The following is a 57,671-nucleotide window of genomic DNA, read 5'->3' as shown; positions in this document are numbered from 1 at the left end:
GCATCGCGGCGAGCGCCGCATCGAGCTGACGGCGCGCGAATTCGCGCTGCTTGCTTATCTGATGGAACACGCGGGCACAGTAGTCAGCCGTGCGCGGTTATTGCGCGACGTCTGGGGTATGGACTTCGATCCGGGCACGAAGGTGGTCGACGTCTACATCCGCTATCTGCGTCGCAAGATCGAACAAGAAGGCGAACTCCCGCTGCTGCGCACCGCTCGCGGCTTTGGCTATACGATCAGTGCAGAAAAGACCGATTAGAAAAGACAGATCCGGTCTCTAGTGAAGATGCCGCGGCAATCTAGTAGAGTTTGACCAATTGAGGTAAAAGCGACAAGAACTCAAGGAGACCCGCGTGAGTACAAAGCGAGTACTGGTAACAGGTGCCAGCAAAGGAATCGGACGAGCTATCTGTCAGCGGCTGATCGACGACGGCTATGCGGTCGTCGGCGTGGCCAGGACCCGGCCGGCGGACTTGCCAAACGGCATTGAGTTTCACACCGCCGACCTCGCCGACACACAAGCTCTCGAACAATTCTTGGCGAGTGCAATGGCCGAGCCGTTCTACGGTCTGGTCAACAACGTAGGCTTGGTACCCATTGCCAACCTGGAAGACATACGCATCGAAGACCTTTACCGTGCCGTGCAGTTGAATGTGGAGGTCGCTATCCGTTTTTCGCAACGTCTGGCGCCTGCCATGAAAGCAGCGCGACAAGGCCGCATCATCAATATTGCATCGCGCGCGGCGCTGGGCAAACAGGGCCGGACCGTGTATGGCATGACCAAGGCGGGCTTGATCGGCATGACGCGGACCTGGGCACTCGAACTGGCGCCGTTCGGCATCACCGTCAACGCTATCGCGCCCGGACCCATTGCGACCGAATTCTTTGCCGGCGCCAATGATCAAAACGACGCGCACACCCAGGCGCTACTGGCCAGCATTCCGGTCGGCCGCATGGGACAGCCCGAAGAAGTCGCGCATGCGACGGCTTACCTCATGGATCAACGATGCGGCTTTGTGACGGGTCAGACACATATGGTGTGCGGCGGTCTATCCATTGGCGCTGCGTGACAGGACACGGATATAGCATCGATCTCCACGAGACCTGAGAAGTAAAAAATGAACTTCTATTCGCTGCTTTTACAACATGCTCAGACAGCCCCCGCACGGATTGCATTCCACGATAAAGACCGTGCCCTGAACTACGCGGAGTTGTTGGCCGAGGTGGACCGAGTGGCAGCGCTGATGGCGTCGCATGGGGCTCGCCGCGGAGACCGTCTGGCGCTGTGGATGCCTAATTGCGTCGAATGGCTCGTGACGTTTCTCGCATGTGCCAGATTGGGAATGATGGTGATCGCTGTCAATACCCGTTTCAAGGAACATGAAGTGGGCCAACTGCTGCAACGCGGACAATGCCGCTGGCTGGCATTCTGGCCGGCCTTTAAAGGGTTGCCGTTTGTTGATACGCTCCAACGCGTGGACGCCGCTATCGTTGGTCAACTGAAAGGCGTCATTGCCGTCCAGGCCAACGCAGACACCACCCAAGCCTTGCGCGACGCGTGGCCCGCGCTGGATCTGATCTCGTACGCACACACGGCGACGACGTTTTCCGTTTCCGATCCTGGGCAAGCCTATGACGGCGCGTTGGTGTACACGACCTCGGGCACCACCTCCGCGCCAAAGCTCGTTCTGCATCGGCAAGAGGGTCTGATCGATCACGGAGCCATTGCAGCCTCGGCCTATGGCGTCACGGCACAGAGCGTGGTGCTCATTGCCGCGCCGATGTGCGGCGCGTTTGGGTTTTCCACGATGCTCAGTGGCCTGGTCCCTGGCGCCTCCTTGGTCTCACTGCCAGTATTCGAGGCCAGCGCTACGGTGCGGCAGATTGGCGATCATGCGGTGACCCATACCTTTGCCAATAACGAACTCATTGATCTGCTGCTAAAGGAAACGGCGGGCAATGCGCAGCCCTTTCCTACGCTGCAGTATGTGGGCTACGCCAGTTTTTCCCCCTCGATGGACGATCTGCCTGAACGCGCGCTACGGGCAGGGATTCCCATTGCCGGGTTATACGGATCCAGCGAACTCCAGGCCTTGGTCGCCGGCCAACGGCTCGATGCAGACTGGCAATATCGACGTGCCGCCGGAGGCACCTTGGCCTCGCCAGCCGGCAAGGTTCGCGCAGTAGATCCCGAGCATGGCAATACGCTGCCGCACGGAGCCATCGGGCAGATTGAAATCAAAGGCCCCAGCCTGATGTCGGAGTATCTGGATAATCCTGAAGCCACCCGCAAAGCGATCCAGCCCGATGGATTTTTCCGCACTGGCGACCTGGGTTTCACCGTCGATGAACGCACGTTTGTTTTTCAGGGCAGAGACGGGGAGCATCTGCGCCTGGCGGGTTTTCTGGTCAACCCGATGGAAATCGAGGCATTCATCCGCGGGCTCGACGGCATTCAAGCGGCGCAAGTCGTGGGCGCCGAGCGCGAGGGGAAAACCGTACCGGTGGCATTTGCCATTGCTACGCCTGGGGCCGATGTGAACGAGGCAGCCATCATTCGCGCCTGTCAGGCCTCAATGGCAAAATTCAAAGTCCCTGAACGGGTCGCGTTTGTGCAGCAGTTTCCAATGGTGCAAAGCGCCAACTCCAACAAGGTGCAAAAGCACGAACTCAGGAAAATGGCGCAGATGCTGCTTGACGGAGAGCTGCGCACCACGTTGTGACGCTTGAGTTCGACGCACCTCTCGGCACAGCGGCAGAGACCCCTATCTATTCATTGCGCGCCGCCCTTCGAGGCCAGCGCGAGCCCAACCTATTCCGGCTTGCTTTCCAAAGCCGAAACGCGCGACTCCAGCTGCTGGACCTGAGTCTGCAGTTGATCCACACGCTCACGTGCACGGGCCAGCAAATCCGCCTGCACGTCGAATTCCTCGCGGGTGATCAGATCCATTTTCGTAAAGGCCTGTCCCATCATCGCCTTTACATTGCGCTCGAGATCGGCGGCTGGGCTGCGGGCGATCAGGTCGGATAAATTTTTCTGGAAATCCTCAAGCCATTGGGTGCGGTTCATAGCGTCCTCGCATTCGATGTTCTGAATAAATAGAGTGTAGTCGCTATTGCCTTGGGGCGGCCCGGCGGCAAAAAAAGCCCCCACGCTACGCCTACAGGCTTGCTGCCCCCCGAGGGGGCCGTTTTTGCCTTGGGGCGGCCCGGCGGCAAAAAAAAATGGGCGGGCCGTACACGGCACCGCCTCAAAGCACAGGAGAAAATCGAATTGCACCAGAACCATCACTGAGACGGGCACACTGTCCGAGTGCCTGTCGCATTGCCATCTGGTACGGTTTGATTCTTCCTGACGTTGCGGCCAACAACAAGCCACTGGGTGTAATGCCGCGTATCAACAAATTCGATACATTGCTGCGAAGAGCCGAAACAGACGCAGCAATTCGATACAACACTAGGCGCTGGCAAATGTTTTGTTTCAACCGTCCCTGCCCCGGTGCTACGCACCAATCAGGGGATCATCCCGGGGCATAAAAGCACCAATATGGTGCAACGACGCACTATATCTGTTCAAAAACTGCTCAGCGCCCTTCGCTTTCCCAGCGCGAACGGCATCCGAGACAGGCATTGCCATTGCGCTCAGAGCGAGTTTGCGCCCTGACAGGGCTTTTTTACCCTGAGGCGGCTCGGCAAGCAAAAGATGGCACGCATATTGCTTTATTGCTCATGCGTGAATGCAACCATCAGAGGAACTGCCATGAAACTCATCATCGCCATCATTAAGCCGTTCAAGCTCGACGAAGTACGAGTAGCGCTTTCCGGGATCGGCGTACAGGGGCTGACGGTCACCGAAGTCAAAGGCTTTGGCCGTCAGAAGGGACACACTGAACTGTATCGCGGCGCGGAATACGCCGTGGACTTTTTGCCCAAGCTGCGCGTAGAAGCTGCTGTGCCGGATCATCTGGTGGACCAAGTGATCGACGTGATCGAGCAAGCTGCCCGCACCGGCAAGATCGGCGACGGCAAGATCTTTACCGCCCCGCTGGAGCAAGTCATTCGTATTCGGACAGGTGAATCCGGCGAAGCCGCCCTGTAAGCAAAACAACAAAGCAAAATGCATTGGAGCCTGAAAAATGGATAAAGCGGATATCTCCTGGTTGCTCGTTTCAACCCTGCTAGTACTCATGATGGCCGCTCCCGGCCTGGCATTGTTCTATGGCGGCATGGTACGCAGCAAGAACGTGCTGTCGGTCATGCTGCAAGTACTGTGCACGTTCGCACTGGGAGTTGTGCTCTGGTTTATTTACGGTTACTCGTTGGCCTTTACAGAAGGCAATGCCTTTTTCGGCGGGCTGTCGCGCGCGTTTTTCTCGGGGATGTTCAATTCCGCAGACGGCACCTACTCGATGTCCGGTTCGTTGACCGAACTGCTGTTTGCATCGTTCCAGGCTACGTTTGCCGGGCTGACGTGCGCACTGATCGTAGGCAGCTTTGCCGAACGTGCACGCTTTTCCGCTGTGCTCGTGTTCACGATCATCTGGTTCACCTTTGCCTACGTGCCCATTGCGCACATGGTGTGGTTTGCCTCGGAGACCGCGCCTGGCTTGCTCAATGCCCGCCAAGCATTGGATTTCGCCGGCGGCACGGTGGTGCATATCAACGCGGGGATCGCAGGTCTGGTTGGTGCGTATGTCATCGGCAAACGCGTGGGTTATGGCCGCGAAGCAATGCAACCCCATAACCTGCCCATGACCTTCATCGGCGCCTCGCTGCTGTGGGTGGGTTGGTTTGGGTTCAATGGTGGCTCGGCACTGGCCGCAAACGAAGGCGCTACGCTGGCATTTTTTAACACCATGATTGCGACCGCTGGCGCGATTCTGGCTTGGCTGTTCACCGAATGGGCGATCAAGGGCAAGCCTTCGATGCTGGGTGCTGCTTCTGGCGCTATAGCAGGCCTGGTGGGTATTACGCCCGCTGCGGGTTTCGTTGGCCCAGGCGGCGCGCTCATCATCGGCGTGCTGGCTGGCATCGTCTGCGTATGGGGTGTCAATGGCCTGAAGCGCATGCTGCGTGCGGACGACTCTCTGGATGTATTCGGCGTGCACGGTGTCGGCGGTATCGTCGGTGCGCTGCTGACCGGTGTCTTCAATGCCAAAGCGTTGGGCGGTCTCGGCGCCGGCACGGGCGAAATCATGTCTCAGCTCTGGGTACAGTTGGAAGGCGTGCTGTTGACTATCGTGTGGTCGGGTGTGGTGGCATGGGTTGCCTACAAGATCGCCAATATGCTCTGCGGTATCCGCGTGCCTGAAGACCAAGAGCGCGAAGGCCTGGACGTGACCAGCCACGGCGAATCGGCGTACCACAGCTAAAAGGAAAGGGGCTGACGCCGCGCTGAATATAGCGGCAAACAGTCTCCCCAAGGGGAAAAGCCACCGATGTGAAAGCATCGGTGGCTTTTTTGTCGCCGGGCCGCCCCAAGACAAAAAAGCCCCCTCGGGGGGCAGCAAGCCGAAGGCGCAGCGTGGGGGCTTTTTTTATTTGTTGGTAGTATTTAGCCCGCTATTACCCATCCCCGATCAAATCTGCCTAGACTGCTCTCCATACCGCAATGCCAAAACGCATTGCCCACTATAAAAATGACTGGAGACCTGCATCATGGCAAAACTGATTCACACGATGGTACGTGTGCGAGATCTGGATAAATCGCTGGCGTTCTATCAAGCCGCATTTGGGCTTGAGCCCAGCTATCGTCTGGACTTTGATAGTTTCTCGCTCGTGTACTTGCGTAATAGCGAGAGCGAAACGGAAATCGAACTCACGTGGAACAAAGGCAAGAGCGAACCGTATACACACGGCGATGGATACGGGCATGTCGCTTTTGTGGTGGACGATGCCATCCACGAGCGCGAGCGCCTGACTGCGCTGGGGTTCGCCCCCAATGATCTCAAAGAATTTTTTGCCGCCGACGGCGCATTGATCGCGCGCTATTTCTTCGTTCAAGACCCTGACAATTACAAGATCGAAGTGCTCGAACGCCACGGGCATTATCAGTAGCTCAACGATGCCAGGCTATGGCAAAGACCAAGCCTTCGGCCAAGAAAAGCCTGCTCAAGACTACGATAAGGAGACACATATGCAATCCAAGCACATCGCGCTCGCTGTCGAGCGAGAACCGTCACGCGCCACAGGAAAGCCCTGTATTTCGCTCACGCGCCGAGCCTTGTTGAAAGGCACGGGCGTGTTATTCGGCACATTGGCGATGTCGTCCACGCTGGCCCTCATCGCGCCGAGCCGAGCCTGGGCGCTGGAATTAAAGAGCCTGGACGAGCATCAGGGAAAAGTCTTGCTTGCACTGGTCAAGCGCATCTATCCCCATGCCACATTAGAAGACGCGGTGTATGCACTCGTCGTCAAAGACCTGGACGGCAAGGCGGCAAACACGGCGGCGATACGGGACCAACTCGCCGAGGGCGTACGCAAGCTCGATGCGCAAGCAGGTGGTGATTGGTCCGCGCGTGCCGTCGCCGACCAGGACCGTGATGCGGCCGCATTGGCGGACACGCCATTTTTCCAGACCGTACGTTCGACAGCGGTGGTCTCGCTTTATTCCAATGCCCTGGCTTATGCCCATTTTGGTTATGGCGCACAGGCGGGAGATGGCGGCTATCTATATAAGGGATTCAATGATCTCGCGTGGCTGCCGAATCCCCCGGAACAAGACAGCGGCCCCATCCCGGCAAACTAATTAGAACAAGGAGACAGACATGGCGAACACCAATACTCAAGAACCGCCCGGCAAAAAATTTTCCCTCGACGATGATCATGTCATCGTGGTGATCGGCTCGGGCGCCGGCGGCGGCACATTGGCCAACGAACTCGCGCAGAAAGGGGTCGACGTCGTCATCCTCGAAGCCGGAAAATTGCATACGCAAGCCGATTTTCTGGCCGACGAATGGGCGTCGTTTCAGCAACTGGCGTGGCTCGACCCACGTACCGCATCGGGCTCATGGCGTATCGCAAAAGATTTTCCCAACCTGCCTGCATGGATCTGTAAAACCGTCGGAGGGACATCGGTGCACTGGGCCGGCGCCAGCCTGCGCATTCAGCCGTATGAATTCAAAGCGCTGACGACATATGGAAAAGTCGATGGTGCGACGCTGCTCGACTGGCCTATCACGCGCGAGGATCTTGATCCCTATTACGCTCGTGCCGAGAAAAAACTCGGCGTAACCCGTACGAACGGCTTGCCGGGTTTGCCGGGCAACAACAACTTCAAAATATTCCACGAAGGCGCCACCAAGATAGGCTACAAGCACGTCAACACGGGCCACATGGCGATCAACAGCGTGGCCAATGATGATCGGGCGCACTGTTATCAGCGGGGGTTCTGTTTTCAAGGCTGCCGATTCGGCGCGAAGTGGTCGACGTTATATACGGAGCTGCCACGCGCGATTGAAACCGGGCATGCGGAACTGCGTACCGAGGCACACGTGGCGCGTATCGAACATGATGAGGCGGGCAAGGTCAATGCCGTGCTGTACTACGACGCCAAAGGCGCGCTGCAACGGCAAAAAGCCCGTGCGGTGGCGGTGGCGGGGAATTCGATCGAAACACCACGTCTGTTGCTGAACTCGCATTCGGCGAAATTTGCCAATGGTTTGGCCAATAGCTCTGACCAGGTAGGCCGCAACTACATGCGGCATACGACGGGGTCGCTCTACGCCACCTTTGCAAATAAAGTCGATATGTACAAGGGCACGGTAATGGCCGGCATCGTCGAGGACGAGGCGCGCCACGATACATCGCGCGGGTTCGCGGGCGGTTATCACCTGGAGACGATATCCCTGGGACTGTCGTTCTATGCGGCGTTTCTGGATCCGGGCGCGTGGGGTGCGAAATTCGCTGATGCGATGGATCAGTATGCGCATACCGCGGGGCTATGGATCGTGGGCGAGGACATGCCCCAGGCCTCCAACCGGATCACCCTGAACACCGCGTTGAAAGACCAATACGGCCTGCCTGCGGCAGACGTACATTTCGACGATCATCCAAACGATGTTGCCATGCGCGAACATGGCTTCAAACAATCAGAGGCCCTGTATAAAGCCGCGGGCGCCAAAGACACGTATCGTGTACCGCCCTATCCTTCCACGCATAACCTCGGCACGGCACGGATGAGCGACAAACCCGAAGACGGCGTGGTCAACAAACATGGCCAGGCACACGATGTGCGTAATCTGTTTATTGCGGATGGCAGTCAATTTACGACAGGTGCGGCGGAGAACCCCACGCTGACGATCGTATCGTTGGCAATTCGCCAAGCGGACTACATCGCCGCACAGATGAAGCAAGGAGCGATTTGAACGCATGAGGCCATGAAATGGGGGAGACTACCAAGTGCGTCACCCTCACCACGGATGGCGATTACCGTACCGGCACCGGCACCGGCGGCTAATACGGAATCGGCGTAACATCATTGCGGCAAGCCCGGCGTTCGACCGGGCCCCGTTATTTCTCAAGGTAGGAGGACAATCGTGTGCCAGATCTATGTAAATACAGATCCGATTCTTTACGAGTCCCGCACGCGTTCGTTGCGCATTCACGGGGTGGTAACGACGGTCCGATTGGAAAATCTGTTCTGGAACGTCTTGCAGGAAATCGCGGAACGCGAGGACCTGACAACGAGTCAGTTCGCTATCAAATTGCACGACGAACTGCTCGCTCGCCATGGGGATATGCCGATGAGCTTTGCGTCGTTTTTGCGTGTTTGCTGTCTGCGGTATTTATCGCAGAAGAACACCGATCTCACGCCTTTATGCGACGGCCGCGACGCAACGCGGTTTCAGCCGGTATTGGCGCATGCGCGGTGACGCGCCGTTGAGCCGGTTGCCTGCTCAGCGTTTGACCGGCGGCGCCGGCTGCAGTGTTGCAATGCTGGCATCTATCAAACGGCTGGCGACTTCGGGCAGATAGCGCGCGGGTCCGCCCTCGCCAAACAGCTGGCAAGACACAAACGCCCCCTCCAGCAGCAACATCAATCCATCGGCCAGGATATCCGGCTCCCCAGCCCCCATCTCCGCTGCCAGCTCGACCATACGCGCACGCAGCGCCGCCTTGTGCGTCACGACGACTTGATGAGCGGGATGATCGGGTTCAGGGTACTCGACGACGGCGTTGGTCAAGCCGCAACCGCGATAGCGTGTGGTGGCCGGGGGCATGACGGCCTCGTCCGGTGTGACATGATCCGACGCCGGCTGCGTACGCTTGCCCGCCGAGCGTTGAGCCAGGCGTTCGAAATACACCATCAACGCAGCGCGTGGATCATCTGGGTGAATGGCCGCTCCCTCGTTGAACTTGGCCCAGAACTCCCTCTCGTAGTCGCGTAAATACGACGCCGCCAATTCGTCCTTCGACGAAAAGCTGCGATACAGACTGGGCTTGGTCACGCCCGCCTCGGCCACCAAGGCGTCCACGCCGACCGCGCGAATGCCATCCTCATAGAACATGCGGCGCGCGGTCTCGCGAATACGTTCGGACGCCAGCTTGGGGGGAGCCGATTTAGGGGACGGCTCGGCCGCGGCAGAGGAAGCAGTTTTACGGGTCATGGCGATACTCCTGACATCGAATCAATATTTTTACTTGACGATGTTACTGACCGGTACGTAGCATACGAGTTCCCGATACGTACTGGTCAGTAATATGAGTATATCCCAGCTCCCCGGCCCCTTTCGGCACTATGGGCAACGCTACGCCTTTGTGGTGGTTGCCGTCATCTTTTTATCTCTGCTGGTCTCGGCAGGCCTGCGCTCTACGCCCAGTGTCTTGCTCGTCCCGCTGGAGGAACACTTTGGCTGGAGCCGTGCAACCACGTCGCTTTCCGCGGCAGTCGGGATTTTTCTGTACGGTTTGGTGGGGCCATTTGCCGCCGCCGCAATGGAACGCTTTGGTGTACGCCGGGTATTGATTGCCGCATTGAGCTTGATGGCGGTGTCTACCGGGCTCAGCAGTTTCATGACGCAATCCTGGCATTTGCTGCTGACTTGGGGGGTGTTTTCCGGGATTGGCTCGGGCGCAGTGGCCGTTGTGCTGGGAGCGACGGTGGTCAATCGCTGGTTTGCGTCCCGCCGTGGCTTGATGATGGGTTTGCTGACTGCCAGTACGGCAACCGGGACGTTGCTGTTTTTGCCTGGCTTGGCCGCCCTCGCCTCCTCGGGTGACTGGCGGCGTGCGGTGTGGGCCGTGACAGCGGCGACCGCAGCATTGATACCCGTGGCCTGGTGGCTGGTACGTGACCGGCCTGCCAGCGTGGGTCTGACGCCCTATGGTGCTGCCCCCGATACGCCGCTGGCAGCAGCGGCGCCGCGCACAGGCTTGCTGGCAGCGACATTCGGGGCCTTGAATCGTGCGATTCGCACACGCACATTCTGGTATTTGTTTGCCACGTTTTTCGTCTGCGGTTTTACGACGAATGGCCTGGTGGGCACGCATTTGATTGCGCTGTGCGGTGACCATGGGATTCCCGAGGTTCGTGCGGCAGGACTGCTGGCCGTCATGGGGGTTTTTGATCTGATCGGCACGACGGCGTCCGGATGGCTGACAGATCGCTATGACCCACGCAAGCTGCTGTTTGTTTACTACGGGCTGCGCGGATTGGCGCTGATGTACCTGCCCTATTCCGATTTCTCGTTCTATAGCCTGTCGATTTTTGCGATATTTTTCGGTCTGGATTGGATCGCGACCGTACCGCCCACATTGCGCCTGACGACCGAGGCATTCGGCGAACGCGATGCCCCTATTGTGTTTGGCTGGATCGTCGCAGGCCATCAAGTGGGCGCTGCGTCGGCGGCGTGGATGGCGGGCTATATTCGCGACACGCAAGGCAGTTATTTGGTCGCGTTCGTGTTGGCGGGCTCTACCGGCATCATCGCGGCCATCCTGGCGCTGATGATTCGGCGCTCGGGCAGCAGATCGCCCGAGCCGAATACATTGCCGGCAACTTGAGGTTGGCTCAATAGCGATATTTCAACGCCAGATTCCCTCCCGTCTCGTGATACCCGGATTTGCCTTGGTTGCGGAACAAGGCAACGTCGAGTGCGACACGCTGATTGATGTCGCCCTCCACACCCAATTTCAATTGGCCTGTGTTGCGCCCGCCATTCATCTCGGCGCCCACTCCGTTCATACGCAATGCGTAGTTTTTGCTGGAGTGCAACCAGTTGAGCTCGAGATGGGGAGTGATAGTCGAGGTCAATCCGCTGGGAACGTGGGCAGCCGCCCGTACACCGAGCACCGTCTGCGTACGGCCACGATTCAGGAACTCGACGCGGGTACCGTTCTCCTCGCGCAGACTGTCGGATCGCACGTTTTGATAAATGATCTGCGCGTGAGGCTGCAGCACGTACTTCACGTTATTGTGCTCGGCAATCTTGGCGTTGTAGCCCAGCTCTGCCGAGGCGGTGACGCCTTTTGAGGTGTATCTCTCATTCGGCAAGTCATCGCCCTTGACCTTGTTGTTGAACCGGTTCCACAGCACCCAGCTGTCCAGGTAGATCCCCGACTGGGTATCGGCGTTTTGCTGGTAGGTGCCATAGATCCCCACGCTGTGACCATCTACCCTGCCGTGGCTGGAATAGCCTGACACACGCGATGCCGTGTGGCCACGGTAATGGCCGTATCCGCCCATGAGGCCGATCGTGAACTGATCGAGCAGGTCGGTCGAACTCGCGAGCATATCGATGCCCAGCATCACGATGTTTTTATCGCCCCGGATACGCAACTGCCCGGAGGCGTCATTGAAGTGATCGCGCGCGCCGTTGTACCGCACCCACGCACTGCCGCGATGACCATGGCCTTCGCCCTGGTAGTAGCTGCTGAGCCGGTCGTTCAGATTCATCTGGAACATGGTGTTGGCTGCCAGGGCATTGCTGTTGTAGGAACCTGCTTCGGGACGGATGATCTTTATGCGAGGTGCGAAGAGCACATCCTCGGAGAATGTTTCCTCCCGCGACGTGTCGTCGTTCGAGCGTGACAAGTCGCCTGCATTGGCCGCTACATCCGTCTCGTCCTCGGGTAACGTGCCTTTCTCTGACTGTGTGTCGTCCAATGACGGTGTTTGATCGACGTTTTCAGGTGGTGGTGCTATCTGCAGAGGTGCATTCGACGGATTATTGAACACGACAGGCGGTGTCCTGGCCACCCGGTGTTGTTGCCCGATGGGTATCCCAACGGGCCTGCCGTCCGCTGTCTGAGATGAGCCGTCCTCTGCCGGAGATAGGTCGTCCTCTGCTTCAGTTGATTGCTTGCCATTTTCCCCCGCTGATGATGCATCACTCACCAAATACCAGTTCTTCGATGCATCGGTATCTGGATAGCTGCTATCTCCTCGTACGAGCCGGTACTCATAGGTGCCCGCTACGGCGCGCTGCTTCATGATGAATTCCGCCTCTGAGTTTCCAGCTACGGTAATCAATTTGATAGAGCCGCGAGCATAATCCATAGCGGCGCCACCCCCGCCCAAGTTAACAACGTTGACTTGCGACTCGCCGCTGCTGTTTCCCATGATCACCAGTTTGTCGTGGACAATCTTGGTCCCCGGAACAAACCAAGGCGATGGGTCAGAGCGCGAATGGATCGCCATATGCACGGCACTGTTCTTTTCGCCATGGTAGTCACCCTGCACATAAAGCGTACTGCCGGCCCCGCTTGACAGGTTATGAATCCAAACATCGCCGCGGTTGGTCAGATTGCCTTTAACGGCGAAAGATTTGATTTGATTTTCGCTCGTCTCGCTCAACGTGCCGACTTGCAGCGATGCGCCGCGCTCTACCAGAATACGCTGATCCCGCGCTCTCCCAGGCTCATAGTCGGGTGCGGCCAGAGTGTTGGTTATTAACTGGGCGCCGTTTTTCACAAAGATCTGCTTTGCAGCAATGCTGTGGCCATCCATCTGCAACGCGTTGCGTGTGATGATCACTTGACCCTCAAAATCGCTGGCGTACATAAGCACCGGTTGAGCGGCGTCACCGCCCCAGATGATCAATTTGCTCTGGCGATCACCGATAACATGCACATCACTGAAGGCATAACCGTCCTGCGTCTTCATATCGACATCGACCACCACGGTTTGAGAGCCGAACAGAACCCTGCGGGTCGAGTTGAGCCTCTCGTTCACGGTTTGCTCTTCGGTGCGAAGTCTGGAGAAACGATTCGCGCGAGACGCTTGTTCAGGCGCGCCATGGCCGACATACGGGCCGAACGCAGATTGTGCCGAACTGGGTATGAGCAACGACGCCAGCAACACGTATGACGTAAGTCTCGTGGATTGCTGTGCCCATTGTTTGCGCAACGCTGGGACAATTGCCCAGTCGCGAAAACGCCTGCTTCCATTGAGGTTGAAGATCGTGATCATTGGCTTTCTCCCGCGCAATAAATGACGCGGGTTATTGAGCCATGGCCTCTCGGAAAACCAAAAAAATATGCCAAGGAAGCACAGAAACGGGACTAACCTGACAAGACCAGTTCACTCGTCACCATTATGACACGCTGCAACCGGCCTTGCCGTCACGGCGGATTCCATCCGTCTATCCAAACTCGTAGCGCAGCCCTGCCGAAATCGCCTTGCTGTTTACACCATGATGGTCGAGCTGCATGTCGACGTTGATGAACCAGTTCAGATGTGAGGAATCCTGGCGAGTGACAGCTCCTACACCCAACCAGCCACTATGCCGCGGCAGTCCAATCCCCTGCAGGGTGAACGTGGCATCGGGTACGCCGTTGAATGCCGCGGAGAATCTCAGGCTGGCTGGATTGCCGTAGCGATAAGCGCCCGCCGCCGTCAGTGTTGTCTCGCCAGCCGCCCACCGCATCGGCCCGGATCGATAGCGCATGCCGAACAATGCTGCGCTTTGTTTATACGACATATGATGCGCACGCAAGCCAAACTGGCTGCCAGTTTCTTGAAAAGCGCCACGACGCAGATGGTTGTATTCGATGCCTGTAAAAGGCGTATAGGTTGATGACCCCAAGGGCAAAACACGACCTAGCTCTGCATATGCGGATGTCACACCATCATGACGGCTGCTGGCGATATGCTCGGCCTGTCCAATCACGATGTCCCGCTCGACGTCGGTATGGATCCAATCGTGGCCCAAGCGGCCAGCCAAGTAATTTCCTGTTTCTGCGCCATAGCGCCCATAAAGAGAAAGTCCTACGCTGCGGCCCTTGGAACGGCCACCCAGCCCGTCAAAAGCTGCATTCGCCTGCGACCATGAGAATGCTGCTCCGATGATCGTATGCGAGCTCGATCGATGGTCTATCCCCAACTGCGCGCCAAACAAATACGTATCGGCGCTGGCGTAACCAGACTGCCGCAGTTTGCCATCGGCGCCCAGCATGTTGATCCATAGTCCGCCGCCGTCGTGTGCACGGCTCAGCTCGTCGACACGGTTGGACAACGCACGATTGACGATCTGTGCCTGCTGAAAACTCAATGCTTGAGACGACGCGTAGACTTCGCCTGTCAGGCTACTCAATGTGATGCCCAGGGCATCTGTGGAGTCGGCGTGTTGCAATACCGCTGCCTGCGATATGAACGCGTCGCTCACCTCAAGGGGTTCACCCTGCAATCTGCGATCCACTGCTGCAAACGAGGTCTCGACGGCAAGTGCGCCGGCTTGTAGCGCCCGCCCGTGGGCGAACAGCACCCGCGCTGCGGCGGCAACGTTATATCTGTCGATCAGCACATCGACCTGTTCGGAACCATACTCCACCGTGGCCTGGTACAAGCCAGCTATCGCGACAGCGCTGAACTCGCCAATGATCTCGCCGGCGCGCATTAGCACCCGGGCCGCCGTTGATATGTAGATCTGATCGGGCGACAAAATATGCAAGCTCGAGTCGCCGATATACGCTCGCCCGTCAATATCGAATACGGCGCCGACCGGCATATAGACATGCAACGTCGATCCCATCTCAATGTAGTCGCCTTGCACGTGCAAGCCCTTGCCCTCCAGGTACAAGTCGCCGGCATTCACAAAATCGCCGCCGATCTTGCCTCCGTTGCTGATGAGGATGGCTCCCTGAGACAGGGACAGCCAGCCTGCAACGCTGCCGTGGAGCTCCAGGACTCCTTCCAAAACTTGCGTGCCGCCGGCGTAAGTATTTTTCCCCCACAACGCCAATCTGCCACTGCCTTTTTTGATCAGCCCACGATCACCGGCAATATTGTTATAAAAACTGGATGACGGTACGGAGCTCGGGATATCGGCAATGAAATCCCCGCCCAAGGTAAGCTGCGAATCAAACAAGGCCGGGCCGCGCACGGCACGATCCGCATTCAGACGCCCCCATCCGTAGATCTCAGGCGTTCCAATATAATCCGCCGTGGAAAGCAAGGTCTGCCGCAACGCGCTGTTATCCATCCACGGATGAGCTTGAGCAACCAGCGCCGCGGTACCAACCACCACTGGAGCGGCATATGAGGTCCCGTCATACTTGCCCACAGGCCTTTCCACTGCACTGATGCACCAATTGGAGGCTTCGCCGCATGCATTCGCATAGGACGGCAATACGCCTTCAGGACTAACAGACGTCACGGCGAGCCATCCTGGTTGCAACCCGGGCGTCAGAATGGGCAGCAATGCTGGATAGGCGGGGTCTGATGCACCCGCATTCCCCGTCGCCCAAACCAGAAGCATCCCATTGTCCAGAACCGCGCGAAGCATCGTTGCCTGTATACGCCTAATGAGTGCGTCGTCGTTGTGAGCCAAGCTGTCACCGCTGCGCAGCGCTCGGATCGTCTCCTGGAGCGAATCATTCCACCCCCACGAGTGATTGACGATAGTCACATTATGTTTAAACAACTCGTCGTATAAGTCGTCGGAACCGGAATCGAAGTTCTTATTTGTCATGTATAGACGACAGCCCTGAGCAATGCCCTGAGCGTGCGCATCTCCAGCGGGCTTGCTTGCCACGATGCGGGAGACTACCAGACCGTGATCCCCCACGCCCTCGCTTCCCTCAGGCGGGGCATTGAGATATACCAAGACACCGTCCAAAGCGGAGCGATGTGGAGAAGAGTCGTCTGGCGCGACACTCCAGTCGGATATACCGACCTTGAGCCCCTCTCCGTTAAAATCAGAGGCATAAACGGGATGTGGCGCAAGGGTGCCTTTGAGCGGCCAACGAGGAACTGTGATGGTGGGCTCGCTCAGCTCGGTGACGCCATCGAGGTCTACTCTGAATAGGACCTCGTTGTTTCCATCAGAAAAAACGCGAGTTGCTTGTCCAAGCCCCTTGCCGGGCGACCTCGCCTGGGCCGCGCTGAAAGCCACTGCCAATACGCACGCCAATGCCATGATCGTCGGTGCGCATCTGTACGTGAACGTAGTCCTTCTTGAATTCATTCCCCATGCCGTTGACAGCATTGCTATTGGCGGCATTGTGATCAATGCCGGATCTGGTCAAAGCAAAGGCTGTTCCGAAGAAGAGAATTCGGACGATTAGAAACAGCAAGACCGGTCGTGGTTCATCGGCGATGGTGTTATTCCTTTTTTAGCAAGCACCGGCTCCGTACTGTTGCACAACTCAGGACGCCGCTGGCGGCGCCGTGCGCACCGTACGCATCTGATAGGCCTTGCGCCCTTTCAAATGACCGCGGATCAAGGATTCCGCCTCTTCCCCATCGCGCCGTAGCAAGGCGCCGACAAACGCCTCGTGGTCGTTCATCGCCTTGGTCCATTCGTCCAGATCGAAGTTTGAGCGGTAGCGCAGTGCCTGGACTTGCAGATTGAATCGGTCGTAGGCGTGCGTCAGCGCGGGGTTGTGCGCCGCGCGATTGATTGCGATGTGCGTGCCCATGCTGGTGGCGTAGTAGGCACGGATGTCCCGGTTGTTGTAGTGATCGCGCGTCTGCTCGTGCAACTGCGCGATGTGCGCGAGTTCTGCGTCCGTGGCACGCTCTGCCGCACTGTGGGCGGCTAAGCCTTCCAGTACCGCCAATACATCGAAGATGTTCTCGATGTCTTCGGCAGACAGCTCTATCACCATGGCGCCGCGCTTGGGCTGCAACGTCAACAACCCGTCCGAGGCCAGCATCCGGTAGGCCTCGCGCAGCGGCGTGCGCGAAATTTTCAGGCGGTCGCACAGGTCACGCTCATTGAGCCAGGTGCCCGGCTTGAGCGTGCCATCAATGATCAATTGGCGCAGCCGTTCAGCCACGACGGCCGGCAAAGTGGGATGGTGAATGGCCAAATCCAGGGGGGATTGGTCAGAAACCGAAGCTTCAGCGTTAGCCATGGGTTGTTCGTACGTCCTAAATCGTCTATTGTTGTATCTGGTATACCAAACACCAAAGGCATACCAAGCCTGTGCCAATCATAGAGCAAGCCATGCCCGGACAGGCTCACATACTGAGGAGACATACCCCTATGCATACCCCCGTTCGTGCCTGGGCCAGCGCCCTGGCGATCACCACACTGCTATCCGCCGGCGCCCCTGCTCTAGCCCAGGACGCGTCGAAATGGCCTGAACGGCCGATCCGCCTGGTTGTCGGTTTCGTGCCCGGCGGCGGCACAGATGTGTCGGCGCGCATTCTGTCGGCGAAACTTTCCAGCGTTTTAGGCCAGCAGATCGTCGTGGAAAACAAACCCGGCGCCTCGGGCTTGATCGCGTCCGATTACGTGGCCAAGGCGGATCCCGATGGCTATACGCTGATGCTGGCCAATATGCAGTCGACCGTGTCCGCGCCCTATGTGGTCCAGTCGGATATCGACCCGAGCAGGGATTTCACCGCCGTGCGCTACATCGGGTCGGTGCCGAATGTATTGGTGATCAATCCCACCAAGCACGACTACAAGACAGTACAAAATCTGATCGACGACGCCAAGGCTCATCCCAAACAACTGCTATACGCGTCATCCGGCCAGGGCAGCCCGCAACATCTGAGTGCCGCCCGGTTCTCGCAAATTGCCGGTGTGGAGATGGAACACGTGCCGTATAAGGGCAGCGGCCAGGCGATGACGGACCTGTTGGGCGGCAACGTGGACATGAATTTCGATACGTTGCCAGGCGCGATCGGTCAGGTCCAGGCCGGCAAATTGCGCCCACTGGCTGTCACCAGCGCGCAGCGCAGCAAGCGTTTGCCTGAGGTCCCCACTCTGGGCGAGGCCGGCATCAAGGGGATGGACATCATCCAATGGTATGCCTTGCTGGCGCCTGCCAAATTACCCAAACCGATCCTGGACAAGCTGGACCAGGCCGTGGCACAGACCCTGGCCGATCCTGATATCCAGGCGAAACTGGCCGACCAAGGTATGGAGTTGGGCGGCGGTCCCGAGACGCCGGCCGAGTTCGCCAGCTATATCAAGGACGAATGGAGCAAATACGGAAAAATCACCAGCAGTCTGGGCTTGACCAAGCAATAGGCCATCTCGGCTCACCCCGATGGCCGGTCTTCTCAGACGTCCATACGCAATTTCTTTGACTGACCCTGCAGCCTGTCGGCTGCGCCCTTTTCCCACCCGGCATCAATATCGAGGCTGATCGGAGATCTAATGAACGCAACTTCCACCACCAACGCTGCCGGCGAATCGCTGGTTCAGGTGCAACGCGATGGCGGCATCGTGACTGTCGTCCTGAACCGTCCGGAAAAGCTCAATGCCTTCACCATCGATGGCTGGCGATTGCTGGGCGATACCTTTCTGGAACTGAACGAGGATGACAGCGTGCGCTGCATCGTGTTGCGCGGCGCGGGTGAAAAGTCCTTTTCGCCGGGCAACGACATCAGCGAATTCGAAACCTCGCGCAGCAATAAAAAACAAGCCGTCGCGTACGGCGCGGTCATGCGCCGCACGATCGAGTCGCTGGCCAACTGCCGTCATCCGATCGTGGCCCAGATTCATGGGATTTGCGTGGGCGGCGGGCTGGAGATCGCCAGCCTGGCCGACATCCGCATTTGCGGCGAGAGCTCGCGTTTTGGCGTGCCGATCAAGAACCTCGGTCTGGTGATGTCCTATTCGGAACTGTCGCCCCTGGTGCGTCTGGTGGGCCCCACGGTAGCACTGCAGGTGCTGCTGGAAGGCACGATTTTCGACGCCAGCGAGGCCCTGCGGCTGGGCGTGGTCACGCGGGTAGCAGCGGACGATCAGGTCGCCGCCGAGGTCCAGGCGACCGCACGCCGCGTCGCCGAAGGCGCGCCGCTGGTGGCGCGCTGGCACAAGAAATTTGTCCGCAATCTGATGTCAGGCACGCCATTGACCGACGCCGATCGCGACGAGGCCTTCGATTGTTTTGATACGGAAGACTTCCGCACAGGCTATCGCGCGTTTTTGGCGAAAGAAAAACCCCAGTTCAACGGACGCTGAGCCCGTTTCAGGAAACACTATGGAAAAGCACGCTTCCGATACCCCCTCTGCAACCGGCGCTGCCAAAGGCGCGTTGGCAGGCATGCGCGTGATCGAGTTGTCGCAGATCATGGCGGGCCCCACCTGCGGCATGATGTTGGCCGACTTGGGCGCCGACGTGATCAAGGTTGAAAAAATCAACGGCGGCGACGATTCACGGCAGTATCGAGACCCGCAGATCAATGGAATCTCGGCGCCGTATTTGATGCTGAACCGGAACAAGCGCGCCATCGCGCTGGATTTGAAGCATCCCGAGGGCAAGAAGGTCCTGCTGCGCATGATCCGGGACGCCGATGTCGTCACGGAGAATTTTCGCAAAGGCACGATGGAGAAACTGGGCCTGGGTTACGAGACGCTGCGCAAGGAAAATCCTGGTCTGATCTACTGCGCGGTATCGGGCTATGGTTTGTCGGGTCCCTATGCGGACAAAGGGGGCTTTGATCTGGTCGCTCAGGGTTTCTCGGGCCTGATGGCGATTACCGGTGAGCCCGGCGGCCCGCCGCTGCGTACGGGGAACTCGGTGGCCGATATCAATGCGGGCTTGCTGGCGGCGTTCGGCGTGTTGGCGGCGTACCAACACAAGCAACGTACAGGCGAAGGCCAGATCGTCGAGACTTCGTTGCTGGAGGCCAGCCTGCAGCAGTTGTATTGGCATGCCGCGATTTATTTTGGCAGCGGCGTATCGCCTGGGCCTACCGGGTCGGCGCATGTCCTGAGCACCCCGTACCAGGCGTTTCCTACAGGCACGGACTGGATCATCATCGGCGGGGCCAACGAAAAGAACTGGCAGCGTATTGCAGCGGCGTTAGGTAAGCCTGAATGGGCCGAGGATCCACGCTTTGCGCGCAACCGGGACCGGATGAACAATCGCGATGAACTTGTCGAAAGTATGTCCGCTATCTTGAAAACGCGTAGTGCGCAGGAATGGCTGGATATTTTCGATGAGGCTGGCGTACCGGCTGGGCCCGTGCATTCAATCGCACAGGCGCTGTCGCATCCGCAGACATTGGCGCGCGGTATGGTGGTGGAACAGGAGCACTCCGTTGCGGGTACGGTGCGTACCGTGGGGATGCCGGTCAAGCTGTCGGCTACACCGGCGCAGTACCATCGGCCTGCTCCGCAGCTGGGTGAGGATACGATCGCTATTCTGGGGGAGTTTGGCTATAGCGAGTCGGAGATTGATGCTTTGATCAATGCGGGGGTTGTGGCGGCGATCGATCGCGAGGCTGCTACCGCGTAGGTGTGGCGTTTTGTGGATTCGGTTAGGGGTGTGGGTTAGGTGCGGAGGGTGGCGTGCTTATTGGACGTCGAGCCGAGGCAATCGGGCCGTGGGGGCTTCACAAAGCCGGTCCGGCGCGCGGGCGCCGGACACCGTGTTCGCTCGTTTCGTCCGCGCCTTCGCGCTCCCTTCAACGTCCGCTCCACTCGGCTTTGAGGCGCCCCCACGGCCCGATTGCCTCGGCTCGACTCGCAGTAACTCAAGCTCATCACATCGCTGGCACGGCTGTTTTGCTTGGCGTTTTTCTGTGACCGTGTTGGCAAAGAGGAAGATCTTGCGGGGCTGCTATTCGCGCGTGCCCTGCACACGCGCGAATAGCGATCGGTCCGGGCATGCGGCGAGGTGGCAGGGTGCCAGGTTGGAAGATCTGCTTGGCTAGAGTTAATGCATGCGGAGATACGTCGCACATCTTTGGATGTCGCGCAGTCGTGGAGCGAACAATCGCCTGTTTATCTATGAGAAATCGTTGCTCGAGAGATCTTCTGTTTGCCACCGATGCCAAAGCCCTCGCATGCAGATCACGAACGCTATTCATTGGCGCGCCCATAGGCGCCAATGAATAGCCGCCCTGCAAGATTTTCATCTTTGCAGAAATCATCGCCTACGAAGCCTACGTAGACCACCCGTGCCAGCGACGGGGGAATCAGAGATGCTGTGAGTCGAAGCGGGGCAGTGACTGTGTTGGCGCGCCTCGGAGTCGAGCGAGGGAAACCGAAGGAGCGTAGCGACGAGGTTGACGAAGCGGTGTCGGCCGCGCAGGCGGCCGACCGACTCCGTGAAGCGCCAACACGGTCACTGCCCCGCTTCGACGTCCAATAGAACTCGCCCCTTCCGTCAGCAACCCAGACGTGGCAAGCCAGAAGCCTACGCACAAAAACAGGCGTACTCACCGCAACCGACTTACACCTCACCCAGATACGCCGCCCGAACTTTCGGATCTGTCAGCAATTCATTTGACGGCCCCGAGAGAGTCAGCTCACCGGACTCCATCACATAGCCACGATGGCTATGTTCCAACGCGAGTTTGGCATTCTGCTCGATGAGCAAAATGGTCACGCCCTCGTTGGCAATGGTGCGTACGACTTCGAAGACTTTTTCCACCATCAAGGGCGCGAGGCCCATCGAAGGCTCGTCGAGCAGCAGCAATTTGGGGCGCGCGATCATGGCACGGCCCATGGCGACCATCTGCTGTTCACCGCCGGATAACGTGCCAGCCGCTTGTTTACGGCGTTCGGCCAAGCGCGGAAACAGCGTGAACACACGCTCAGTGTCCTGCCGTACCTGTGCGGCGTCGCGTCGCGTATATGCACCCATGGCCAGGTTTTCTTCGATGGTGAGCTGGCCGAAAATGCCTCGCCCTTCGGGAACCATCACCAGGCCGCGACGCACAAGTTCAAATGATTTGCGGCCATTGATGGATTGGCCATCGTAGTGCACATCGCCGCCTGCCAGCGGCACCAGGCCGCATATCGCTCGCAGCGTGGTGCTCTTGCCTGCGCCATTCGCCCCGATCAGGCAAACGAGCTCGCCCGCATCGACGTGCAGGTCGATACCTCGCACGGCACGGATACCACCATAGGCAACCTCCAGGCCGCGCAGATCCAATAAAGGTGGGGTTGCGCTCATGATTGGGGATGCTCCGCAGGGATCGCCTGGGCATCCTGGGCAGCGCCCGCACCCAAATAGGCTTCGATGACTTTGGGATCGCGTTGGACCTGGGCCGGCTTGCCCATGGAGAGGACCTTGCCGTATTCCAGGACGAGCACGCGATCGCACAGTCCCATGACGAGTTTCATATCGTGTTCAATCAACAGTACGGTGATCCCGTCGTTGCGGATCTTTTCGATCAATTGACGCAGGACCACGGTTTCGGATGCATTCATGCCCGCGGCGGGTTCATCCAGCGCGAGCAGCTTCGGCTCGGTGGCGAGTGCCCGGGCGATCTCGAGGCGCCGCTGATCGCCATACGACAACGAGCGTGCCACGTCGTTTGCACGCGCGCCGATGCCGACGTAGTCGAGCAACTCGTGCGCACGCTGTTCGATGGCGGACTCCTCTGCACGCGTGGCACGGGTGCGAAACACCGCGCCAAACACGCCCGCGCGCGTGCGGACGTGACGGCCGATCATCACGTTTTCGATCGCGCTCAGATTGGCGAACAAGCGAATGTTTTGAAAGGTGCGCGCGAGGCCGACTTCGGCGACCTCGTGCGGCTTGCGGCCGATGAGGGATTCGCCGTTGAACGTGCAGCGGCCGTCTTCAGGGATATACAGGCCGGTCAACACGTTGAACAGCGTCGTTTTACCCGCACCGTTGGGGCCGATCAGGCCGTAGATCTCGCCGGCTTGGATATCGAAGCTGACGCCCGATAGCGCCTGCAGGCCGCCGAAGCGTTTGCCCAGGCCTTCGGCTTGCAAAATGATGCTCATGCCTGGCCTCCGTTAGTGCCGGCCAACTCGCGTTTACGCACGGCAGACGGCCACAGCCCTGCGGGACGGAACAGCATGACGCACACCATGGCCAAGCCAAACAGCAACATACGGATGCCCTCGGGGTCGAGTACGACCTCGCCAAAAATCAGGCGCTGCACGGGCTCGACAACGGCACGCAAGAACTCGGGCAACGCCGCCAGCAGGATCGCCCCCAGAATCACACCCGGAATATTGCCCATGCCGCCGAGTACGACCATGCACAATACGGAGATGGACTCGGTCAGGCTAAAGCTCTCAGGGCTGACAAAGCCCTGCATCGACGCAAACAACGCCCCCGCCACACCGCCAAACGAGGCGCCCATGGCAAACGCCAGGAGCTTCACGTTGCGGGTGTTGATACCCATCGCCTTGGCGGCGGTCTCGTCTTCGCGGATAGCCTCCCAGGCGCGGCCGATGCGGGAATTTTGCAGACGCATGCATACCAGGACGATCAACAGCGTGATGCCCAACAACAGGTAGTAATATTTCTCGGGGCTGGTGAACCGCATCCCCATGATGGTTTCTGAACGGCTGAACATGAATTCGCCAATCTTGAAACCATCGATGCGGTTGATGCCCTGCGGCCCGTTGGTGATATTGACCGGCGCATTCAAGTTATTCAGAAAGATGCGGATGATCTCGCCAAACCCCAAGGTCACGATCGCGAGGTAATCGCCACGCAGTTTCAAGGTCGGCGCGCCGAGCAACACACCAAATACGCACGCCAGGCCCAGGCTGATAGGCAGAATGGCCCAGAACGGCAGATGCAGGCCGAAATGCGGCGAGGCCAATAGTGCCCAGGCATAAGCGCCCACGGCATAGAACGCGATATAGCCCAGGTCCAGCAGGCCGGCAAAGCCCACAACAATGTTCAGGCCTAAAGACAACATCACGTACAGCAACGCAAAGTTGACAATACGCACCCAGCTTTGTCCGGCCATGCCCAGCACAAACGGCAACACGGCCAGGACAATGCCTATCAACACGATGCCCAGCAGATGACGGCTCGAGAGGCCGCGAGAGGATGTGGTGGTATTCATGCGCGGTCTCCTACGCGTTCGCCGAGCAGACCCGACGGGCGGAAGATCAATACCAGCACGAGCACGACGAAGGCAAACACATCCTGATAATGGCTGCCGAGGAATCCGCCGGTGATGTCGCCGATATAACCCGCGCCCAGGGACTCGATGATGCCCAGCAACAAGCCGCCCGCCATCGCGCCGACCAGATTGCCGATCCCACCCAGCACGGCAGCGGTAAAGGCCTTCAGGCCCAGCATGAAACCCATGGTGTATTGCGCCACCCCATAATAGGTGGTGACCATCATGCCGGCGATCGCGGCCAACGCGGAACCGATTAAAAACGCCGCCGAGATCACCGTATTGATGTTGACCCCCATCAGGCCCGCCACCTCGCGGTTTTGCGCGGTAGCGCGCATGGCCGTACCCAACCGGGTTTTGTGAACGACCGCAAGCAAGGCGCCCATGATCAACGCCGCGATCAGCACGATGGCCATCTGCAGCGAGCTCATGCGGGCTCCGGCCAGCTCGAACACCCGCGGTTCCAGGACCTGGGGGAAATTCAGGTAATTGCGCCCCCACACCATCATGGCGAGGTTCTGCAGAATGATCGATACGCCGATAGCGGTGATCAATGCGGCCAGGCGCGGCGCGCGGCGCAATGGCCTGTAGGCCACGCGCTCGGCAGTCCAACCCACAGCCATGCACAAAGGCACCGACACCAATAAACCTACCCCCAGTACGGCAAAAGCCGAGACGGTGGGATCCCCGCCGACCAGCGCGGTAGCGATCATGGTGGCCGCCATGGCACCGATCATGACGACATCGCCATGCGCAAAATTGATGAGCCCGATGATGCCGTACACCATCGTATAGCCCAACGCGACGAGCGCGTATACGCTGCCCAGCGTCAGGCCATTAATGAGCTGCTGAATGAAGATATCCATAGGAATACGGAGCCTGTGATGTGCTCGTAAAGAGAGGTTGCCGCACCGCGCGGACGCCATGCCGCGCGGCACTGATGCGGCGCTGCGGGCACGAGATGCCCGCAGGCCAAGCCTGACTTAGTTGGCTTGGCTGACCATGGTCTCGACCATTTCCCATTTACCGTTCTTGACTTCGTAAATGGTGACCGAGATTTCTTTCAAATCGCCTTTGTCGTCGTAGGCGATGTGTTCGCTGGTGGCGCCTTTGCGCTCGATCTTGGCCAGTTTGGGCAGATAATCGTCGGGGTTTGCGGAGCCGGCCTGCTCGATCGCAGTGATCATGGTCCAGGCGCCATCATAGGCATAGGGAGCATAGACGCCGGGAGCCTTTTTAAAGCGGGCCTCGTAGCGTTGCGCGAAATCCTTGCCGGCAGTCATCTTGTCCAGCGGCACGCCAGCCAGTGAGGCATAGGTACCCTCTGCCGCATCGCCAGCCAGTTTCAGGAACGTATCGCTGCGGGTCATTTCGCCCGACACCAATGGCGCCTTGATACCCAGGCTGACCAATTGACGCTTCATGGGACCGGACTGCGCGTCCAGGCCACCGTAGAAAATCGCGTCCGGCGCAGCAGCCTTGATGTTGGTCAGAATGGAGGTGAAGTCGTTCGCCTTGTCAGTGGTGTACTCGCGGCGCACGATTTCACCACCGGCCTTTTTGACGGCTTTTTCGACCTCGTCGGCCAGGCCCTGTCCGTACGCGGTACGGTCGTCAATGATGGCGACCTTTTTAGCCTTGAGTTTCTCGACGATGAACTGGCCCACGGCAGCGCCCTGCTGCGTATCGCTGGTCATCATGCGAAAGGTCGTGTCGTAGCCCTGGGCGGTGTATTCCGGCGAGGTTGCCATCGCGATCTGCGGCAAGCCTGCCTCGTTGTAGACACGCGAAGCCGGAATGGTGGTGCCCGAGTTGAAATGGCCGAGAATGCCGTTGACGTCTTCGTCGACCAACTGTTGGGCTACCTGCACAGCGGTACGTGGATCGGCTTGATCGTCACGCGACACCAGCTCGAATTTGGCGGTCTCGCCATCGACCTTGATGCCTTTTTTATTGGCTTCTTCCAGGGCCAATGTCAGCCCGTTCTGCATGTCTTCGCCGTAGTGCGATTGCGGCCCGGTCAACGGCGCCGCAAAACCGAATTTGATGTCTTCGGCGTGCGCCACGCTCACGAGGCTGGCTGCGGCCAATGCTGCCAGCAGAACCGGCCGGGAAAATGCGAATGTCATCTCTATACCCTCCTGTGTGAATAAGGTACTGCATAGGCACACTGCTGCTTTTGGCGCAGTGGCCTGACTCTTCTGGATTTGTACCGAAAAAAGTTGCACCGGATTTTTGATCGAGTACAACCTTTCGGCTATTGGCGATAACCCGCGTTGTTCTACAACCAAACGGCGATCGGCCGATATGGCTGCAAAGCATCGCCGTCTGCACGATCACGATGTGCCTCGTCAGACGGCTGAAATGCAATTAACCGATAGACATCAGACTGGCGTTGCCCCCTGCCGCGGCCGTATTGACACTGATGGAACGCTCGGCCACGAGCTGTTCCAGTGTGTAGGCCGCGCCGGCAGCCAAGGCATCCGGGGTCAAGCCTTGCACAATCAAGATCGGGCCATTGCGCGAGGCAATGCGCTCGTTCCACGCACGCAGATCGTCGCCGTCCCCTTCGAACAATACGCCTTGGAATGCGGTTTCGTCGACTTTATCGTCCGTCAATAGCGTCACGCTCGTGCCCGCCCCTGCTCCAGCGCGCCAGGCCTGCGCGGCAGGCGTATCCAGGAACAGAGCCTTGTTTCCCGAGGCCTGCGCTGCCGCATACTGCGCCTGTGCGCCGGTTTCGGTGGCAGCGATACACAGCACCGCACCGCGGGGCTGCAACTGATAGGTGTTCTGCTCGCCCGTCGGGCCGGGCAAGGTCTGCACGGTGGGCAGTGATGTCCCGTTCACACCGGGTGGCAATCCCGCCGGACGCACGGCCAGCAGACGATACAAATACAGGGGACCACCGGCCTTCGGCCCCGTCCCCGAGAGCCCCTCGCCACCGAAAGGCTGCACGCCGACCACGGCACCGACGATGTTGCGATTGACGTACATATTGCCGGCATGCACGCGCCCGGTGACATGCCCAATGGTCTCATCGATACGGCTGTGCACGCCAAAGGTCAATCCATAGCCCGTGGCATTGATCTGGTCCAGTACTTGGTCCAGGGCATCGCGCCGGTAGCGCAGCACATGCAATACCGGGCCAAAGACTTCTCGCGTGAGTTCGTCGATGCTGCCGATTTCGATCAGTGTCGGCGGCACGAACGTGCCATAACGGCAGTTGGCGTTGGGCTCGACTTGATCGATACGATGACCGGCGGTACGCATGGCCTCGATATGGCGCAGGATGTTGTCGCGCGCCTCGGCATCGATCACGGGGCCGACGTTGGCAGCCAATTGGTCCGGATTACCGACATACAATTCGCGCATCGCGCCGCGCAGCATCTGCAGAATGTGATCGGCACTGTCCTCTTGCAAGCACAACACGCGCAAAGCAGAGCAACGCTGGCCCGCGGAATCGTAGGCGGAGTTCAGGACATCGAACACGACCTGTTCGGCCAAGGCGGACGAATCGACAATCATGGCATTTTGCCCGCCCGTTTCCGCGATCAACGGAATGGTGTGGCCCTGATCGTCCAGACGGCGCGCCAGCGTACGCGCAATCAGCCGCGCCACATCGGTAGACCCGGTGAACATCACCCCATCGATCGCGGGGCTTTCGACCAACTGTGCCCCGACAGTTTCGCCCCGGCCCGGCAGCAATTGCACCGCGCCGCCCGGCACACCTGCCGCGCGCAGGATCTGTATGGCTTGCGCGGCGATCAGGCAGGTTTGCTCGGCGGGCTTGGCGATCACACTATTGCCCGCAACCAGAGCGGCGGCGACTTGGCCGGTAAAGATGGCGAGCGGGAAATTCCACGGGCTGATGCACAGCACCGTGCCCAATGGACGATGGGTATCGTTGTTGAACTCGCGTTCGGCCTGGTCCGCGTAATAGCGCAGGAAATCCACGGCCTCGCGTACCTCGGCAATGGCGTTGGGCAGCGATTTACCGGCTTCGCGCACGATCAGGCCCAACAACGGCTGCATGCCTTCTTCGAGGAGTTGCGCGGCGCGGCGCAGGCATTGGGCCCGTTCGCCCACAGGCGTCGCTTGCCAGATGGGCGCAGTGCTCTCTGCGACGCGCAAGGCTTGTTCGACCTCAGCAGGTTGGGCTTCGATCAGATAACCGACCAGGTCACGATGATCGGCGGGATTACGCACCTCGATCGCGCGCTCGGTATCCCATACGGTCTGGGATTCGCCCAACAGGGGCGCCGCCCGCCATGGTGTCGCAGCGCTGGTCAGTAACGCCGCTGCAAGCGAGCCCAGGCGATGTTCGTTGGTCAGATCCAGACCGGCTGAGTTCAGACGCGCGCCAGTGTTGGCCGGACCATATAGTTCGCGCGGCAGCGGGATCTGCTCGTGTGGCGCGCCCAACGGCGTAATGCGCATGGCGACATCGACGGGATCTGCGACGAGCGTATCGATCGGGATGTCTTCGTCGCCGATCAAGTTGACGAAAGACGTGTTTGCGCCATTTTCCAACAAGCGGCGCACCAGATAGGCCAGCAGCGTCTCGTGCGTGCCAACGGGCGCATAGATGCGGCACGGCCGGTTCAGTTTGCCATCGGCTGCCGGGCCGACGACCTCTTCGTAGAGGGGTTCGCCCATGCCGTGCAGGCATTGGAATTCGTATTGACCGGGATAGTAGTTCTGGCCGGCCAGTTGGTACACCGCGGACAAGGTATACGCGTTATGCGTCGCAAACTGCGGATAGACGGCCTCTGGCGCACCCAGGAGCTTGCGAGCACAAGCCAGATAGGCCACATCGGTGTAGACCTTGCGGGTGTAGACCGGATAGCCCTCCAGGCCGTCGATCTGCGCGCGTTTGATTTCCGTGTCCCAATAGGCGCCTTTGACCAGACGCACCATGATGCGATGGCGGCTGCGGCGTGCGAGGTCGATCACATAATCGATCACGAACGGCGCACGTTTTTGATAGGCCTGGATGACGAATCCGATGCCGTTCCAGCCCTCGAGCTCGGGAGTCATGCAGAGCGCTTCGAGCAGATCCAGGGAAATTTCCAGACGATCGGCCTCCTCCGCATCGATGTTCAGGCCGATATCGTATTGACGCGCCAATATCGTCAGCGAGCGCACACGCGGCAGTAATTCCCGCATGACGCGCTCGCGCTGGGCACGCGAATAGGTGGGATGCAAGGCCGAGAGCTTGATCGAAATACCGGGGCCTTCGTAAATGCCGCGGCCCGCGGCGGCCTTGCCGATGGCATGAATGGCCTGCTCATACGAGGCGTAGTAACGGTCGGCGTCTTCGCTGGTCGTAGCGGCCTCGCCCAGCATGTCGTACGAATATCGGAAGCCCTTGGATTCCTGTTTGCGATTGTTGGCCAGGGCCTCGGAAATCGTCTGGCCCGAGACGAATTGTTCGCCCATCATGCGCATGGCCATGTTGACGCCCTTGCGCACCAGAGGCTCGCCGCCCTTGCCGATCAAGCGTGTCAAGGCCTTGGACAGAGACTGCTCGCTGTTGACGGCAACCAGTTTGCCGGTCAGCATCAAGCCCCAGGTCGCAGCGTTCACGAACAAGGACTGCGAACCGCCCATATGCGAACGCCAGTCGCCGCGCGAGATCTTGTCTCGTATGAGCGCATCGCGCGTCGCGCGGTCGGGAATACGCAGCAACGCCTCGGCCAGACACATCAGCGCGACGCCCTCTTGGCTCGAGAGCGAGAATTCTTGGATCAGGCCCTCGACCCCGCCGCCGCCACGCTTGTCGCGCAGCGCTTTTACCAGACGCGTCGCCATCGCGTGGATTTTTTCGGGATTGGGCATGCGTGCCTGGCCGAGCAGCAACGGCACACATTCAGGCTCCGGGCGGCGGTACGCCGCCGTGATCGCGGCACGCAGGACGGATTGCGGCTGCACGTCCTGGCCAAACTCGAAGAACGGCGGCGTCATGGCCTGCGTGGCCGCGTCCGTGTCCTCGGCATCGGTTTCATCAGAAGAGAGATGCAAAATCTCGGCCGGCAGCTGGCCACGCTCGATCTTGTCCAAATAGGCCAGCAACGCCTGCTTGTGCAGCCAGTGCGGCGTGCAGCTGAGTTTCCGCGCAGCGGCCTTCAAGCGATCGCGCAAGGTGTCGTCCACCTTGACGCCCAGTGTGGTGCTGCTCATGATGAAGCCAATCCTCAGTATAGCGGCCGCCCGTGGGCACGGCGCGCCACGGCACGGATTTGCTGTTTCGGTAAAACCGAATACTAAGGAAGATACAACCGGTTTGAAATCATGGTTAACCTTTAAGGGTTAACCCGTATTTCAAGTACATCCCAGCATTTGCACCTGTTCTGCCGCGGGTGTTGCCTGTGCACCGCCGGATTGAATCGCCGAAGCGATCGTATTTCCCAGCAGTACCACAGCCTGTTGTTGGGCCTGCACCAGCGAATTCACGGCGTTTAACTGATCCGCCGGCAATTGCACCACCGAGCGGCATAGCAAGGCACGACCGCCTTTCACGTTGACTGGCCGCACACGCCAGGTGGCATCTAGCCGGGCCGGGCCGCCCACGACCATGTCAAAGCGCTGCACATCGACTTGAATCCGCCATACCGGCACATCCGGCGCAGGCGTGAGTGTCTGCACATCCAGCGCCCCCAAGGTACGGGTCAGCGTGTCTGCCAGAGCCGAGCGTATTTCATCGGCCAGCGGGGCACTCCAGCGGTCGGAATACATCGGCGTCAACGCGCCATCGCCCTGCCCCGGCCGCAGCATGATTTGCGGTTGATCGGCCTGCTGCGGCACGTTCACGGGCGCGACCTCGATTTGATAATCCACGCGCGGCACGCTGCGCGCCGCCGTTTGCGGATCGGATTGCAGCGTGTAGTAGCGCACCGAAGGCGAGCCCCCGCAGCCGGCCAGCACGGCCGACAGCATCAAGGCGGACAGCAACGGAATGCGTCGTGTAGCAGACATAGATCAGTTCCTGATTTGACCGGGTATCGGGTCTTCCCCACGGCCGCGGATCAAGGCCTCGGGATGGACCTGCAGATAGTCGGCCAAGCTACGCAGCGAACGCGCTGCACGACCCAGCTCTGTCATCGCGCGTTCGGCGTTCACCGGCAGTGACCCATCACGCGACAACAGTTCATTAATGCTATCTAGCGATTTACGGGCAGCCTGCAGGGTATTGCGCAGGTCTGGAGCGACGCGCTTGTCCAGGTTCTCGAGCAGGCGCGAGGTACTCGACAAGGTCGTACGCAAATCGCGACCGATTTGATCGAACGGAATTTTGTCGATCTTGTCGACGATGTTGGTAATCTGCTGCTGCAGTTGTTCCAGATTGCCCGGGACCGTGGGAATCATCACCGGGTCGGTGAGTTTGAAATCCACTGGCTCGGCTTTCGGGAAATTCTCTAACACGATGTACAACTGGCCCGTCAGGAGATTGGCGGTTCGCAGCTGTGCACGCAGGCCGTATCTGATCATGACGCCCAGCAGACGCCCGCCCGCATCGCCATCGGCTTCGGCACGCGCGTGCATCCTGTCGTAGACCGGACCCAGGCGCTCAGGATAGGTGACGGCATCGACCACAGCGAAGAAACGCTTTTTCTCGTTGTCGAAATCGATACTGATCTTGGTGACCTGTCCCAAGGTGATGCCCTGGAAGTCGATCGTCGCGCCAACGGCCAAGCCGCGGATAGACTGGTCGAAGCGCATCCGGATCGGGAACGGATCGCCATCCGGATTGGCTTTTGCTGCGCTCTCGCTGTCATACAGCTCAAATTGCGCGCTAGGCTTGGCCAGCTCGGGCTGGTTGACATTCACAGGCGCAAACGCGACACCGCCAAGCGCCAGGGACAGCAAGGACTGTGTATGCAGCTTTACTCCGCCGCCATCCACCTGTAAATCGATACCGCTGGCATTCCAGAAACGCGAGCCTGCAGTGACAAACTTGTCGTTGGGTGCATCGACAAAGACTTCGACATTCACGGAATCGCCGCTTTCATCGAGGTTATACCCAATCACGCGCCCGACATTGATGCGCCGGAAATACACCGGAGAGCCGATATCCAAAGACCCCAGATCACGGGCCTTGAGGATAAAGCGTTTGCCATCCCGATCGTGGGTCACCGGCGGCGGGGTTTCCAGGCCGACGAATTCGAATTGCGTGGCCGAGGTGGAGGCGCCCGATCCGTCGCGAGCATCGACATCGATATACGCACCGGACAGCAGCGTCCCCAAGCCCGACACGCCGCTAAACCCTAAACGTGGCCGAACCACCCAAAAATTAGTGCCCTCGGTTGCCAAGCCTGCCGCATTCTTGGACAACTGGACCTTGACGATGACCTTGGAGCGATCATCGTTGAAATGAACGCGCTGCACCATGCCAATCACGACGTCCTTGTAGCGAACCTGGGTCTTGCCGACCTCCAGGCCCTCGGCCGTGTTGAATGTGATGGAAATTTCCGGCCCTTCTTGCATCCAGGTGCGCAGCACCAGCGACAGCGCGACGACGGCCGCGACGACCGGCACCAGCCATATCCAGCCGATACGCCGTGTTTTTTTGCGTACGACCTCTGGCGCGGCGATCTCGTCGCTAGGATTTGAAGGAGTTTGTTCAGCCATAGTATGAATGCGAGCCTGTTATTTTTGCTATGCAGAGTCTTGCAGGGAAGCCGCTGACGGCCGTCCCGAGCCACGCTCGATCTGCGGTTCAGCATTCAAGGACCCAGGACGCCGCTCGTCTTGAGCCCCCTGCTGTGGTGTCACATTATCAGATTCTTCTTGCACTTCCTTGTCCCACGCAATACGAGGATCAAAGCTCATTGCCGCCAACATTGTCAACACCACGACCAGACCGAAAGACGCCGCGGCGGGACCGGCAGAGATTTCCATCAGCCCCTGGAAATGCGCCAAGGCCGCCAACAGAATCACCACGAAAACGTCCAGCATGGACCACTGCCCGATGAATTCGATCATTTCGTACATTCGGGTCCGTTGGCGCAGATTAAACGGACTGCACCGTTCTACGCTAGCGGCCAACGCCGCCAAGGCCAACATTTTTGTCAATGGCACCACAATACTGGCGACAAAAACGATCAACGCGATATCCCAGGACCCGGTTTGCCAAAGCTCGACCACCCCGCCCAGGATGGTATGGCCGCTGTCGCCCAGGAAAACGGAACTGATATTCATGATGGGCAGCACATTGGCCGGCACGTAGAGCGCAGCCGCGGCCAATAGCAGCGCCCAGGTGCGCGTCAGGCTGGCGGGCTTGCGCTCATGCACCACCGCGTGGCAACGGACACAATGCGGTGTCTCGCTGTGCGAATGATCATGTGCCTGCGCAGGCACCGCCTGCACTTGTCCGCACACATGGCAGCCCGTCAGGACCTTGCCGGGCTCGCGTTTCGGTGTATGGATCGGCACGACGCCCTCCTGCTCGGCATACCGCCATAACGCATGCGGCGACAAGCGTGAGAGCAGTGTCATCAAGATGGTCAATATGCCAAACGCGAACAGGCCCGGCTGCGGGCTGACCGCCGCCATGCCTGCGAGCTTTACGACCGACACCAACACACCGAGCAAAAAGACAGGCACCATGCCCCACGGACGCAACGCGCCAAACAGGCGCATGATGGGGCGAAAGCCGAGGGGTTCTCGTCCCATCGTCAGTGGAAACAACACCCACAGCAACAAGGCCAGACTCGCAAGCGGCACCCCGAATCCGGCCAATCCCGTCATCATGGCCGTGAGCACGTACCCTTGATTCCAGGTCATGATGACCGCGTCGAGCAAGGAGGCGTCGCGGCTCATGCCTTGCACCGACATGCTCATAACGGGATAAGCATTGGCCACCACAAAGACGATCAATGCCGTCAGACACAACGCCAACCAACTCGAAAGGCTGATCCCGCAATATTTCCACAAAATTGTGCCGCAGCGCGCGCACGTGGCCGTTTCGCCGCGCTGCAACTCGTGCCGCCGGAAAATATTGCCGCAATGTTCGCAGGCAATCAGCGGTTCTGTGGGCAGGTTCAATCGACCAACTCGACTTCCTGTCGATCACGGGCGCCTGAGTCCGACGATTTGCCGCCGCCGAAACTGAGTTGCACCTTGCCATCGGCATCCAGATCGACTGTCACCGTACCGCCGTCGGCCAGCTTGCCGAATAGCAGTTCGTCGGCCAAGGCACGACGGATCGTGTCCTGGATCAAGCGCTGCATCGGCCGCGCACCCATGAGAGGATCGAAGCCTTCTTTTGCCAGGTGAGCGCGCAACGCCTCGGTAAAGACGGCCTCGACGCGACGCTCGTGCAGTTGGTCCTCGAGCTGCATGAGGAATTTGTCGACGACGCGCAGGATGATTTCGCGCGACAACCCGGCAAACGGAATGATGGCGTCCAGACGGTTGCGGAACTCGGGCGTGAACACGCGGCGGATCTCGGCCATCTCGTCGCCCGCCACGCGGCTGTTCGAAAAGCCGATGGTGGGACGATTCAGCGTTTCGGCGCCCGCATTGGTCGTCATGATGATGATGACATTGCGGAAATCGGCCTTGCGTCCGTTGTTGTCGGTCAGCGTACCGTGGTCCATCACCTGCAGCAGGATGTTGAACACATCGGGATGCGCTTTTTCGATCTCGTCCAGCAGCAACACGCAATGCGGTTGCTTGGTGATGGCCTCGGTCAACAGGCCGCCTTGATCAAACCCGACATATCCCGGCGGCGCGCCGATCAGGCGCGACACGGCATGACGTTCCATGTACTCGGACATATCGAAACGCAGCAACTCGACGCCCAAGGTGAACGCGAGCTGACGAGCGACTTCGGTTTTACCCACGCCCGTGGGGCCGGAAAAGAGGAACGAGCCGATGGGACGCTCGGGTTTACCCAAGCCGGACCGCGCCATTTTGATCGATGCGGCCAACGCCTCGATGGCGTTGTCCTGACCGAACACGACGGTTTTCAGATCGCGTTCGAGTGTGGCGAGCTTGCTGCGGTCATCGTTGGACACGGATTGCGGCGGAATGCGCGCGATCTTGGAAACGATGTTTTCGATGTCGATCTTGCCGATGACTTTTTTCTGGCGCGAGCGCGGCAGCAGGCGTTGCGCGGCGCCGGCCTCGTCGATGACGTCGATGGCCTTGTCGGGCAAATGACGATCATTGATGTAGCGTGCGGACAACTCCGCAGCAGCGCTGAGCGCAGCGGCGGAATAACGCACGCTGTGGTGTTCTTCGAAACGGCTCTTCAGGCCGCGCAGAATCTGCACGGTCTGCTCGACGCTGGGCTCGGGCACGTCGATTTTCTGGAAACGGCGCGACAGCGCGTGGTCTTTTTCAAAGACACCGCGGAATTCGGTATAAGTCGTGGCGCCAATGCATTTCAACTGCCCAGACGACAAGGCAGGCTTGAGCAGATTGGACGCATCCAGCGTGCCGCCCGATGCCGATCCGGCGCCGATCAAGGTGTGGATTTCATCGATGAACAAAATGGCGTCGGGATTGCCGCGGATTTGTTTCAGAACGCCTTTGAGGCGCTGTTCGAAATCACCACGATATTTGGTGCCCGCGAGCAGCGCGCCCATATCCAGGGCGTACACATGAGCAGCCTGCAGGACCTCGGGGACCTCGCCGCGCGTAATGCGCCAGGCCAATCCCTCGGCAATCGCGGTTTTACCCACGCCAGCCTCGCCCACCAGCAACGGGTTGTTTTTCCGGCGGCGGCACAAGACCTGAATAACGCGTTCGACTTCGTGTTCACGGCCGATCAGGGGGTCGATACGCCCCGCGAGCGCAGCCGCGTTCAGGTCCGTGGCGTATTGATCCAGCGGCGACTGGCGCGACTCGGCGTTTTCTTCGGCGCCGGGTTGTTCTTTGGGCGTGGCGGAGGCGGATTCTTCCTGGGGCTGCTTGGTGATGCCATGCGACAGGAAGTTGACCACATCCAGCCGTGTCACCCCCTGCTGTTGCAGGTAATACACCGCATGCGAATCTTTTTCGCCAAAAATGGCGACCAGCACGTTGGCGCCTGTGACCGGTTTTTTGCCGGTACCGCCCGCCGAAACGTGCATGATGGCGCGCTGAATCACGCGCTGAAAACCTAGTGTCGGCTGCGTGTCCACCTCAGCGCCGGTCGGGATGACCGGCGTATTTTCGGACACGAACTGACGCAGATTGCGACGCAAATCATCGAGATTGGCCGAGCACGCGCGCAGCACCTCGATGGCCGACGCATTATCGAGCAGCGACAACAGCAGGTGCTCGACGGTAATAAATTCATGCCGGGCCGAACGGGCCTCGACGAAAGCCATATGCAGGCTGACTTCAAGCTCTTGGGAAATCACGCTTCCTCCGTAACGCATTGAAGCGATCGAAATACACGATTCATATTCTAAGCTGATCAGGGCGTAACGCCAGTGATTTCAAAAACCACACGGTCGTATCGGCCTTGTTCATCCATCGCGGTCAAGGTATACCGGCCATTGTGCACCATAGAAAGTTTCACTGACTCCGAAGCCTCGCCACGTTGTTGAACACGCCCATCCAGCATCCACCATACCTGTCCGCGTGCACCTTGCACACTGACATCCACTGACACGACATGCCGGCCCGGTACGGGACGCAACACCGACCCGGTCGCAATGCCCTGCAAACGCAGCGGGCCAGTCGCCACATCAGCATAACCTGCAAAAGTCGGCGGCACCGTATCGTCCAGCGACCACGCTGCACGCGGCTGCGCACATTGCGCAGCCTGCGGACTGCCCTGCCGCCATCCGAAAGGCCAACACGTCACTACCGGTTTTACACTAACAGGCCGGGTGCGTGCAGAGAATGGCCCTGGTGGTAACGCGGCTACTAAATCACTCAACAGCGGCGCGGCCACATTGGCGCCGAAAAAACCTGGATTAGGCGTGCCGTCTGGCCGCCCGACCCACACACCGATGGTCCAGCTATCAGTTACCCCTACCGCCCAGGCATCACGAAAACCGAAACTGGTGCCTGTTTTCCAGGCCAATCGACGCCCGGTTTGCTCCAGGGGACGATCGGGATGCCCCCCGCCCTCCAGGATGTCACGCACAATCCAGGCCGCGCCAGCACTCATCATGCGCGACTCGACGCGAGGCTGATCGGGCGACAAACGCGGCCGCCCGGCCAATCCGCCGCGCGCCAACGCACGATAAGCACCGACCAGTTCCTCTAAAGTGGTGCCGCCCCCGCCTAAAATCAAGCTCAAATTTGGCGACGCACCCGCGGGCAGGCGCAATTGCACGCCACCGGTCAGCATCATGGACGCAAAGCGGTTCGGCCCGACACGGTCGAGCAAATCGACAGCCGGCACATTCAGCGAGCGCTGCAAAGCCTGCGCCACGCTCACTGGGCCGGAAAACGCCGCCTGGAAATTGCCCGGCGCGTAACCGCCAAATGAAAGCGGCGCATCCAGCAACATGCTTTCAGAATGCACGATCCCGTCATCCAGGGCCTGCGCATACAAGAACGGCTTGAGCGTCGAGCCCGGTGAACGCACCCCGCGCACCATATCGACGTGGGAATAACGGCTCTCGTCGGAGAAATCGGCCGACCCCGCATAGGCCTTGATTTCCAGCGTGTCGTTATCCATGACGAGCACCGCCATCGAAACCTTGGCAGGCAAAGCGTCCACGCGATCCAGCAGCATGTGTTCCGCTGTGGTTTGAATGTCGGCATCCAGCGTGGATTGCACGATCGCCGCGCGTTCACCGCTGAGACGCTGCTCGGTTTGCAGCCGTTGCGCCGCCAACGGTGCCAGCCAACGCGCGCGCAGCGGCGGAGCCAGCACATTTTCGATTTTGGCATCGGCAACCTCGGCAGCGCTCCAGGCACCATTGGCCGCCATGCGATCCAACACTTTATCGCGCGCCACCTGGGCGGCCTGCGGATGGCGATCCGGACGCAATCGCGATGGAGATTGAGGCAATGCGGTCAGCAGCGCGGCCTCGGCGGGGCTCAGATCCATCGCCGATTTGCCCAGCCACATGCGTGAGGCCATCTCTGCCCCCTCGACGATGCCACCCATCGGCGCATGCGTCAGGTACATGCCGAGAATGTCGTCCTTGCTGTAGTGCATTTCCAACTGCACGGCGCGCGCCATCTGACGCAGTTTGGCCGACAAAAAACGCGAGGGTTGCCCTGCGAGTTCGGGGTCCAACAAGCGCGCCACCTGCATGGTGATGGTGGACCCGCCGGAGACGATACGCCCGTGCGCGGCCCACTGCCACGCGGCACGCATCAGCGAGACAGGATTGACGCCTGGATGCCAGTAGAACCAGCGATCTTCGTAGCCCAGCAGCGTCTGCAGGTAATACGGCGAGACCTGCTCCGGCGTCACAGGGTAACGCCAGATGCCGTCGCGGCTGGGATAAGTACGCAGCGGCGTGCCGTCGGCAGCGATCACGACCGAGGCGCCGCCGCTGCCGACCGGCGGCAAAGGAAACAGCCGATCCAGGATCAAGAGCAGCGCGGCCAGCACGATAAGCGTGCTGGCCAGCCCTATCACCGCCCGGCGGAAATATTTCACCAAACCGGTCCCTCAAATGCCCTTACCGAGCGGCCGCGCGATCACGGACTTCGATGGAGTTCCACCGTTCGCCCACGCCTCGCAATTCGGGCCGGTACATGTCCTCGGCCACCGTGGACGGAACGGCATAGCGCCCCGGCGTCACCACGCGCGCCATGTAGAACACGTCGACGCTGCTACGGGTCAAGGATACGGCGGCCACATAGCGATCGTCGCGGAACTCACGGTGCTTGATCGCCGAGTTCGACATGGCGTCAGCCACTCGCACCCCGCCGATTTCCCACTCTTGCATGTCGGGGCTCTGCGACAGGTTGAGGTTCTCGATTTCCAGGCCTGCCGGTACGCGATCGACGATCAGCGCGTCAGGAATCGTCTGGTTCGCGCTCGCCGTGAGGCGCACAACCAGCATATCGCCCGTGCGCAAGACACCGCCATCCCACGAACGGCCGTCGGGGGTGTACCAACGACGCTGCAACGAGATCACATCGCTGCGCGGTGCCGGAGCCTCCTGTCGCGTGCCTTGCAGATCGAACTCGGCAAACAGCACATTCGAACCCGTATTGGTCACTTGCAGCAGAGACAAATCGTCTGCTTTCAACGCCACGGTTTCGTCTTCGGCGCTGGTCAGGTTTTTCGTCCCGGACGCCGCAGCCATGGTAGCAGCCCAGGGTTTGGCCGCATCGCCGCCCGCAGCGCGTGCCGCCAGCACCAGAGCCATTTGCTCTTGCGTCGACAGGTATGAGCGGCCGCGCAAATGGTCATCGAGTTGCATCATCAAGGTTTCGCGGCCTTGCGGCGCGAGCTGATACTTGCTGGCGATAGCGTAGCCCAAGGCGTAATCACGCACGGGGCTGCCGTAGTCGCCGAGCCAGGCGCCGTAGTAGTAGCTACCCTTGATCGGATAGCCATAGGCTCGCACCAAGGCCTGCTGCATGGCTTTTTCCATGCGGCCCGTGTCGCCCATCAACTGGAACGCCGCCGCCAATTGAATCAACGGCAGAGGCGACAAAGCGCGCTCCTGGTAGCGATCAAACAGCTGACGCACCGTCGCCAATGAAGCCTGTTTGTCGCGCGCCAAGGTCAGCGCGGCAGCCGCATAGCCTGCGAAACGGCGATGATCGCCACGCATCATGTCGATATAGCCGCTCTCGACGCTGCCTTTCTGCAGCGATTTACGCAACGCATCCGGCCACGTGCCGAACGATCCCGAGCTCTGCTGCAATTGCTCTTGTAGCCATTGCCGCGAACGATCGAGCGATTGTTCGGGCACATCAAAGCCCTGATCGCGCGCGTCCTGCAGGAAACCGACCGCATACGAGGTCAGCCAGACATCCCGCGCAGAGGCCTCGTTGCCCCACAGCGAGTATCCGCCTGCCGCGTTACGCATACCGGCCAGCCGTCCCACTGCGACGGCGACTTTTTCGGCGCGCTGTTCTTTGGTCTGCACCGGCAGGCCGAAACGCTTGCCGTCGCTCTCGTCCAGCAGCACCCACGGTATCGCCGAACTGATAGTCTGTTCCGTGCAACCGTAGGGATAGCGCAACAGATCCTGCACCAGCCGCGAGACGTTGATCGGCGGGCGATTCGACAGGCTGATGTTGGCGGTGACGGAGTCGGGGTAATAACCCACCATCACGCCGGCACCTGGCGTAAAGCTCTCGCCCGGGGCCAGACGCACCCGTTTGACGACATGCTCGGCGGCATGAGACGGCTGCACCTGCAGCACGGACTCGCGTTCGATGTGGATCGGTTTTGCGCCGCCCTTGCCGTCGATCACCAGGCGCATCAGACCCAGGCCATAGGAGCCAGTCGGCGTAGCCGTAAAGCGCACGGTGGTGCGTTGGCGATCTTTCAGCGTGAGCGTACGCGTGCCACCATCGGCAATGGACAAGGGGTCCAGGGCCTGCAGCGTCACGGTGATCTGCTGTGCGGATCCGCTCAGGTTGGCCACATCGACCGCCACCGTCGCCCGGTCGCCCGGCGAGATAAAGCGCGGCATGTTCAGCTCGGCCACGATAGGCGCAGCCACGACCATTTCCTGATCGGCATGACCGTAGTGCGAGTCGGTGAACGCGACAGCCATCAGACGCAGCGTGCCATTGAAATCAGGCAGATCCAGGGGAATATCGGCCTCGCCCTGATCGTTCAGCTTGACCGGGCCGGAGTACAAGTCGACCAGCTTGACCTTTTTGGGCAGGCTGCGGCTATCACCGCGCATGGCGGCATCGCCCCCCCATTTCAGGCGGCCCTGCGTGCCGTCCATTTTCTCGATCAGCTTGCCGTACATGTCGCGTAATTCCGCGTCATAACGGTGCTTGCCAAAGAAGAAATCCACCGGATCCGGCGTGGCGTACTGATTGATATTCAGGATACCGACGTCCACGGCAGACAGCGTGACGTGAGCGGCCTGCCCTTTCGCGCCATCGACCTTCACACGCACCGTGGTCCGTTTTTCGGGCTCGACTTTGGCAGGAGCCGTCAGCGTGACGTTCAGCTTGCGATCGTCACTGGCAATAGGCAGGAAGGCCAAACCCACGGCACGTGCAGGCGTCACGCGATCGCCGGCGCTACCAGGACGGAACACCACGGCAGAGACGTAGAGATCGTGACGTTTCCACGATTCGTCGATGGGAATGCTGACTTCGGTACCGGTCGCCTTGACGTCCACCCAGTTCGACCACAGCATGCGGTCGCCTTCGACCGTGACCAAAGCCTGGCCATCATGCGGCGGCGTCACCGTCAGCTTGACCTTGTCGCCTGGGCGTGCGGGCACGCCTTCGAGCTTCATTTGCACGCGATCGGGACGGTTGCCGACCGAATCGGCGTCCTGGGCATCCCAGCCCGCGTAGAAACGGTAGCGCATCACCTCACCGGTTTCCGGATCGGTGATCTCCAGACGATAGCGGCCCCAGCTGACCGGCAGGGTCATCGCGGTGCGATTGGGCAACGCGATCGTGCGCGAGTCCTCGAGGTCTTCGGTATCGGTATAGCCGCTGTTCCAGCCGCGCTGGTCGTCATAACGCCAGTAGTAATTGCGGTTTTCGCGGAATAGACGCACCTGTGCCTCGGGCAACGGCGCCACCTCACCCGAGGCGTTGACGCGCACCACCTCAAAACTCGCAGGCGAGCCTTCGCGGGTCACGTCATTGCTGAACAGCGGACGTACGGCGATCAGTTTGTCGGCAGGCCAGACGCTGCGCTCGATCGAGCGCACGACCGGGCGGCCGCCGGATTCCAGCAGGCTGACCGACAAACGCACGCTCAAGGGGGATTTGGCTTTGCCGGCAGACTGCGGATCTACCGTCAGTTGCGTGGATCCGCTGTCATCCAACGTGGTTTCGGGCATTTCCTCGTAATGGCGCAGTGAGTCGTCGGCCACATCGCCAAAGACGAACCCGGGCCACTGTTGCGCGAGGGCATAACGGTTGCGCTTGACCTGGAAGCTCGACAGCAGGCGGTTGCCCGCTGCCGGCGCACCATAGAGGTAATCGCCCTGCACGTCTACTGTCCAGGCCTCTCCCGGCGACAACACCGGTTGCTTGGAGTCCAGATGCAGTTTCATGCGTTCGGGCAGGAATTCCTCGGTCTGGAACCACCACGTCGCATCGGGCACCTTGGATGCGGGGTCGACACGCAGCTCGAGCAGCCATTTACCAGTCTGGGCATCGACCGGCAGATTGATCGCGTGCTCGATATAGTTGGCGACCTTGCTATCCGGTTGCCAGAGTTCGCTGCGCACGACCCGGCCATCGGGGCGTTTCAGCACGGCAGTCAGGGGCGCGGCCTTCAGCGGCTGGCCATCGAGGTCACGCGGCAATACCGATACGTGGAACGTTTCGCCGGGGCGGTAAAGATTACGGCCGGAATACACGAACAGGTTGTTCGGGCGGGAGGTATGGCCACCGATGTCGTATTCGGATAAATCCAGTGCTGGCTCGGCCAGGGACAACATGGTCAATTCGCTGCCACGCACGGCGCGGATCAAGCGCGCACGCGACGAATCGCCGTCAAAACGTACGTGGCCGCCCTTGTCGGACGCGGCCTTTGCCAGGACTTTGCCCGAGCCATCGACCAGTTCGACTTCGGCATCGGCGATAGGCTGGCCCGTTTTCAGCGAGATGGTATAGGCCTCGGTGCGATCGGTATAACGACGCACATGCAGGCCCATGTCGCTGATGTAGAAATAGGTCACCTGGTATTCGTAGCGGAACCGGCCGGGCTCGCTCATGATCGCCACGTAGATGCCGGGCTGGCGCAATTCCTGGATGTTTTCCACCGGCAGGAAGGTCACATGACGGCGATTGGGCTTGTCATCGGTGACGAAACGGCCCTGATAGACGCTGGTCGTCAGACTGTGCAGGCGGTCCAGATCCCAGTTGCTCACCAGGCCCTTCAGGCTGCGGTTGTCGGAATAACGCCAATCGTCTTCGTCATCCTCGTTGGAGGCCTTCAGACCCAGGACGTCGTCGAAAAATTCAGGCATGTGCTCTGGCGAGACGCGCAGAAACTGCACGTCGACCTCGGGCATATTGACGGTCGCCACGGGCAAGCCGCCATTTTGTCCAGCCGGCAGTACGACGCCACGACTGGCAAAGTAGAACGACGGCGGCATGGCTTCGGTTTGCACGCTGCACTGGCGTTCGTCGCCCAGGGTGGTGTCTTTTTGGGCAGCTGGGAAATCGGAGCGCACGCGGATGGCGTAGGCGCGCTGCGGTTGCACATAGGGGAAATAGACGATGCGCGGGTTGTCGCCGACCACCCATGCTCCCTCGACGGTCTTGCCTGCCGGTGCAGCCTGGCCTGGCGGCACCCCGGTGGCAGTTTGCCCGGCGGTCGATTGCTCGCCATCCTCGGCGGGCTTGGCCTCGCCGGTGTCGATCACGCTGAAATAGCGGCTCAGCTCTGTCTGGCGACCCACCGGTTGGGTAAAGGTGACGGCCAACGCCATGGAATCGCGGAACTGGCGCGGTTTGCAGTCCAGCATGGCAAAGGGATCGTTCTGGCCAATGGTGGCGGTGGAATTTGCCGTGGGCTGGGGCGCTGATGCCGAGGGATTCGCCGTTTGGGTAGCGCCGCTTGCCGCACCGGATTGTGCCGCTGGGGCCGCGGGCGGATCCGCACTCGGCGGCGCATCACTACGCCATTGCCATACCCCGATACCGACAGCGATGGCAACCACCAACGCCACGACTCCGATCACGCCACTCTTTTTACCCATGGCTTTGCCTCTGTACAACATGTTAGGGCGTCAAACGCCCACGGATCCTCGCCCGGCACGCACCGGCGCGCCGCGACTATACGCTAATTACAAGATCACTACTACGTACCAAGCCCCCGTCAGGCCTCGACTTGTGATCCCCTCACCGCAGGTCTGATTCCCTGCATGCTCCGTTCTTGATCGGCCCGCGGTGTGCGATGACCGCTCAGTGTGCAGCGATTACACGGGTTCCATCACGCACTGCAACGGATGCTGGCGTTCGCGCGCGTACTGCGCGACCTGGGAAATACGCGTGGCCGCCAAATCCCGTGGATAAACACCACAGACGCCGCGGCCCTCATGGTGCACCTGCAGCATGATCCGGGTAGCCTCTTCTTGATTCTTGCGGAAGAACTTTTGCAGGACCTTCACCACGAACTCCATGGGGGTGTAATCATCATTGAGCAACACTACCTGGTACATGGGCGGCGGCGCAGTACGGGACGCCTGTTTCTCCACGACGAGGTCATGCTGTGTATCAAAGGTCGAACTCATAAGGCGGAATTGTATTGAAACAATGGGCGGCAACGCCGCGTATTACTTAAAATTACACGTACAGATGCGTAATTTCCACACTTGACGGTTTAAAGAAAAGCAGAGCATTATCCACGCATTCGGAGGCTATCTTGTGTCAACAAGCGTCTTCGGAGCCGGGAGGCAATGGTTTAGGCCAAAAGTTTCTGTCAAATATACGATTCAAATGAGGCAGTCCGCATGTCTGATACGACCGCAACCGCCGTCCAAGGGGACAATCCCAAATCGACGGGCACCGTCAAATGGTTCAACGACGCGAAAGGTTTTGGCTTCATTACGCCTGACGATGGCGGTGAAGATCTGTTCGCACATTTTTCGTCGATCCAGATGAATGGGTTCAAAACCCTGAAAGAAGGCCAGAAAGTGGCATTCGAAATCATCCAGGGACCTAAAGGCAAACAGGCGCTGAATATTACGGCGGCCTGACGCCCAGTATCATTATCGCGCCGAACGATAGACAAACCGGACCTATGGCAGGATTGTTTTAGAATGCGGCGTCATTACCCAGGCGGGGCATAATGCCCCGCCTTGTTATTTTCTGCTGCTTTCGGGTCTCATGGTGATTCATCGTTTTGCGCGGTTTGTGCGCGCCCTCTCCCGCTGTCTTGTCACTGGGCAACATTCTCGTTCACCGCTGCTCAACACCCGCACGGCCAGCACACTGGCAGCAGGCGCGCTGACGAGCGTACTCCTGAGCACGGCGAGTATTCCCGCTGCAGCGCAAACACCCACCGGCCCTCAAACCGGTTTGCCCATCACCAAGTTGACCGCGGGGATCCACGTCATCCGTGCCGAAGTCGCCAACACCGACGAAACCCGGCGCATCGGCCTGATGCTGCGCAAGAGCCTGCCCGACAATAACGGCATGCTGTTCGTGTTCGACGAAGCAGACATGCAGTGTTTCTGGATGCGCAATACGCTGGTGCCCCTGTCGATTGCCTTCATCGCCGATGACGGCACCATCGTAAATATGGCCGATATGGCGCCGCAGACCGATGAGCCGCACTGCTCGGAACAGCCGGTGCGCTATGCACTGGAAATGGCGCAAGGCTGGTTCGACACCCATGGCGTTGCAGCGGGCCAGCGGCTGAGTGGCATTTCCCAGTAAACGCGCTGGCAAACGCGTTTGACACGCTGCCGGCATGCGCGACGGGACGAATGCCGTGGACCTGTGATGGTGTGATCTAACGGAAAAAGCCCCCACGCTACGCCTTCGGCTTGCTGCCCCCGTGGGGGCATTTTTTGTTTTGGGGCGGCCCGGCAACAAAAAAGCCCCCACGCTGCGCCTTCGGCTTGCTGCCCCCCGAGGGGCGTTTTTTGTTTTGGGGCGGCCCGGCAACAAAAAAAGCCGGTAAAACCGGCTTTTTTTCATCCGGGCAGGCGGCGCCGAAACGCCGCTGCCCTGGTATTACACGCGCTCGAGCACCACGGCAATACCCTGGCCCACCCCGATGCACATCGTGCACAGCGCATAGCGGCCGCCCGTGCGATGCAATTGGTTGATGGCAGTCGTCGCCAGACGGGCACCGCTGGCCCCCAGCGGATGGCCCAGCGCGATTGCGCCGCCGTTCGGGTTCACGCGCGCATCGTCGTCAGCGATACCCAGATCACGCAACACGGCCAAGCCCTGCGCGGCAAAGGCCTCGTTGAGCTCGATGACATCGATCTGATCCAACGTCAGGCCGGTGAGCGCCAGGACCTTGCGCGTGGCCGGCGCCGGGCCCATGCCCATGATTCGCGGGGCCACGCCAGCGGTAGCCATACCCACGACGCGCGCACGCGGCGTCAGGCCATGACGCGCTGCGCTGGCCTCGTCTGCGAGCAAGAGCGCGGCCGAGCCGTCATTCACGCCCGACGCATTGCCGGCCGTGACCGAGCCGCCTTCGCGGACCACGCCTTTGAGGCGGCCCAAGGCTTCGAGATTGGTTTCGCGCGGGTGCTCGTCTTTATTCACGACGATGGGGTCGCCCTTTTTCTGGGCGATCGAGACCGGCGTGATTTCGGCGTCGAAATAGCCCTCTTTTTGGGCGCGAGCCGTTTTGGATTGGCTAGCCAGAGCGAATTTATCCTGGTCCTCGCGGCTGATCTTGAAATCGTCCGCCACGTTTTCCGCCGTTTCCGGCATGGAATCGACGCCGTATTGCGCCTTCATCAGTTTGTTGACAAAGCGCCAGCCGATCGTCGTATCGTAGATCGAGGCGCTGCGCGAAAACGCGCTCTCGGCCTTGCCCATGACGAACGGCGCGCGGCTCATGCTCTCGACACCGCCAGCCAGCATCAGGCCAGCTTCGCCGGCGCGAATGGCGCGAGCCGCCGTACCCACTGCGTCCAGGCCAGAACCACACAGACGATTGACCGTGCCGCCGGGGACGTCCACGGGCAGGCCCGCCAGCAATGCCGCCATGCGGGCGACGTTACGGTTGTCTTCGCCGGCCTGGTTGGCGCAGCCCAAGATCACATCGGTCAATTCTTCCCAGTTCACGCCCGGATTGCGCGCCATTAGGGCCTTGATAGGCACTGCAGCCAAATCATCGGCGCGCACGGGGGCCAAAGCGCCACCGTAACGGCCAAAAGGAGTACGGATGGCATCACAAATGTAAGCGTGCACGGTCATGGATCGAAGCTCGTAAGAAAAGTGAATGACAAAAAAAGATAGCGTTCGATCTTACGCCACTCGACCTTGCACCGGCACAGTGCACAGCCAGAGCGTCCATTCTTTGGACGCAGTCCACCGTATGGACATCTTGCTCTGCGGTGACCGGTTATTTTGTCGTACGGCCAACCTCGACCTGAGCCTGCCGACGATACCGACCGGCAGCAAAATGATAAAACGGCTGAGGACAAAACTGCCGGGCAATCACGGACGCCGACAGAGAACCTACCAATAGCCAGAACAGCATCGGCTGGCTGCCTGTCATCTCCATCACGATCACGCTCGCGGTCAACGGAGACTGCGTCGCCGCCGCCAGAAACGCCGCCATGGAAATCAGCACCAGCACACGGCGATCAATCTCGCCGCCAGTCAGTTCCCAGATATGCTGGCCGATACCGGCGCCTGTCGTCAACGCGGGGGTGAAAATGCCTCCCGGTATTCCCGCCCAGTATGACGCCACCGTCGCCCCCAGTTTGGCCAAGCCAAAGGCCGCCGGCCCCTCGGCCTCGCCGGAAAGCAAGCCACTGGCCACGCCATATCCAGTGCCATAGACAGTCTGACCGCTCAATACGCCCAGCACCGCCAGAATCAATCCCATGGCGGCAGCCGTGTAAATGGGATGGCGACGAATCCAGCCACGCCAATTGGCGGGCGCGACCCCAGAAGCGCCTTTACTCAACAACCGGCTGAACACGCCGCCTAGCACGCCATTAGCCAAACCGCATAGCAGCACCCACAACACCATATAGTTCGGCAGCGCCTGGCCGCCAAAGGTGCCGAAATACGGGTTATTTCCCGCGACGGCGACGACAAGAAACCCAGAGGCCAGCACGCCGATCAATACCAGGCGTTGCCAACGCAGGATAGTGCCGCGCCCCAGCTCCTCGATCGCGAAAATGACGCCGGCCAACGGCGCATTAAATGCGGCAGCCAAGCCTCCGGCCGCACCTGCCGCGATAAGCTCATTTGCATGAAAACCGCGTAACGGCACCCCTTTGCTGCGCCAGAATCGTCCCCAGGCCAGCATGACGGCCGCACCGACCTGTACCGACGGCCCTTCCCGGCCGGCGGAGGCACCAGCGGCCAATCCCAAAAAGGTCAGTGGAATCTTCAGCAGCGTCTGCCGTATCGAAACCAGGCTGCTTTGTGCGGCGCCGGGCGGCAAGGACAACGAACCGATGACTTGCGGGATCCCGCTACCTGCCGCATTGGGTGCCCAACGGATTGTCATCCAACGCAGTATCGCAAAGGCGGCGGGCAGCACGATGAACGCGAGCCAACCGGCACGCGAGGTCCAGGCATGGTTCCATTCCAAGGCCAGATCGGCCAACCACGCAAATCCCAGGGACACGAGCGCCACCAACGCCGCGCCGCCCAACAACAAACTGAGCTGCAGGCTCTTGCGCGAGAGACGGCTGAATTGCCGCAATTTACGACGGGCGAGCAGCGACAGACGCGAGAACGGGCTGCGAGGAGGCGAGGTCGTGGACATCGCCGCATTTTGCCAGAATCGTAACGAAACAACCGGACTGAGCCCGTGAAATATGGCTCAAGAAAAGCACCATGCGCCGTTTCAACCGAGGTTCGATCGGTACAAATACGATGACAGGGCTCAATAAAAACGCCCAGCCTGGGCTGGGCGTTTTCAACGAAACTGGATACGACTTAGGCGAAGTTTTTCGCAGCGAAGTCCCAGTTCACCAATGCCCAGAAGTTTTCCAGGTACTTGGGACGGGCATTGCGGTAGTCGATGTAATAGGCGTGTTCCCACACATCACAGGTCAGCAAAGGCTTGTCTGCGGTGGTCAGCGGGGTAGCAGCATTGCTGGTGTTGACGATGTCCAGCGAGCCGTCGGCCTTTTTGACGAGCCAGGTCCAGCCCGAACCGAAGTTGCCAGCAGCCGATTTGTTGAAGGCTTCTTTGAAAGCGTCAAAGCTGCCCCATTTGGCATTGATGGCATCGGCCAGTGCGCCCGAGGGTGCGCCGCCAGCGTTGGGAGCCAGGCTGTTCCAGTAGAACGTGTGATTCCAGATTTGTGCGGCATTGTTGAATACGCCGCCCGAGGATTTTTTGACGACATCTTCGAGCGACGCGTTTTCAAACTCGGTGCCCGGGACCAGATTATTCAGGTTCGTGACGTAGGTCTGATGGTGCTTGCCGTAGTGAAACTCGAGGGTTTCTTTGGAGATATGCGGCGCCAGGGCGTCCAGCGCATAAGGCAGGGGAGGAAGCGTAAATGCCATGAGAGTTCCTTCTTGGTTGATTGCACGATCAAGCAAATAGATTGTATCGGCTCTTTAGCCTGCACTCTGGGTTAACCCAGTGCAGCGCGGGGTTACGCGAAAGGAGAATCAGTCTTAAGCAATCCGGGTCGAGCCAGCCACGGTCGCAACATCAAACGTCATGCGTATCCAGCACTTGCACCTGCGCCCCGCCGCGCGCGAACGTCAAATTCAGCGCCTGGCCTTTGGCCAACGGTGCGGCGTCACGCAGGATATGGCCTTCGGCATCCCGCACGATGGCATAGCCTCGCGCCAAAGTATGCTGCGGATCCAGAGCACGCAAATGCGCACTGACGGCAGCGATCCGAGCCTGGCGAGTGGCCAGTTGGCGTTCCTGGGCTTGATGCAGACGGCGGGCCAACGCGGCCACGCGCTCGCTCGCCCGGCCGGTATCGGGCGTGGCGTGTGCCAGACGCTGCACCAACATCCCCAGTCGCGCTGTCCGCCGGCCGTGAGGCCCCTGCCACGCGGACTGCAGCCGATGACGCAGCGTATTCAGGCGTTCGGCCTGATGCGCCAAACGGCGTGCGGGCGACACCAACTGCGCCGCGGCGCGATCCAGCCGTTGCGCCGCCTGGTCGAGGCGGCGCTGCTGCCCCCGCGTCAGACGCTGTACGGCATGGCCGATGCGCGCCAACAAATCCGCTCGCGGCACGCAGGCCAACTCTGCCGCCGCCGTCGGCGTCGGCGCGCGCACGTCGGCCACAAAGTCTACGATCGTAAAATCGGTTTCGTGCCCTACCCCACTAATAATAGGAATGGCGCTCGCCGCCACCAGCCGGGCCAGGGCCTCGTCGTTAAAGCTCCAGAGGTCCTCGATACTGCCACCGCCACGCACCAGCAACAGCGTATCGACCTCTTGGCGAGCATTGGCCAATTGCACCTGGGCAGCCAATCTTGCTGCCGAATCCGCTCCCTGGACCGGAGCGGGGTAAATCACCACCGGCACTTGCGGCGCACGGCGAGCCAAGGCAGACAGCACATCCCGCAACGCCGCCGCATGCAACGAGGTAATCACGCCAATGGCGCGCGGCAAGGCGACCGGCTCACGCTTGACGCTTTCGTCAAACAAGCCTTCCGCGGCCAACTGGGTCTTCAGGCGCAGAAATGCCTCGTACAAATTCCCCAAGCCGGCACGGCGCATGGCGTCGGCCTGCAATTGGTAGTCCCCTCGAGGCTCGTACAGCGACACACGAGCCCGGATTTCAACCTGGTCGCCGGCTCTGGGCACAAACCCCACGGCGGACGCACGGCCACGAAACATGACCGCCCGCACAGCGGCCCGGCTGTCTTTCAGTGTGAAGTACCAATGTCCCGAGGCGGCTTGGGTGAAATTGGAAATCTCGCCGCGCACCCACAACGGCGGGACATTGCGCTCCAACAATTGGCCCACAGCCTGATTCAACTGGGCAACTGTCAGGATATCCCGCGTAAATACGTCGTTTGTGACGAGAAACTCAACTGTCATAAGGCTTTCCAGAGAGATAACTGTCCACAGGGCGCGCCAAGTGGGCCGCGATGATACCGCAAGCCGGCAAATCGTGCAGCGCTGCCCGCAACGCTAGCAAATTCGTAATAAGCAATTGATTTATATGTAGAAATTTACCAACCCCAAATGGAGGCAACAGGCCCAATCCAGCGCAAAGCCAGCATCTATCCATGTTTAGCCTTAGTTTTGCACAGAATTATCCACAAAATCTGTGGATAGATTGGAGGTTATCCCCCGCCCCCGCCCCGGCCTTGCCATAGCCCCCTTCTGACCGGTACAGTGCGCGCTTAAATCGGCTGCGACCTTCACCGCAGCCCTCTCCCGGAGCCCTTCTTTTGCTGTCCATTATCCGCGAAGCCGGCTGGCCAATCTGGCCGCTGCTGATTACCTCTATCCTGGGCCTGGCGTTGATCGTCGAACGGCTGCTGTCCCTGCGCCGCAATTTGATTTTGCCGAAAGGCTTGGCCGAGCAAGTGCTGGAAATGCAGCGCAACAGCCAGGACAGCCCTGAAGCACTGACCCGGCTGGAACAGCATTCGCCTATGGGCCGCATTCTGGCCGAAGTCCTGCGTCACCGGAATCAACCGCGCGAGGTCCAGCGCTCTGCCGTCGAAGACGTCGGCCGAGCTGTCGCGCACGATCTGAACCGATATATTGCCGCGCTCGGCACGGTTGCCGTCATCGCCCCCTTGCTCGGTCTGTTCGGCACCGTCGTGGGCATGATCGAGATTTTTGCGTCGTACACCCCCGCTGGCGGTGACCCCGCCCAATTGGCGCGTGGCATTTCCATTGCGCTGTACAACACCGCCTTCGGCATCTTGATCGCCATTCCCGCCATGATCGCCCACCGTTATCTGCGCAGCCGCGCCGATAACCTGCTCAATGACATGGAACAGGCCGCGGCACGCCTCGCACGGCTGAGCCGCCCGACTGTTCCGCCCAGGGCCCAGCCATGAATTTTCGCAGCCGGCGCGGTGACCGCGATGAACTCGACATCAATCTGATCCCCTTGATCGATGTCTTGCTGGTGATCCTGATCTTTCTGGCCGCCACCACGTCTTTTGCCCGTTATACGCAATTGCAGATCACCCTGCCCGAGGCCGCCATCGAGCAAGACACCGCTCCCGAGATCACGCTCGACGTCAGTCGCGATGGCCGCTATGCCTTGAACGGAACAGTGATCGACGCCGCCAACGCCAGCGACATCGCCAACATGCTCGCCCTGGCGGCGGCGGGGAAAGAATCCCCCATGTTGCTGATCAACGCCGATGCGCAAGCCACGCACCAATCCGTCGTCAACGTCATGGAGGCCGCTCGCCTGGCGGGTATCAGCCGCGTCAATTTTGCCGCTCAGAACGCCCGGTGATCCCCGCCGTGCCACGCAACCCCTCGTCCCCCTCGCCGTCCGCATCAGGCGTTATGCAACGTCATTGGCAGCGTGACGGCTGGCTGGCCACCCTGCTGCGCCCGCTTGCCGCCCTGACGGGGTGGCATGTGAAACGACGTCGCGCGCAGTATGTGAATGGCCAGCGTCCGGTTTATCGCGCCCCCGTGCCAGTGGTCGTGATCGGCAACATTTATGTCGGCGGTACGGGTAAAACCCCCGTGGTAATCGCAACCGTACAGGCGTTGCGCGAACGCGGTTGGACACCCGGCGTCGTCAGCCGGGGCTACGGCGTCAAAATCGGCCCCCAGGCCCGGGTAGGTCGCGGTGAACTAAATCCTGCGGACTTTGGCGACGAACCCGCCTTGATCGCCCATACGAGCGGCGCCCCTGTAGCGGTGCATCCGCGCCGCGCACTGGCCACCCAAGCCCTGCTGGAACAGTACCCGCAAACGGATGTCATTGTGTCCGATGACGGCCTGCAACACTTGGCGTTAGCGCGTGACGCGGAAATCGTGGTGCAGGACGAACGCGGCGTCGGTAACGGGCACCTGTTGCCTGCCGGACCATTACGCGAGCCCGTATCCCGATTGAATACCGTGGATGTCATCGTCACGAATCGGTCTGCCGGTGGTACGCAATCGATATCATCGGCCAGCGACAGCCGGACTGGCCCCAGGCACACCGACATGCAGTTGCATCCCGATGCCGCCCGCCAGATCGCAACGGGCGTGCAACGTGCGCTAGCCGACTTTGCCGATCCATCGGCCTTTCGCCGTGTTGCCGCAGTGGCCGGCATCGGTAATCCCAACCGATTTTTCGCAACCTTGCAGGCGGCCGGCATACAGCCGGATCCTTGCGTAGCGCTGCCCGATCATTACGACTATCGTCAGTCCCCCTTTGAATCCGTGCAGGCCGAAGCGATTTTGATCACCTCGAAAGACGCGATCAAATGCCAGACTCAGCGTGATGCGCGCCTCTGGGAAATCCCGGTCCGGGCGCAGTTTTCCGATCCGTCGTTGTTCGATTGGCTCGACCAACATCTGCGCAAAATCGCCGATCGGCGCAAACACCACCGCGCCCCTGGCTAAAAACGTCACATCGAACCTCGCATCTCGGGTAGCGCTGCGTCCGTTCCGGCCCCAAACTGCTTTAGAATTACGCCTATGGAATCCCGCCTACTTGATACGCTCGTCTGCCCGCTTTGCAAGGGCCGTCTCGACTACGACCGCGCCCAGGCCGAACTGACCTGCCGCGCCGACCGCCTGGCCTACCCCGTGCGTGACGGTATTCCCGTCATGCTCGAGTCCGAGGCCCGGTCGCTGGACACCCCTCGCCCCGACGCAGCGGCATCGTGAGCTTCATCGCCCTGATCCCCGCGCGCATGGCGTCCACACGCCTGCCCGACAAGCCGTTGGCCGATATAGCCGGCAAACCCATGGTCGTGCGCGTGGCGGAGCGCGCCGCGGGTTCGCAGGCCGCACAAGTCACCATCGCCACCGACGATACCCGCGTGCAGCAGGCGGCAGCCGAACACGGCTATCAAGCCGTATTGACCCGTGCGGACCATCCCACCGGTACCGATCGCCTGGCCGAGGCCGTCGAACAACTGGGTCTGGCCGATGATGCCATCGTCGTCAACGTCCAGGGCGACGAACCGCTGATCGATCCCGCGCTCGTCGACGCCGTCGCAGCACTGTTGCTCGATCATCCCGATGCCGACATCGCGACGTGCGCCTGTCCCCTGGCCGACGCTGAGTCCCTCTTCAATCCCAACGTCGTCAAGGTCGTCTGCGGCGCTGACGGACGCGCCTTGTATTTTTCGCGCGCGCCGATTCCGTGGGCTCGCGATGCCCTGGCCAGTGGCGAACGCGTATTGACCCCTGGGTTACCGGCACTGCATCACATTGGCTTGTATGCCTACCGCGTGGCATTTTTGCGGCGTTTTCCGCGTCTGCCTCAAGGCGCACTGGAACGTTTCGAGGCCCTCGAACAACTGCGCGCGCTCGAACATGGCCACACCATCGTCGTACATCGCACTCCGCAACCTCCCATGGCTGGCGTAGACACCCCTGCAGACCTCGATCGGGTCCGTGCGTGGTATGCCAATCACTCCCAATGACGGGTTTTCCCTGATTCTGGTAATCACACCAGCCCCCGCGTTGCGGCATAATCGTCCTCATTCTTAAAATTCATCCACTATTCAGGAGCTCCTCCCATGCGTCTCATTCTGCTCGGTCCGCCCGGCGCCGGCAAAGGCACCCAGGCCGCCTTCGTCACCCAGCAGTTCGCCATCCCGCAGATTTCCACCGGCGATATGCTGCGTGCGGCCGTCAAGGCCGGCACCCCGCTCGGTCTGGAAGCCAAAAAGGTCATGGACGCAGGGGGTTTGGTTTCTGACGACATCATCATCGGCCTGGTGCGAGACCGTCTGAAACAGCCCGATTGCGCCAACGGTTATTTGTTTGATGGCTTCCCGCGTACGATTCCTCAGGCTGATGCACTCAAAAGCGCGGGCGTCGCACTCGACTACGTCGTCGAAATCGCCGTCCCCGAAGAAGACATCATCGAGCGCATCAGTGGCCGTCGCGTCCACCCGACCAGCGGCCGCAGCTATCACGTGCGCTTTAATCCGCCCAAGGTCGCGGGCGTGGACGATGTCACCGGCGAGCCGCTGATCCAGCGCGACGACGACAGCGAAGCCACCGTACGCAACCGTCTGGCCGTCTACCAAAGCCAAACGCGCCCGCTCGTGGACTACTACTCGTCCTGGGCCGACGCAGGCGATGCCAAGGCGCCCAAATACCGCAAGATCTCGGGCGTAGGCGCAGTTGATGAAATCAAGACTCGCCTATTCGAGGCGCTGGCCAGCTAAGGCCTTCGCGCTGCTCTCTGACGCCGTGGCACGCCACGGCGTTTCTTTGAACCTCTCCCTCTGAAGAACCCGTATGGAAATCGCGAACAAGGTATTCATTGTGACTGGCGGGGCCTCCGGCCTGGGTGCCGGCACCGTACGCATGCTGGTCGAAAACGGCGCAAAAGTCGTCATCGCCGATGTTCAAGACGAGCCCGGCGAAACCCTGGCCAAAGAGCTGGGCCAACGCTATGTACATTGCGATGTCACCCAAGAAGCTGACGGCCAGCGAGCCGTCGCTGCCGCCCTCGAGCTGGGTGCACTGTTCGGCCTGGTCAACTGCGCAGGCGTCGCCCCTGCCGCCAAGATCGTCGGCAAAAATGGCGCCCATCCGTTGGATCTGTTCCAGAAAGTCGTCTCGATCAACCTGATCGGCAGCTTCAACATGATGCGCCTGGCCGCTGAAGCCATGAGCAGCAACACCCCCGAGCCAACCGGCGAACGTGGCGTATTGATCAACACCGCCTCCGTTGCGGCATTCGATGGCCAGATCGGCCAGGCGGCTTACGCCGCCTCAAAAGCCGGCGTCGCGGGCATGACCCTGCCGATCGCGCGCGATCTGTCCAAAGCCGGTATCCGTTGCATGACCATCGCACCGGGGATCTTCGGCACGCCGATGATCTTCGGCATGCCCCAGGACGTTCAGGACTCTCTGGCCGCCAGCATCCCGTTCCCCGCGCGCCTGGGTCGTCCAGAGGACTACGCCAAACTGGTGCACAGCATCGTCACCAACGACATGCTCAATGGTGAGACCATCCGTCTGGATGGTGCCATCCGCATGCCGCCAAAATGATGCAAGCCCTGCGCACCGACGCTGCAGGTGCGCACCATGCCGTCCCGGGCATGCCCGGGACGGCACTCCCCCCGACGGCATGCGCGTTTTTCTTGCCGTTTTTTTGCTCCCTGTCACCCCATGAGTCTGTTTCGCTCGGCTGCTACGGTCAGTAGCTTCACGCTGTTGTCACGTATCACCGGTTTGGTTCGCGACATTCTGGTCGCGCGCGCCTTTGGCGCCGGGCCGTTGACAGATGCATTCTGGGTCGCGTTCCGGATTCCGAATCTGCTGCGGCGCTTGTTCGCCGAGGGAGCATTCGCCCAGGCCTTCGTGCCCATCCTGGGCGCTGCCCGCAACGAACGCACAGACGACGAAGTACGCACCTTGTTGGACCGGGTGGCGCTGTTGCTGACTTTGGCCCTGATGGCCGTCACCCTTATCGGCATTCTGGCCGCCCCCTGGGTCGTCACCGCCATGGCCAGCGGCTTGCGCGGCGAAGCTCGCGGGACTGAGTTTGGTGCAGCAGTGTGGATGACACGGATGATGTTCCCGTACATCCTCTGCATGTCGCTGGTGGCCTTTGCCTCGGGGGTCCTGAACACCTGGCGGCGCTTTGCCGTACCGGCTTTCACTCCCGTTCTGCTGAACGTCGCCATGATCGGGGCATGCCTATGGCTGGCTCCGCGCATGGACATTCCCATTTACGCCCTGGCAATTGGCGTCATGGCGGGCGGTATCGCCCAGCTGGCCGTTCAATGGGTTGCCCTGGCGCGCCTGGGCCTGACGCCCCGCTTTGCGACCAATCTGCGTCAAGCCTGGGGTGACGCTACGGTCAAACGCATCCTGAAGCAAATGGCGCCAGCCACCTTAGGCGTATCCGTGGCGCAAATATCGCTGCTGATCAATACCAATATTGCCACCTGGCTCACGCCAGGTAGTGTTACATGGCTATCGTTCGCCGATCGCTTGATGGAGTTTCCCACCGCATTGCTGGGGGTCGCACTGGGCACCGTATTGTTACCCAGCCTGTCGGCGGCACACGCGAAACAAGACCTGGCCGGCTATTCCGCTCTGCTGGACTGGGGGCTGCGGCTGGTGATGTTGCTGGGCTTGCCGGCGGCGTTAGGCCTGGCCCTGCTGTCGGACGGACTGGTGGCCACACTCTTTCATTACGGCGCTTTTCAGGCGCAAGACGTCACCCAGACCCGACTGGCCGTGATGGCCTATTCCGTCGGCCTGATCGGGATTCTCAGCGTGAAAATCCTGGCGCCCGGCTTTTATGCCCAACAAGATATCCGCACACCGGTCAAAATCGCCATCATGGTGCTGATTGTGACCCAGCTCATGAATCTGGCCCTGGTCCCCACACTGGCTCACGCGGGCCTGGCGCTGGCTATCGGCCTGGGCGCCACGCTCAACGCGCTGGCCTTATTGTTCGGTCTATTGCGCCGCGGGACTTACCACCCCAGCGCAGGCTGGCTCGCATTCACATTGCGGCTGCTGCCTGCCCTGGCAGCCTTGGCCGCCGTGCTTTACTACGCCGACGGCCATCTGGATTGGATAGCG

General features: G+C 60.1%; 46 protein-coding genes (2 of these 46 cut by a window edge). 24 read left to right on the top strand and 22 right to left on the bottom strand.

The window, feature by feature from the left end; translation table 11 throughout:
- The 3 genes from ACYVI2_RS11375 to ACYVI2_RS11365 form a co-directional block, all read left to right on the top strand.
- A protein-coding gene (locus ACYVI2_RS11375; RefSeq protein WP_415820650.1) for a response regulator transcription factor crosses the window boundary here: on the top strand, positions 1 to 259 show its 3' end. The gene continues 437 nt to the left of window position 1, outside the view; 259 of the gene's 696 nt are visible here — the last part of the coding sequence; the start codon falls outside the window, past its left edge; its stop codon occupies positions 257 to 259.
- A 94-nt stretch (positions 260 to 353) separates the two neighbouring features.
- The gene (locus tag ACYVI2_RS11370; protein WP_415820649.1) at positions 354 to 1,070 is read left to right on the top strand and encodes an SDR family oxidoreductase; all 717 of its coding nucleotides are present in this window, start codon (positions 354 to 356) and stop codon (positions 1,068 to 1,070) included.
- Positions 1,071 to 1,118: 48 nt separating this feature from the next.
- Complete coding sequence (locus ACYVI2_RS11365) at positions 1,119 to 2,723, top strand: AMP-binding protein (RefSeq protein ID WP_415820648.1); 1,605 nt, start codon at positions 1,119 to 1,121, stop codon at positions 2,721 to 2,723.
- Between the two features lie 89 nt (positions 2,724 to 2,812).
- Here the strand turns inward: ACYVI2_RS11365 and ACYVI2_RS11360 are convergent, their stop codons facing one another.
- Positions 2,813 to 3,070: an accessory factor UbiK family protein gene (locus ACYVI2_RS11360; RefSeq protein WP_415820647.1), complete on the bottom strand. Its 258-nt coding sequence runs from the start codon at positions 3,068 to 3,070 to the stop codon at positions 2,813 to 2,815.
- A gap of 690 nt (positions 3,071 to 3,760) precedes the next feature.
- On the opposite strand from ACYVI2_RS11360, the gene glnK reads away from it, so the two are divergent.
- From glnK to ACYVI2_RS11330, 6 genes are all read left to right on the top strand, one after another.
- The gene (gene glnK, locus ACYVI2_RS11355; protein WP_012249555.1) at positions 3,761 to 4,099 is read left to right on the top strand and encodes a P-II family nitrogen regulator; all 339 of its coding nucleotides are present in this window, start codon (positions 3,761 to 3,763) and stop codon (positions 4,097 to 4,099) included.
- Between the two features lie 37 nt (positions 4,100 to 4,136).
- Positions 4,137 to 5,372, top strand: coding sequence for an ammonium transporter (amt, locus tag ACYVI2_RS11350; protein ID WP_415820646.1), 1,236 nt, complete (start codon positions 4,137 to 4,139; stop codon positions 5,370 to 5,372).
- A gap of 286 nt (positions 5,373 to 5,658) precedes the next feature.
- Entirely contained in the window at positions 5,659 to 6,057 is a 399-nt protein-coding gene (locus ACYVI2_RS11345) for a VOC family protein (RefSeq protein WP_415820645.1), read from the top strand.
- A gap of 79 nt (positions 6,058 to 6,136) precedes the next feature.
- Positions 6,137 to 6,748 carry a tat (twin-arginine translocation) pathway signal sequence gene (locus ACYVI2_RS11340; RefSeq protein WP_415820644.1) on the top strand — a complete coding sequence of 204 codons (612 nt, stop codon included), beginning with the start codon at positions 6,137 to 6,139 and terminating at the stop codon, positions 6,746 to 6,748.
- 19 nt (positions 6,749 to 6,767) lie between these two features.
- A complete protein-coding gene (locus tag ACYVI2_RS11335; RefSeq protein WP_415820643.1) occupies positions 6,768 to 8,366 on the top strand; it encodes a GMC family oxidoreductase in 1,599 nt (532 codons plus the stop codon).
- Between the two features lie 171 nt (positions 8,367 to 8,537).
- Entirely contained in the window at positions 8,538 to 8,873 is a 336-nt protein-coding gene (locus tag ACYVI2_RS11330; RefSeq protein WP_094821715.1) for a ribbon-helix-helix domain-containing protein, read from the top strand.
- A 24-nt stretch (positions 8,874 to 8,897) separates the two neighbouring features.
- Here ACYVI2_RS11330 and ACYVI2_RS11325 read toward each other — a convergent pair whose 3' ends face one another.
- On the bottom strand, positions 8,898 to 9,608 hold the full coding sequence (locus tag ACYVI2_RS11325; protein ID WP_415820642.1) for a TetR/AcrR family transcriptional regulator: 711 nt from the start codon (positions 9,606 to 9,608) through the stop codon (positions 8,898 to 8,900).
- Between the two features lie 94 nt (positions 9,609 to 9,702).
- On the opposite strand from ACYVI2_RS11325, the gene ACYVI2_RS11320 reads away from it, so the two are divergent.
- Entirely contained in the window at positions 9,703 to 11,004 is a 1,302-nt protein-coding gene (locus ACYVI2_RS11320; RefSeq protein ID WP_415820641.1) for an MFS transporter, read from the top strand.
- A 7-nt stretch (positions 11,005 to 11,011) separates the two neighbouring features.
- Here the strand turns inward: ACYVI2_RS11320 and ACYVI2_RS11315 are convergent, their stop codons facing one another.
- Positions 11,012 to 13,411 (bottom strand): autotransporter family protein, encoded by a 2,400-nt coding sequence (locus tag ACYVI2_RS11315; RefSeq protein ID WP_415820640.1) that lies wholly within the window; start codon positions 13,409 to 13,411, stop codon positions 11,012 to 11,014.
- Positions 13,412 to 13,583: 172 nt separating this feature from the next.
- Positions 13,584 to 16,046 (bottom strand): autotransporter domain-containing protein, encoded by a 2,463-nt coding sequence (locus ACYVI2_RS11310; protein ID WP_415820639.1) that lies wholly within the window; start codon positions 16,044 to 16,046, stop codon positions 13,584 to 13,586.
- 151 nt (positions 16,047 to 16,197) lie between these two features.
- Between ACYVI2_RS11310 and ACYVI2_RS11305 the strand changes: the two genes are divergently transcribed.
- Positions 16,198 to 16,506 carry a hypothetical protein gene (locus ACYVI2_RS11305; RefSeq protein ID WP_415820638.1) on the top strand — a complete coding sequence of 103 codons (309 nt, stop codon included), beginning with the start codon at positions 16,198 to 16,200 and terminating at the stop codon, positions 16,504 to 16,506.
- A gap of 81 nt (positions 16,507 to 16,587) precedes the next feature.
- Here ACYVI2_RS11305 and ACYVI2_RS11300 read toward each other — a convergent pair whose 3' ends face one another.
- Entirely contained in the window at positions 16,588 to 17,298 is a 711-nt protein-coding gene (locus tag ACYVI2_RS11300; protein ID WP_415820637.1) for a GntR family transcriptional regulator, read from the bottom strand.
- A gap of 131 nt (positions 17,299 to 17,429) precedes the next feature.
- On the opposite strand from ACYVI2_RS11300, the gene ACYVI2_RS11295 reads away from it, so the two are divergent.
- From ACYVI2_RS11295 to ACYVI2_RS11285, 3 genes are all read left to right on the top strand, one after another.
- Positions 17,430 to 18,425 carry a Bug family tripartite tricarboxylate transporter substrate binding protein gene (locus ACYVI2_RS11295; RefSeq protein WP_415820636.1) on the top strand — a complete coding sequence of 332 codons (996 nt, stop codon included), beginning with the start codon at positions 17,430 to 17,432 and terminating at the stop codon, positions 18,423 to 18,425.
- 129 nt (positions 18,426 to 18,554) lie between these two features.
- Positions 18,555 to 19,364: an enoyl-CoA hydratase/isomerase family protein gene (locus ACYVI2_RS11290; protein WP_415820635.1), complete on the top strand. Its 810-nt coding sequence runs from the start codon at positions 18,555 to 18,557 to the stop codon at positions 19,362 to 19,364.
- 19 nt (positions 19,365 to 19,383) lie between these two features.
- Positions 19,384 to 20,643, top strand: a complete 1,260-nt coding sequence (locus ACYVI2_RS11285) for a CaiB/BaiF CoA transferase family protein (RefSeq protein ID WP_415820634.1) — start codon at positions 19,384 to 19,386, stop codon at positions 20,641 to 20,643.
- 939 nt (positions 20,644 to 21,582) lie between these two features.
- On the opposite strand, the gene ACYVI2_RS11280 is transcribed toward ACYVI2_RS11285, so the two are convergent.
- The 13 genes from ACYVI2_RS11280 to clpS all read right to left on the bottom strand — a co-directional run bounded on the left by ACYVI2_RS11280 (position 21,583) and on the right by clpS (position 44,568).
- The gene (locus tag ACYVI2_RS11280) at positions 21,583 to 22,308 is read right to left on the bottom strand and encodes an ABC transporter ATP-binding protein (RefSeq protein ID WP_415822157.1); all 726 of its coding nucleotides are present in this window, start codon (positions 22,306 to 22,308) and stop codon (positions 21,583 to 21,585) included.
- Positions 22,305 to 23,111 (bottom strand): ABC transporter ATP-binding protein, encoded by an 807-nt coding sequence (locus ACYVI2_RS11275; RefSeq protein WP_415822159.1) that lies wholly within the window; start codon positions 23,109 to 23,111, stop codon positions 22,305 to 22,307. Before ACYVI2_RS11275 ends, ACYVI2_RS11280 begins: the two co-directional genes overlap by 4 nt.
- Positions 23,108 to 24,193 carry an ABC transporter permease subunit gene (locus ACYVI2_RS11270; RefSeq protein WP_415822160.1) on the bottom strand — a complete coding sequence of 362 codons (1,086 nt, stop codon included), beginning with the start codon at positions 24,191 to 24,193 and terminating at the stop codon, positions 23,108 to 23,110. Before ACYVI2_RS11270 ends, ACYVI2_RS11275 begins: the two co-directional genes overlap by 4 nt.
- A complete protein-coding gene (locus ACYVI2_RS11265) occupies positions 24,190 to 25,041 on the bottom strand; it encodes a branched-chain amino acid ABC transporter permease (RefSeq protein WP_460490312.1) in 852 nt (283 codons plus the stop codon). Before ACYVI2_RS11265 ends, ACYVI2_RS11270 begins: the two co-directional genes overlap by 4 nt.
- Positions 25,042 to 25,236: 195 nt before the next feature.
- Entirely contained in the window at positions 25,237 to 26,382 is a 1,146-nt protein-coding gene (locus ACYVI2_RS11260) for a branched-chain amino acid ABC transporter substrate-binding protein (RefSeq protein ID WP_415822162.1), read from the bottom strand.
- Between the two features lie 241 nt (positions 26,383 to 26,623).
- On the bottom strand, positions 26,624 to 30,436 hold the full coding sequence (putA, locus tag ACYVI2_RS11255) for a trifunctional transcriptional regulator/proline dehydrogenase/L-glutamate gamma-semialdehyde dehydrogenase (RefSeq protein WP_415822163.1): 3,813 nt from the start codon (positions 30,434 to 30,436) through the stop codon (positions 26,624 to 26,626).
- A gap of 141 nt (positions 30,437 to 30,577) precedes the next feature.
- Positions 30,578 to 31,231, bottom strand: a complete 654-nt coding sequence (locus ACYVI2_RS11250; RefSeq protein WP_415822164.1) for a PqiC family protein — start codon at positions 31,229 to 31,231, stop codon at positions 30,578 to 30,580.
- A gap of 3 nt (positions 31,232 to 31,234) precedes the next feature.
- Positions 31,235 to 32,884, bottom strand: a complete 1,650-nt coding sequence (locus ACYVI2_RS11245) for a PqiB family protein (RefSeq protein ID WP_415822165.1) — start codon at positions 32,882 to 32,884, stop codon at positions 31,235 to 31,237.
- A 27-nt stretch (positions 32,885 to 32,911) separates the two neighbouring features.
- Positions 32,912 to 34,294 carry a paraquat-inducible protein A gene (locus ACYVI2_RS11240; protein WP_415822174.1) on the bottom strand — a complete coding sequence of 461 codons (1,383 nt, stop codon included), beginning with the start codon at positions 34,292 to 34,294 and terminating at the stop codon, positions 32,912 to 32,914.
- Positions 34,295 to 34,296: 2 nt separating this feature from the next.
- Positions 34,297 to 36,606, bottom strand: a complete 2,310-nt coding sequence (gene clpA, locus ACYVI2_RS11235) for an ATP-dependent Clp protease ATP-binding subunit ClpA (protein WP_415822166.1) — start codon at positions 36,604 to 36,606, stop codon at positions 34,297 to 34,299.
- Positions 36,607 to 36,662: 56 nt separating this feature from the next.
- Complete coding sequence (gene pbpC, locus ACYVI2_RS11230) at positions 36,663 to 38,795, bottom strand: penicillin-binding protein 1C (RefSeq protein WP_460490311.1); 2,133 nt, start codon at positions 38,793 to 38,795, stop codon at positions 36,663 to 36,665.
- A 43-nt stretch (positions 38,796 to 38,838) separates the two neighbouring features.
- Positions 38,839 to 44,034 (bottom strand): alpha-2-macroglobulin family protein, encoded by a 5,196-nt coding sequence (locus tag ACYVI2_RS11225; RefSeq protein WP_415822168.1) that lies wholly within the window; start codon positions 44,032 to 44,034, stop codon positions 38,839 to 38,841.
- Positions 44,035 to 44,253: 219 nt separating this feature from the next.
- Positions 44,254 to 44,568 carry an ATP-dependent Clp protease adapter ClpS gene (gene clpS / locus ACYVI2_RS11220; protein ID WP_415822169.1) on the bottom strand — a complete coding sequence of 105 codons (315 nt, stop codon included), beginning with the start codon at positions 44,566 to 44,568 and terminating at the stop codon, positions 44,254 to 44,256.
- Positions 44,569 to 44,787: 219 nt separating this feature from the next.
- On the opposite strand from clpS, the gene ACYVI2_RS11215 reads away from it, so the two are divergent.
- Positions 44,788 to 45,033 carry a cold-shock protein gene (locus ACYVI2_RS11215; protein WP_006220277.1) on the top strand — a complete coding sequence of 82 codons (246 nt, stop codon included), beginning with the start codon at positions 44,788 to 44,790 and terminating at the stop codon, positions 45,031 to 45,033.
- A gap of 130 nt (positions 45,034 to 45,163) precedes the next feature.
- A complete protein-coding gene (locus ACYVI2_RS11210; RefSeq protein ID WP_415822170.1) occupies positions 45,164 to 45,715 on the top strand; it encodes a DUF192 domain-containing protein in 552 nt (183 codons plus the stop codon).
- 300 nt (positions 45,716 to 46,015) lie between these two features.
- Here the strand turns inward: ACYVI2_RS11210 and pcaF are convergent, their stop codons facing one another.
- The 4 genes from pcaF to xseA form a co-directional block, all read right to left on the bottom strand.
- Positions 46,016 to 47,221 (bottom strand): 3-oxoadipyl-CoA thiolase, encoded by a 1,206-nt coding sequence (gene pcaF / locus ACYVI2_RS11205; protein WP_415822171.1) that lies wholly within the window; start codon positions 47,219 to 47,221, stop codon positions 46,016 to 46,018.
- 148 nt (positions 47,222 to 47,369) lie between these two features.
- Positions 47,370 to 48,752: a chloride channel protein gene (locus ACYVI2_RS11200; RefSeq protein ID WP_415822172.1), complete on the bottom strand. Its 1,383-nt coding sequence runs from the start codon at positions 48,750 to 48,752 to the stop codon at positions 47,370 to 47,372.
- 173 nt (positions 48,753 to 48,925) lie between these two features.
- Positions 48,926 to 49,504: a superoxide dismutase [Fe] gene (gene sodB, locus ACYVI2_RS11195; protein ID WP_094821736.1), complete on the bottom strand. Its 579-nt coding sequence runs from the start codon at positions 49,502 to 49,504 to the stop codon at positions 48,926 to 48,928.
- Between the two features lie 151 nt (positions 49,505 to 49,655).
- Complete coding sequence (xseA, locus tag ACYVI2_RS11190; RefSeq protein ID WP_460490306.1) at positions 49,656 to 51,011, bottom strand: exodeoxyribonuclease VII large subunit; 1,356 nt, start codon at positions 51,009 to 51,011, stop codon at positions 49,656 to 49,658.
- A 356-nt stretch (positions 51,012 to 51,367) separates the two neighbouring features.
- On the opposite strand from xseA, the gene ACYVI2_RS11185 reads away from it, so the two are divergent.
- The 8 genes from ACYVI2_RS11185 to murJ all read left to right on the top strand — a co-directional run.
- A complete protein-coding gene (locus tag ACYVI2_RS11185; protein WP_415819930.1) occupies positions 51,368 to 51,988 on the top strand; it encodes a MotA/TolQ/ExbB proton channel family protein in 621 nt (206 codons plus the stop codon).
- Entirely contained in the window at positions 51,985 to 52,398 is a 414-nt protein-coding gene (locus ACYVI2_RS11180) for an ExbD/TolR family protein (RefSeq protein ID WP_415819931.1), read from the top strand. The genes ACYVI2_RS11185 and ACYVI2_RS11180 overlap by 4 nt, the downstream gene beginning before the upstream one ends.
- Positions 52,399 to 52,451: 53 nt before the next feature.
- A complete protein-coding gene (gene lpxK / locus ACYVI2_RS11175) occupies positions 52,452 to 53,507 on the top strand; it encodes a tetraacyldisaccharide 4'-kinase (RefSeq protein ID WP_415819932.1) in 1,056 nt (351 codons plus the stop codon).
- A 75-nt stretch (positions 53,508 to 53,582) separates the two neighbouring features.
- Positions 53,583 to 53,774 carry a Trm112 family protein gene (locus tag ACYVI2_RS11170; protein ID WP_415819933.1) on the top strand — a complete coding sequence of 64 codons (192 nt, stop codon included), beginning with the start codon at positions 53,583 to 53,585 and terminating at the stop codon, positions 53,772 to 53,774.
- On the top strand, positions 53,771 to 54,538 hold the full coding sequence (gene kdsB, locus ACYVI2_RS11165; protein ID WP_415819934.1) for a 3-deoxy-manno-octulosonate cytidylyltransferase: 768 nt from the start codon (positions 53,771 to 53,773) through the stop codon (positions 54,536 to 54,538). The genes ACYVI2_RS11170 and kdsB overlap by 4 nt, the downstream gene beginning before the upstream one ends.
- A 96-nt stretch (positions 54,539 to 54,634) precedes the next feature.
- On the top strand, positions 54,635 to 55,291 hold the full coding sequence (gene adk, locus ACYVI2_RS11160) for an adenylate kinase (RefSeq protein WP_415819935.1): 657 nt from the start codon (positions 54,635 to 54,637) through the stop codon (positions 55,289 to 55,291).
- Positions 55,292 to 55,364: 73 nt separating this feature from the next.
- Complete coding sequence (locus tag ACYVI2_RS11155) at positions 55,365 to 56,123, top strand: 3-hydroxyacyl-CoA dehydrogenase (protein WP_415819936.1); 759 nt, start codon at positions 55,365 to 55,367, stop codon at positions 56,121 to 56,123.
- Between the two features lie 120 nt (positions 56,124 to 56,243).
- A protein-coding gene (murJ, locus tag ACYVI2_RS11150) for a murein biosynthesis integral membrane protein MurJ (RefSeq protein WP_415819937.1) crosses the window boundary here: on the top strand, positions 56,244 to 57,671 show its 5' portion. It continues 132 nt past the right edge of the window; only the first 1,428 of its 1,560 coding nucleotides appear in the window; it begins with the start codon at positions 56,244 to 56,246; its stop codon lies off the right edge, out of view.

This window comes from Bordetella tumbae (assembly GCF_054780995.1).
Note: the sequence above shows the minus strand (reverse complement) of the source record. Positions and strands in the feature narration are given on the sequence as shown.

Coding starts and splice junctions, on each gene's coding strand:
- adk (WP_415819935.1), top strand. CDS start 54,635: ATGCGTCTCATTCTGCTCGGTCCGCCCGGCGCCGGCAAAGGCACCCAG.
- ACYVI2_RS11260 (WP_415822162.1), bottom strand. CDS start 26,382: ATGACATTCGCATTTTCCCGGCCGGTTCTGCTGGCAGCATTGGCCGCA.
- ACYVI2_RS11210 (WP_415822170.1), top strand. CDS start 45,164: ATGGTGATTCATCGTTTTGCGCGGTTTGTGCGCGCCCTCTCCCGCTGT.
- ACYVI2_RS11280 (WP_415822157.1), bottom strand. CDS start 22,308: ATGAGCGCAACCCCACCTTTATTGGATCTGCGCGGCCTGGAGGTTGCC.
- ACYVI2_RS11285 (WP_415820634.1), top strand. CDS start 19,384: ATGGAAAAGCACGCTTCCGATACCCCCTCTGCAACCGGCGCTGCCAAA.
- ACYVI2_RS11250 (WP_415822164.1), bottom strand. CDS start 31,231: ATGTCTGCTACACGACGCATTCCGTTGCTGTCCGCCTTGATGCTGTCG.
- ACYVI2_RS11265 (WP_460490312.1), bottom strand. CDS start 25,041: ATGGTGTACGGCATCATCGGGCTCATCAATTTTGCGCATGGCGATGTC.
- sodB (WP_094821736.1), bottom strand. CDS start 49,504: ATGGCATTTACGCTTCCTCCCCTGCCTTATGCGCTGGACGCCCTGGCG.
- ACYVI2_RS11335 (WP_415820643.1), top strand. CDS start 6,768: ATGGCGAACACCAATACTCAAGAACCGCCCGGCAAAAAATTTTCCCTC.
- ACYVI2_RS11275 (WP_415822159.1), bottom strand. CDS start 23,111: ATGAGCATCATTTTGCAAGCCGAAGGCCTGGGCAAACGCTTCGGCGGC.
- lpxK (WP_415819932.1), top strand. CDS start 52,452: ATGCAACGTCATTGGCAGCGTGACGGCTGGCTGGCCACCCTGCTGCGC.
- putA (WP_415822163.1), bottom strand. CDS start 30,436: ATGAGCAGCACCACACTGGGCGTCAAGGTGGACGACACCTTGCGCGAT.
- ACYVI2_RS11215 (WP_006220277.1), top strand. CDS start 44,788: ATGTCTGATACGACCGCAACCGCCGTCCAAGGGGACAATCCCAAATCG.
- ACYVI2_RS11245 (WP_415822165.1), bottom strand. CDS start 32,884: ATGGCTGAACAAACTCCTTCAAATCCTAGCGACGAGATCGCCGCGCCA.
- ACYVI2_RS11200 (WP_415822172.1), bottom strand. CDS start 48,752: ATGTCCACGACCTCGCCTCCTCGCAGCCCGTTCTCGCGTCTGTCGCTG.
- ACYVI2_RS11225 (WP_415822168.1), bottom strand. CDS start 44,034: ATGGGTAAAAAGAGTGGCGTGATCGGAGTCGTGGCGTTGGTGGTTGCC.
- ACYVI2_RS11320 (WP_415820641.1), top strand. CDS start 9,703: ATGAGTATATCCCAGCTCCCCGGCCCCTTTCGGCACTATGGGCAACGC.
- clpS (WP_415822169.1), bottom strand. CDS start 44,568: ATGAGTTCGACCTTTGATACACAGCATGACCTCGTCGTGGAGAAACAG.
- xseA (WP_460490306.1), bottom strand. CDS start 51,011: ATGACAGTTGAGTTTCTCGTCACAAACGACGTATTTACGCGGGATATC.
- ACYVI2_RS11345 (WP_415820645.1), top strand. CDS start 5,659: ATGGCAAAACTGATTCACACGATGGTACGTGTGCGAGATCTGGATAAA.
- ACYVI2_RS11315 (WP_415820640.1), bottom strand. CDS start 13,411: ATGATCACGATCTTCAACCTCAATGGAAGCAGGCGTTTTCGCGACTGG.
- glnK (WP_012249555.1), top strand. CDS start 3,761: ATGAAACTCATCATCGCCATCATTAAGCCGTTCAAGCTCGACGAAGTA.
- ACYVI2_RS11270 (WP_415822160.1), bottom strand. CDS start 24,193: ATGAATACCACCACATCCTCTCGCGGCCTCTCGAGCCGTCATCTGCTG.
- ACYVI2_RS11170 (WP_415819933.1), top strand. CDS start 53,583: ATGGAATCCCGCCTACTTGATACGCTCGTCTGCCCGCTTTGCAAGGGC.
- ACYVI2_RS11295 (WP_415820636.1), top strand. CDS start 17,430: ATGCATACCCCCGTTCGTGCCTGGGCCAGCGCCCTGGCGATCACCACA.
- ACYVI2_RS11180 (WP_415819931.1), top strand. CDS start 51,985: ATGAATTTTCGCAGCCGGCGCGGTGACCGCGATGAACTCGACATCAAT.
- ACYVI2_RS11305 (WP_415820638.1), top strand. CDS start 16,198: ATGGTGGGCTCGCTCAGCTCGGTGACGCCATCGAGGTCTACTCTGAAT.
- ACYVI2_RS11365 (WP_415820648.1), top strand. CDS start 1,119: ATGAACTTCTATTCGCTGCTTTTACAACATGCTCAGACAGCCCCCGCA.
- ACYVI2_RS11360 (WP_415820647.1), bottom strand. CDS start 3,070: ATGAACCGCACCCAATGGCTTGAGGATTTCCAGAAAAATTTATCCGAC.
- ACYVI2_RS11290 (WP_415820635.1), top strand. CDS start 18,555: ATGAACGCAACTTCCACCACCAACGCTGCCGGCGAATCGCTGGTTCAG.
- pcaF (WP_415822171.1), bottom strand. CDS start 47,221: ATGACCGTGCACGCTTACATTTGTGATGCCATCCGTACTCCTTTTGGC.
- ACYVI2_RS11325 (WP_415820642.1), bottom strand. CDS start 9,608: ATGACCCGTAAAACTGCTTCCTCTGCCGCGGCCGAGCCGTCCCCTAAA.
- ACYVI2_RS11300 (WP_415820637.1), bottom strand. CDS start 17,298: ATGGCTAACGCTGAAGCTTCGGTTTCTGACCAATCCCCCCTGGATTTG.
- amt (WP_415820646.1), top strand. CDS start 4,137: ATGGATAAAGCGGATATCTCCTGGTTGCTCGTTTCAACCCTGCTAGTA.
- ACYVI2_RS11340 (WP_415820644.1), top strand. CDS start 6,137: ATGCAATCCAAGCACATCGCGCTCGCTGTCGAGCGAGAACCGTCACGC.
- ACYVI2_RS11155 (WP_415819936.1), top strand. CDS start 55,365: ATGGAAATCGCGAACAAGGTATTCATTGTGACTGGCGGGGCCTCCGGC.